The organism is Amaricoccus sp. (genome assembly GCF_017995835.1).
Lineage (GTDB): Bacteria > Pseudomonadota > Alphaproteobacteria > Rhodobacterales > Rhodobacteraceae > Amaricoccus.
Window position 1 is genome coordinate 1 of record NZ_JAGOID010000010.1, and the last position, 52,213, is coordinate 52,213.

The 52,213-nt window shown below is 71.7% G+C and carries 54 protein-coding genes and 1 pseudogene; 22 read left to right on the top strand and 33 right to left on the bottom strand.

Going from position 1 to position 52,213, the window contains the following annotated elements:
- On the bottom strand, window positions 1–341 hold a 341-nt coding region (locus KBA23_RS03035; RefSeq protein ID WP_290736756.1), incomplete at its 3' end, for a DUF882 domain-containing protein.
- A gap of 255 nt (window positions 342–596) precedes the next feature.
- Here KBA23_RS03035 and KBA23_RS03040 point away from each other — a divergent pair.
- The 4 genes from KBA23_RS03040 (at window position 597) to KBA23_RS03055 (ending at window position 4,984) form a co-directional block, all read left to right on the top strand.
- Entirely contained in the window at window positions 597–2,234 is a 1,638-nt protein-coding gene (locus KBA23_RS03040; protein WP_290736759.1) for a L,D-transpeptidase family protein, read from the top strand.
- Window positions 2,235–2,279: 45 nt separating this feature from the next.
- Window positions 2,280–3,323, top strand: coding sequence for a UDP-3-O-(3-hydroxymyristoyl)glucosamine N-acyltransferase (lpxD, locus tag KBA23_RS03045; RefSeq protein ID WP_290736762.1), 1,044 nt, complete (start codon window positions 2,280–2,282; stop codon window positions 3,321–3,323).
- Between the two features lie 179 nt (window positions 3,324–3,502).
- Window positions 3,503–3,766, top strand: coding sequence for an acyl carrier protein (locus KBA23_RS03050; RefSeq protein WP_290736765.1), 264 nt, complete (start codon window positions 3,503–3,505; stop codon window positions 3,764–3,766).
- Window positions 3,767–3,772: 6 nt separating this feature from the next.
- Window positions 3,773–4,984, top strand: coding sequence for a beta-ketoacyl synthase (locus tag KBA23_RS03055; protein ID WP_290736768.1), 1,212 nt, complete (start codon window positions 3,773–3,775; stop codon window positions 4,982–4,984).
- Window positions 4,985–5,038: 54 nt separating this feature from the next.
- On the opposite strand, the gene KBA23_RS03060 is transcribed toward KBA23_RS03055, so the two are convergent.
- The gene (locus tag KBA23_RS03060; protein ID WP_290736771.1) at window positions 5,039–5,722 is read right to left on the bottom strand and encodes an invasion associated locus B family protein; all 684 of its coding nucleotides are present in this window, start codon (window positions 5,720–5,722) and stop codon (window positions 5,039–5,041) included.
- A gap of 401 nt (window positions 5,723–6,123) precedes the next feature.
- Between KBA23_RS03060 and KBA23_RS03065 the strand changes: the two genes are divergently transcribed.
- Window positions 6,124–7,671 (top strand): helicase HerA-like domain-containing protein, encoded by a 1,548-nt coding sequence (locus KBA23_RS03065; protein ID WP_290736774.1) that lies wholly within the window; start codon window positions 6,124–6,126, stop codon window positions 7,669–7,671.
- Window positions 7,672–7,728: 57 nt separating this feature from the next.
- Here KBA23_RS03065 and KBA23_RS03070 read toward each other — a convergent pair whose 3' ends face one another.
- The 4 genes from KBA23_RS03070 to KBA23_RS03085 all read right to left on the bottom strand — a co-directional run bounded on the left by KBA23_RS03070 (window position 7,729) and on the right by KBA23_RS03085 (window position 10,823).
- Window positions 7,729–9,012, bottom strand: coding sequence for a hypothetical protein (locus KBA23_RS03070; RefSeq protein WP_290736777.1), 1,284 nt, complete (start codon window positions 9,010–9,012; stop codon window positions 7,729–7,731).
- Between the two features lie 191 nt (window positions 9,013–9,203).
- On the bottom strand, window positions 9,204–9,833 hold the full coding sequence (locus KBA23_RS03075) for a 3-oxoacid CoA-transferase subunit B (protein ID WP_290736780.1): 630 nt from the start codon (window positions 9,831–9,833) through the stop codon (window positions 9,204–9,206).
- Window position 9,834: 1 nt separating this feature from the next.
- Window positions 9,835–10,131, bottom strand: a complete 297-nt coding sequence (locus KBA23_RS03080; protein WP_290736782.1) for a hypothetical protein — start codon at window positions 10,129–10,131, stop codon at window positions 9,835–9,837.
- Window positions 10,128–10,823, bottom strand: a complete 696-nt coding sequence (locus tag KBA23_RS03085; RefSeq protein WP_290736784.1) for a CoA transferase subunit A — start codon at window positions 10,821–10,823, stop codon at window positions 10,128–10,130. Before KBA23_RS03085 ends, KBA23_RS03080 begins: the two co-directional genes overlap by 4 nt.
- Before the next feature lie 190 nt (window positions 10,824–11,013).
- Here KBA23_RS03085 and KBA23_RS03090 point away from each other — a divergent pair, with 190 nt between their 5' ends.
- A complete protein-coding gene (locus KBA23_RS03090) occupies window positions 11,014–11,652 on the top strand; it encodes a trimeric intracellular cation channel family protein (RefSeq protein WP_290736786.1) in 639 nt (212 codons plus the stop codon).
- Between the two features lie 19 nt (window positions 11,653–11,671).
- On the opposite strand, the gene folK is transcribed toward KBA23_RS03090, so the two are convergent.
- Window positions 11,672–12,241 (bottom strand): 2-amino-4-hydroxy-6-hydroxymethyldihydropteridine diphosphokinase, encoded by a 570-nt coding sequence (folK, locus tag KBA23_RS03095; protein ID WP_290736788.1) that lies wholly within the window; start codon window positions 12,239–12,241, stop codon window positions 11,672–11,674.
- Window positions 12,242–12,360: 119 nt separating this feature from the next.
- Between folK and KBA23_RS03100 the strand changes: the two genes are divergently transcribed.
- The 4 genes from KBA23_RS03100 to KBA23_RS03115 all read left to right on the top strand — a co-directional run bounded on the left by KBA23_RS03100 (window position 12,361) and on the right by KBA23_RS03115 (window position 16,257).
- Window positions 12,361–12,936, top strand: a complete 576-nt coding sequence (locus tag KBA23_RS03100) for an NYN domain-containing protein (protein WP_290736790.1) — start codon at window positions 12,361–12,363, stop codon at window positions 12,934–12,936.
- Window positions 12,937–12,990: 54 nt separating this feature from the next.
- On the top strand, window positions 12,991–13,944 hold the full coding sequence (gene ispH / locus KBA23_RS03105; RefSeq protein WP_290736792.1) for a 4-hydroxy-3-methylbut-2-enyl diphosphate reductase: 954 nt from the start codon (window positions 12,991–12,993) through the stop codon (window positions 13,942–13,944).
- A 19-nt stretch (window positions 13,945–13,963) separates the two neighbouring features.
- A complete protein-coding gene (gene rnhA / locus KBA23_RS03110; RefSeq protein WP_290736794.1) occupies window positions 13,964–14,431 on the top strand; it encodes a ribonuclease HI in 468 nt (155 codons plus the stop codon).
- 179 nt (window positions 14,432–14,610) lie between these two features.
- The gene (locus KBA23_RS03115; protein ID WP_290736796.1) at window positions 14,611–16,257 is read left to right on the top strand and encodes a CTP synthase; all 1,647 of its coding nucleotides are present in this window, start codon (window positions 14,611–14,613) and stop codon (window positions 16,255–16,257) included.
- A 142-nt stretch (window positions 16,258–16,399) separates the two neighbouring features.
- Here KBA23_RS03115 and fabI read toward each other — a convergent pair whose 3' ends face one another.
- From fabI to KBA23_RS03140, 5 genes are all read right to left on the bottom strand, one after another.
- Window positions 16,400–17,185 (bottom strand): enoyl-ACP reductase FabI, encoded by a 786-nt coding sequence (gene fabI, locus KBA23_RS03120; RefSeq protein ID WP_290736798.1) that lies wholly within the window; start codon window positions 17,183–17,185, stop codon window positions 16,400–16,402.
- A complete protein-coding gene (locus KBA23_RS03125; RefSeq protein WP_290736800.1) occupies window positions 17,182–18,363 on the bottom strand; it encodes an acetate/propionate family kinase in 1,182 nt (393 codons plus the stop codon). Before KBA23_RS03125 ends, fabI begins: the two co-directional genes overlap by 4 nt.
- Entirely contained in the window at window positions 18,363–19,301 is a 939-nt protein-coding gene (locus KBA23_RS03130; protein WP_290736802.1) for a phosphate acetyltransferase, read from the bottom strand. Before KBA23_RS03130 ends, KBA23_RS03125 begins: the two co-directional genes overlap by 1 nt.
- 13 nt (window positions 19,302–19,314) lie before the next feature.
- Window positions 19,315–21,492: a DUF3141 domain-containing protein gene (locus tag KBA23_RS03135; protein WP_290736804.1), complete on the bottom strand. Its 2,178-nt coding sequence runs from the start codon at window positions 21,490–21,492 to the stop codon at window positions 19,315–19,317.
- Between the two features lie 167 nt (window positions 21,493–21,659).
- Window positions 21,660–23,081: a HAMP domain-containing sensor histidine kinase gene (locus KBA23_RS03140; protein WP_290736806.1), complete on the bottom strand. Its 1,422-nt coding sequence runs from the start codon at window positions 23,079–23,081 to the stop codon at window positions 21,660–21,662.
- A 207-nt stretch (window positions 23,082–23,288) separates the two neighbouring features.
- On the opposite strand from KBA23_RS03140, the gene rpmH reads away from it, so the two are divergent.
- Genes rpmH through ttcA form a run of 5 tightly spaced genes read left to right on the top strand, consistent with a single transcriptional unit; the run spans window position 23,289 to window position 25,536 of the window.
- A complete protein-coding gene (gene rpmH, locus KBA23_RS03145; protein WP_290736809.1) occupies window positions 23,289–23,423 on the top strand; it encodes a 50S ribosomal protein L34 in 135 nt (44 codons plus the stop codon).
- Window positions 23,424–23,439: 16 nt separating this feature from the next.
- Window positions 23,440–23,802 (top strand): ribonuclease P protein component, encoded by a 363-nt coding sequence (gene rnpA / locus KBA23_RS03150; protein WP_290736811.1) that lies wholly within the window; start codon window positions 23,440–23,442, stop codon window positions 23,800–23,802.
- Window positions 23,799–24,032, top strand: coding sequence for a membrane protein insertion efficiency factor YidD (gene yidD / locus KBA23_RS03155; RefSeq protein ID WP_290736813.1), 234 nt, complete (start codon window positions 23,799–23,801; stop codon window positions 24,030–24,032). The genes rnpA and yidD overlap by 4 nt, the downstream gene beginning before the upstream one ends.
- The gene (locus tag KBA23_RS03160; protein ID WP_290736815.1) at window positions 24,029–24,697 is read left to right on the top strand and encodes a uracil-DNA glycosylase; all 669 of its coding nucleotides are present in this window, start codon (window positions 24,029–24,031) and stop codon (window positions 24,695–24,697) included. Before yidD ends, KBA23_RS03160 begins: the two co-directional genes overlap by 4 nt.
- A gap of 26 nt (window positions 24,698–24,723) precedes the next feature.
- Entirely contained in the window at window positions 24,724–25,536 is an 813-nt protein-coding gene (gene ttcA, locus KBA23_RS03165; RefSeq protein ID WP_290736817.1) for a tRNA 2-thiocytidine(32) synthetase TtcA, read from the top strand.
- Window positions 25,537–25,799: 263 nt separating this feature from the next.
- On the opposite strand, the gene KBA23_RS03170 is transcribed toward ttcA, so the two are convergent.
- The 12 genes from KBA23_RS03170 to KBA23_RS03225 all read right to left on the bottom strand — a co-directional run bounded on the left by KBA23_RS03170 (window position 25,800) and on the right by KBA23_RS03225 (window position 37,035).
- Complete coding sequence (locus KBA23_RS03170) at window positions 25,800–26,015, bottom strand: hypothetical protein (protein ID WP_290736819.1); 216 nt, start codon at window positions 26,013–26,015, stop codon at window positions 25,800–25,802.
- 38 nt (window positions 26,016–26,053) lie between these two features.
- Complete coding sequence (locus tag KBA23_RS03175) at window positions 26,054–26,755, bottom strand: thioredoxin family protein (RefSeq protein ID WP_290736821.1); 702 nt, start codon at window positions 26,753–26,755, stop codon at window positions 26,054–26,056.
- Between the two features lie 98 nt (window positions 26,756–26,853).
- A complete protein-coding gene (locus KBA23_RS03180; RefSeq protein ID WP_290736823.1) occupies window positions 26,854–27,150 on the bottom strand; it encodes an antibiotic biosynthesis monooxygenase in 297 nt (98 codons plus the stop codon).
- 314 nt (window positions 27,151–27,464) lie between these two features.
- A complete protein-coding gene (ugpC, locus tag KBA23_RS03185; RefSeq protein ID WP_290736825.1) occupies window positions 27,465–28,574 on the bottom strand; it encodes a sn-glycerol-3-phosphate ABC transporter ATP-binding protein UgpC in 1,110 nt (369 codons plus the stop codon).
- A gap of 77 nt (window positions 28,575–28,651) precedes the next feature.
- Window positions 28,652–29,875: an extracellular solute-binding protein gene (locus KBA23_RS03190; protein ID WP_290736827.1), complete on the bottom strand. Its 1,224-nt coding sequence runs from the start codon at window positions 29,873–29,875 to the stop codon at window positions 28,652–28,654.
- A gap of 24 nt (window positions 29,876–29,899) precedes the next feature.
- Window positions 29,900–30,853: a carbohydrate ABC transporter permease gene (locus KBA23_RS03195; protein ID WP_290736829.1), complete on the bottom strand. Its 954-nt coding sequence runs from the start codon at window positions 30,851–30,853 to the stop codon at window positions 29,900–29,902.
- Complete coding sequence (locus KBA23_RS03200; RefSeq protein ID WP_290736831.1) at window positions 30,850–31,731, bottom strand: carbohydrate ABC transporter permease; 882 nt, start codon at window positions 31,729–31,731, stop codon at window positions 30,850–30,852. The genes KBA23_RS03195 and KBA23_RS03200 overlap by 4 nt, the downstream gene beginning before the upstream one ends.
- Window positions 31,731–32,888 (bottom strand): Gfo/Idh/MocA family oxidoreductase, encoded by a 1,158-nt coding sequence (locus KBA23_RS03205; RefSeq protein ID WP_290736833.1) that lies wholly within the window; start codon window positions 32,886–32,888, stop codon window positions 31,731–31,733. Before KBA23_RS03205 ends, KBA23_RS03200 begins: the two co-directional genes overlap by 1 nt.
- Window positions 32,889–33,002: 114 nt before the next feature.
- The gene (locus tag KBA23_RS03210; protein WP_290736835.1) at window positions 33,003–33,911 is read right to left on the bottom strand and encodes an ROK family protein; all 909 of its coding nucleotides are present in this window, start codon (window positions 33,909–33,911) and stop codon (window positions 33,003–33,005) included.
- A 22-nt stretch (window positions 33,912–33,933) separates the two neighbouring features.
- Window positions 33,934–35,022, bottom strand: coding sequence for an alanine racemase (locus KBA23_RS03215; protein WP_290736837.1), 1,089 nt, complete (start codon window positions 35,020–35,022; stop codon window positions 33,934–33,936).
- Complete coding sequence (locus tag KBA23_RS03220) at window positions 35,019–36,530, bottom strand: M81 family metallopeptidase (protein ID WP_290736839.1); 1,512 nt, start codon at window positions 36,528–36,530, stop codon at window positions 35,019–35,021. Before KBA23_RS03220 ends, KBA23_RS03215 begins: the two co-directional genes overlap by 4 nt.
- Before the next feature lie 7 nt (window positions 36,531–36,537).
- Window positions 36,538–37,035 carry a hypothetical protein gene (locus KBA23_RS03225; RefSeq protein WP_290736841.1) on the bottom strand — a complete coding sequence of 166 codons (498 nt, stop codon included), beginning with the start codon at window positions 37,033–37,035 and terminating at the stop codon, window positions 36,538–36,540.
- Window positions 37,036–37,173: 138 nt separating this feature from the next.
- Here KBA23_RS03225 and KBA23_RS03230 point away from each other — a divergent pair, with 138 nt between their 5' ends.
- The 6 genes from KBA23_RS03230 to KBA23_RS03255 are packed head-to-tail and all read left to right on the top strand — an operon-like array spanning window position 37,174 to window position 44,226.
- Entirely contained in the window at window positions 37,174–38,037 is an 864-nt protein-coding gene (locus KBA23_RS03230; RefSeq protein ID WP_290736843.1) for a MurR/RpiR family transcriptional regulator, read from the top strand.
- A 1-nt stretch (window position 38,038) separates the two neighbouring features.
- Window positions 38,039–38,866 (top strand): SDR family oxidoreductase, encoded by an 828-nt coding sequence (locus KBA23_RS03235; protein WP_290736845.1) that lies wholly within the window; start codon window positions 38,039–38,041, stop codon window positions 38,864–38,866.
- Window positions 38,867–38,885: 19 nt separating this feature from the next.
- A complete protein-coding gene (locus KBA23_RS03240; RefSeq protein ID WP_290736847.1) occupies window positions 38,886–40,793 on the top strand; it encodes a family 20 glycosylhydrolase in 1,908 nt (635 codons plus the stop codon).
- Complete coding sequence (locus KBA23_RS03245; protein ID WP_290736849.1) at window positions 40,778–42,256, top strand: M81 family metallopeptidase; 1,479 nt, start codon at window positions 40,778–40,780, stop codon at window positions 42,254–42,256. The genes KBA23_RS03240 and KBA23_RS03245 overlap by 16 nt, the downstream gene beginning before the upstream one ends.
- 27 nt (window positions 42,257–42,283) lie before the next feature.
- A complete protein-coding gene (locus tag KBA23_RS03250) occupies window positions 42,284–43,489 on the top strand; it encodes an MFS transporter (protein ID WP_290736851.1) in 1,206 nt (401 codons plus the stop codon).
- Complete coding sequence (locus KBA23_RS03255; RefSeq protein WP_290736853.1) at window positions 43,486–44,226, top strand: copper homeostasis protein CutC; 741 nt, start codon at window positions 43,486–43,488, stop codon at window positions 44,224–44,226. The genes KBA23_RS03250 and KBA23_RS03255 overlap by 4 nt, the downstream gene beginning before the upstream one ends.
- Here the strand turns inward: KBA23_RS03255 and KBA23_RS03260 are convergent.
- The 7 genes and pseudogenes from KBA23_RS03260 to cbiE form a co-directional block, all read right to left on the bottom strand.
- A complete protein-coding gene (locus tag KBA23_RS03260; protein WP_290736856.1) occupies window positions 44,208–44,603 on the bottom strand; it encodes a RidA family protein in 396 nt (131 codons plus the stop codon). The two genes, KBA23_RS03255 and KBA23_RS03260, sit on opposite strands and share 19 nt — an antisense overlap.
- A gap of 92 nt (window positions 44,604–44,695) precedes the next feature.
- Window positions 44,696–45,433 carry a precorrin-6A synthase (deacetylating) gene (cobF, locus tag KBA23_RS03265; protein ID WP_290736858.1) on the bottom strand — a complete coding sequence of 246 codons (738 nt, stop codon included), beginning with the start codon at window positions 45,431–45,433 and terminating at the stop codon, window positions 44,696–44,698.
- A gap of 7 nt (window positions 45,434–45,440) precedes the next feature.
- Window positions 45,441–46,624, bottom strand: a pseudogene (locus tag KBA23_RS03270) (cobyrinate a,c-diamide synthase).
- A gap of 68 nt (window positions 46,625–46,692) precedes the next feature.
- Window positions 46,693–47,508, bottom strand: coding sequence for a uroporphyrinogen-III C-methyltransferase (gene cobA / locus KBA23_RS03275; RefSeq protein ID WP_290736860.1), 816 nt, complete (start codon window positions 47,506–47,508; stop codon window positions 46,693–46,695).
- A complete protein-coding gene (gene cobM, locus KBA23_RS03280) occupies window positions 47,505–48,269 on the bottom strand; it encodes a precorrin-4 C(11)-methyltransferase (RefSeq protein WP_290736862.1) in 765 nt (254 codons plus the stop codon). The genes cobA and cobM overlap by 4 nt, the downstream gene beginning before the upstream one ends.
- Complete coding sequence (locus KBA23_RS03285) at window positions 48,266–48,637, bottom strand: cobalamin biosynthesis protein (RefSeq protein WP_290736864.1); 372 nt, start codon at window positions 48,635–48,637, stop codon at window positions 48,266–48,268. Before KBA23_RS03285 ends, cobM begins: the two co-directional genes overlap by 4 nt.
- Window positions 48,622–49,869, bottom strand: a complete 1,248-nt coding sequence (cbiE, locus tag KBA23_RS03290; RefSeq protein WP_290736866.1) for a precorrin-6y C5,15-methyltransferase (decarboxylating) subunit CbiE — start codon at window positions 49,867–49,869, stop codon at window positions 48,622–48,624. The genes KBA23_RS03285 and cbiE overlap by 16 nt, the downstream gene beginning before the upstream one ends.
- Between cbiE and KBA23_RS03295 the strand changes: the two genes are divergently transcribed.
- Complete coding sequence (locus tag KBA23_RS03295) at window positions 49,864–50,628, top strand: cobalt-precorrin-6A reductase (protein ID WP_290736868.1); 765 nt, start codon at window positions 49,864–49,866, stop codon at window positions 50,626–50,628. The two genes, cbiE and KBA23_RS03295, sit on opposite strands and share 6 nt — an antisense overlap.
- On the opposite strand, the gene KBA23_RS03300 is transcribed toward KBA23_RS03295, so the two are convergent.
- The gene (locus KBA23_RS03300) at window positions 50,595–51,356 is read right to left on the bottom strand and encodes a precorrin-3B C(17)-methyltransferase (RefSeq protein WP_290736872.1); all 762 of its coding nucleotides are present in this window, start codon (window positions 51,354–51,356) and stop codon (window positions 50,595–50,597) included. The two genes, KBA23_RS03295 and KBA23_RS03300, sit on opposite strands and share 34 nt — an antisense overlap.
- Before the next feature lie 11 nt (window positions 51,357–51,367).
- Window positions 51,368–52,093, bottom strand: a complete 726-nt coding sequence (locus KBA23_RS03305; protein ID WP_290736870.1) for a precorrin-2 C(20)-methyltransferase — start codon at window positions 52,091–52,093, stop codon at window positions 51,368–51,370.
- Between the last annotated feature and the right edge of the window lie 120 nt (window positions 52,094–52,213).

Consider the following 52,213-nt stretch of genomic DNA (forward strand, 5'->3'; position numbering starts at 1 on the left):
GAGATGACGAGATAGGGCTCGTTCGTGTCCATCATGTTCAGCGTCGCCGCCAGGATGTCCACGTTGCGCGGGTCGTACTTCTTCACCTCGTTCTGACGCCAGTCGCGCATGAAGAACGAGATTTCGGTGATCGCCTCGGGAATGTAGCGGCCGTTGGCGAAATAGACCGTGTCGACCGACTCGCCGGTGCGCTGGCTGTACATGCGGACGCGGCGGACGTCGCCGGCGCCGCGCAGGAGACCGGGCGCCCGCGCATAGACCGGCGCCGCGGCGATGGCGGCGATGCCCGCGAAAGCGCCCAGCAGCGCCCTGCGGGACGGTCGAAAATCATCCGTTGTCATGGTGTCACTGCCTCGATGTCTGCCCGTGGGACGTCATTGGACGCGTCCCTGCGATCTGCTTGCCACAGCCCGTGAGTCGCGCCAAGCAGACCGTGCGCAATTGTCCGCGAATAGGCGAATTTTTGCCGACAACCGATTGTTAACCGGGACGGGGTTGCGCTCGGGGGTTGACAAGCGGGAGCGCTTCGACTTGCCGGGATCGGCCGTCCGCGCTAGGCTTCCCCGCAAACGAGCAGAAAAAGAACCGAGGCAGGCATGACCAGATGCGACCTTTGCGGCGTCTCCGCCATCGTGCTCGCGGGCGCGCTCGCAGCGCTTCCCGTCGGCGCGACGGAGACCCTCGTTCCCGCCGCGGCGCCGGCCGTCGTCGGCGCGCCGGCCGCCCCGGCTCCGAGTCCGTTCCGCGCCGGTCTGGAGCGGGCGACGGCCCCGCTCGACGAGGCGGAGCGCGCGGCGATCCTGTCCTTCTACGCCGCCCGTGGCGACGCGCCGTTCTGGGCCGAGCCGGGCGCCGCGCGGCTCGGCGCGCTCGAAGCGGCCATCGCCGCGACGGCGGCGCACGGCCTGCCGCCCGCGCGCTACGTCCTCGCCGCGCCCGCCGACCCGGCCGGGGCCGAGGTGGCGGCGATGCGGTCCTGGCTGGCGTTGGGGCGCGATCTCTCCTCCGGCGCGCTGAACCCGTCGAAGGCGGATCCGGAGATCGAGACCCGGCCGCGCCGGCCCGCGCCGGCCGTGCTGCTCGGCCTGCTCGCCGGCGGCGACGTGGCCGCCGCCGCGGCCGCGCTGCCGCCGCAGGGTCCGGGCTACGCGGCGCTCCTCGCCGAGAAGGCGAGGCTCGATGCCCAGCGCGGCGCCGACTGGGGGCCGGAGGCCCCCGCCGGCCCGACGCTGCGGCTTGGCGACAGCGGGCCGCGGGTGGCGGCGCTGCGCGCCCGCCTCGCGGCCCGTGGCCATGCGGCGACGCCGGCCCCGACCGATCCCGCCATGTTCGACGCCGGGCTCGGGGCGGCGCTCGCCGCCTTCCAGGCCGAGGCCGGGCTGGAGGCCGACGGGCTCGCCGGCAAGCGCACCATCGCCGCGGTGAACGCCGGCCCCGAGGACGCGCTCGAGGCGGTGATGGTCAACCTCGAGCGGGCGCGCTGGACCAACGGCGTCTTCGAGGACCGATACATCTACGTCAACATCCCGGCCTATGCGCTGCGGATGGTCGAGGACGGGCGCACCGTCTTCGAGACCCGCGTCGTCGTCGGCAAGGCGGACGACACCCGGACGCCGGAATTCTCCGGGAGCATGACCTATCTCGTGGTCAATCCGACGTGGCACGTCCCCGACAGCATCGCCCAGCGCGTCTACCTGCCGAAGCTGAAGGCGAACCCGAACACGCTCGCCAACTCCAACATGCGCATCTTCACCCGGTCCGGGACCGAGATCGACCCGGGCCTCGTCGACTTCACCCAGTTCGCCCAGGGAAACTTCCCGTTCCGCATCAAGCAGAACCCGTCGGACGCGAACGCGCTCGGGAAGGTGAAGTTCATGTTCCCGAACCGGCACTCGATCTACCTGCACGACACGCCGCACCGCGAGCTCTTCGCCAAGGCCGAGCGGGCGCTTTCCAACGGCTGCGTCCGCGTCGAGGACCCCGAGCGCCTCGCCGGGCTCCTCCTCGCCGGGCAGGTCGACCAGCCCGAGGCGGCCTTCGACGGCTGGGTGGCGGCGAAGGGCGAGCGGACGGTGAACCTCGCCCGCCCGATCCCCGTGCATATCGACTACCGGACGGTGTTCCTCGACCATTCCGGCGTGCTCCAGCGGCGCTTCGACGTCTACGGCCGCGACGCGGCGGTATGGCAGGCGCTCGAAGCGATCGGGGTGTCATTGCCGGCTGCGGAGGGGTGAGGCTTCCGCTATAGCGGGGACATCCCGCCGCGAAGGAGCCCGCCCATGATCTCACTGACCGATCTCGCCGCGGCGCTCGGGGGCGAGGCCGTGGGGCGCGGCGACATCCCGCTCGCCGGCGCCGCCGAACCCGCGAGCGCCGGCCCGGACCAGATCGCGCTGGCGATGGACCCGGCGTTCGCGGCGCGGCTCGGCGAGGGGCGGGCGCGGGCGGCGATCCTGCGCCCCGACGCGGACTGGCGGGCGCTCGGGCTCAAGGGCGCCATCCTCGCGCCGCGGCCGCGCTACGTGCTCGCCGGGGTGACGCGGGTGTTCGAGCGGGCGCCGGAGATCGCCGAGGGCGTGCATCCGACCGCGCTGATCGATGCGACGGCCGAGATCGGGCCGGGGGCGGCGATCGGGCCCTTCGTCGTGGTGGGCGCGCGCGTCCGCATCGGGGCGCGGGCGCGGGTCGCGAGCCACGCCTCGGTGGCCGAGGACGCCGTGATCGGCGCGGACGCGCTCGTGATGCAGGGCGTCCGCATCGGGGCGCGGGTGCGGATCGGCGACCGGTTCATCGCCCAGCCCGGCGCGGTGATCGGCGGCGACGGCTTCTCGTTCGTGACGCCGGCGCCCGGGGTGGTCGAAGAGGCGCGCGCGGGCGTGGTGACGGCGGCCGAGCGGGCGGGCTACGTGCGGATCAACTCGCTCGGCGCGGTGCGGATCGGCGACGACGTCGAGGTGGGGGCGAACGCGACGATCGACCGCGGCACGATCGCCGACACCACGATCGGCGACGGGACCAAGGTCGACAACCTCGTCATGGTCGCCCACAACGTGCAGGTCGGCCGCGGCTGCCTGCTGTGCGGGCATACCGGGATCGCGGGCTCGGCGGTGATCGGCGACGGCTGCGTTCTGGGCGGGCGGGCCTCGATCGCCGACCATGCGGTGCTGGGGCGCAACGTGGTGATCACCGGAAACGCCGCCGTGTCGGGGCATGTGCCGGAGGGGCGGATCATGATGGGCTATCCCGGGGTGAAGCGCGACGAGTTCGTGACGATGTGGAAGGCGCTGCGCCGCCTGCCCCGGGTGCTGGCCAGGCTGGAGTAGCTACTGCGGCTGCGCGGCCGCGACGACCGCCTCGAGGAGCGCCCAAGGGGCCTGCCATGCGTCGGGATCGCCGTAGCGGCCACGGATGTGTCCGGGCGCCGGCGGGAAACCGCGCAGAATCCGGTTTCCAAAGCGGGCGCGAGCGGTTAAGCCGGCCGCAGGATCGGGCCGGGGGCTCAATGGCGGACAGTATCGAGAACAGGATGATCGCGATTCTCGCGGAACAGGCGGTGATGCAGCCGTCCGAGATCCGTGCGGACGCGACCCTGAGCGATCTGGGCATCGACTCCCTCGGACTGGTCGAGGCGGTCTTCGCGATCGAGGAGGCGTTCGACATCCAGGTGCCGTTCAACGCCAACGAGCCGGACAAGTCCGAGTTCGACATAAGCACCGTGGCGAGCATGGTTCGGGCGGTGGAGCACCTGGTCTCGGCGCAGAAGTAAGTCGGGATGCGACGGGTCGTCGTCACCGGCCACGGGGCCATCAGCGCGCTCGGAAGGACCGCCGCGGAGAACCGTGCGTCCATGCGCGAGGGCCGCTGCGGCATCGGGCCGCTCGAGTTCCAGGACGTCGAGCGGCTGGCGATCCAGATCGGCGGGCAGGTCGGGGGCTATCGCCCGGAGGACCATTTCGGCCGGCAGGAGCTGACGCTCTACGACCGCTTCACCCAGTTCGCGCTGCTCGCGGCGCGCGAGGCGGTGGCGGAAAGCGGGCTGGTGGTCGACGAGGCGCTGAGCGAGCGCGCGGGCGTGGTGCTCGGGACCGCCGGGGGCGGGCTCCAGACCCAGGACGAGAATTATCGGCAGGTCTACGAGGAGGGGAAGAACCGCGTCCATCCCTTCGTCGTGCCGCGGCTGATGAACAACGCCGCCGCGAGCCACGTCTCGATGACGCACAGCCTGCGCGGGCCCTGCTACACGGTGGCGACCGCCTGCGCCTCGTCGAACCACGCCATGGGGCAGGCGTTGAACCTCATCCGCGCCGGGCAGGCCGACGTCGTGCTGACGGGCGGGTCGGAGTCGATGCTGTGCTTCGGCGGCATCAAGGCCTGGGAGGGGCTGCGGGTGATGTCCCGGGACGGCTGCCGGCCGTTCTGCGCCACCCGCAACGGCATGGTGCAGGGCGAGGGCGCGGCGGTGTTCGTCTTCGAGGAGCGCGAGCGCGCGATGGCGCGGGGCGCGCCGATCCTCGCCGAGGTGGCGGGCTTCGCCATGACCTCGGACGCCTCGGACATCGTGATGCCGAGCCAAGAGGGCGCGGAGCGCGCCATGCGCGGGGCGCTGCGCGATGCGGGGCTCAACCCCGGGGACGTCGGCTACATCAACGCCCACGGCACCGGCACCACGGCCAACGACCGGACCGAATGCGCCGCGGTGCGGCAGGTGTTCGGCGCCCATGCCGACCGGCTGATGATCTCGTCGACCAAGTCGATGCACGGGCATCTGATCGGCGGCACCGGCGCGGTGGAGCTGATCGCCTGCCTGATGGCGCTGGACGAGGGGGTGATCGCGCCCACGATCGGCTGGCGCGAGCGCGACCCGGACTGCGATCTCGACGTGGTCCCCAACGAGGCCCGGCAGGTCCGGCCGCGCGCCGTGATGACCAACGCCTTCGCCTTCGGCGGCCTCAACGCCGTGCTGACGCTCCGGGCTCCCGACTAGCGGCAACCTCGCGCCGGGCGGACGGGCGGCGGCGTGGCCGCCGCCCGTCCGGGTCTACTGGTTCGGAGTCGCTGGCGTCGCCGGCGCGGCAGGCGCAGCGGGAGCGGCAGGCACGACCAGGGCGTCATAGGCGGCGGTGAAGCCCGAGAGCGACAGCGTGAGTTCGACCGGAACCTGCGGGTTCGCGATCGAGGTCACGATCATCTTCACCGTCTGGCCGCGCTTCATCGCGGCGACGTCGGGCTCGCGCAGGCCGAGGCGGACGACGCAGCCCTCCTGCACGCACCACTCGAACGGCAGGACGGCCGCCTGCGCCGTGTCGATCTGGAAGCTCAACCCCGATGGGAGCAGCGTCCCGAGCGGCGTGTTGAAGATCATCAGCGCCTGCGCGTCGGCGCCGGCCGGCAGCTTGAGCACCCGCGCCAGAACGACCGGGTTCTTGGTGTTGTCGAGCGCGACCTGCTGCATCTCGCAGTTCTTGGTGCCCGTGACGCATCCGAGCTCCCAGTCGCCGTGCTTGGTCACCTCGATCTGCGGCTGGGGCGGCGCAACGGGCGCTGCCGGGGCAGCGGGCTGCGCCGGTGCGGCCGCGGGCGCGGCCTCGGCCGGGGCCGCCGGAGCGTCGGCCGCCGGCGCCTCGGCCGGCGCGGGCGCTGCCGGCGCCGCAGCGTCCTGGGCGAAGCACGGCGCGGCGATCGCAAAGCCGACCGCGGCGGTTGTCATGAGGAGAGTGCGCAAGGGGGTCATATTCTGCTCGATTTGCCTCGGGGTCGACGCGAGGGCGCTTGCCACTCTTGGCGAGGGCTGTCAACGTCGGCGGCAGGGTGGAGCGCGGACAAGTGAAAAGGACGCCCCGAAGAGCGCCCTTTTCCTCGCTTGTGCGATTTTCCCTGTCGGACTGGCCGAGCCGTGCGCGAAAACTACGCCGGATGAGAAACAGCGTCAAGCGCAGCGGGCAAGTTGTGATATCACAATCATGAATAGAAAAATGGCCGCGGAGCATGCTCCGCGGCCAGTCCAACAGGGAGGAAGTCGCCTCGCCCTGCGCCGTCGATGCCGCGGGACGCGATTGAACTCTAGGGAACATCCGTTAATAACCGGTTCGAACAAATCGTGACTTTCAGTCGAGGGGACGGCAGATGACCGACGGCGCGATCTTCGTGGGCGGCGCGGGCGAGGGCTATGCAGAGGCCCGCGAGATGCTGCTGCGCTACGCCAACCGCCACGGGCTCGTCGCCGGCGCCACCGGCACCGGCAAGACCGTGACCCTTCAGTCTCTCGTCGAGGGCCTGTCCGCCGCCGGCGTGCCGGTCTTCGTCGCCGACGTGAAGGGCGACGTCTCCGGCCTTTCCCGGCCCGGCGACCCCGCCGGCAAGGCCCATGAGGCGCTCGAGGCGCGCGCCCGGCAGATCGGCTTCCAGCCCTATGCCTACGAGGGATTCCCCTGCGTGTTCTGGGACCTCTTCGGCGATAAGGGGCACCCGGTCCGCGCGACCGTCGCCGAGATGGGCCCGCTGATGCTTGCCCGTATGCTCGAACTCACCGAGGCGCAGGAGGGCGTGCTCAACGTCGCCTTCCGCATCGCCGACGAGCAGGGCCTCGCGCTTCTCGATCTCTCCGACCTTCAGGCGATGCTGGTCTGGCTGGCCGGGAACGCCAGGGAGATCGGCACGACCTACGGCAACGTCGCGCCCGCGACCGTCGGCGCCATCCAGCGCGCGCTCCTTGTCCTCGAGAACCAGGGCGCGGCCAGTTTCCTCGGCGAGCCGGCGCTCCGGCTGTCCGACATGATCGCCGTCGATGCGGACGGGCGCGGACGGGTCAACGTCCTGATGGCCGACAGGCTCATCCAGGCCCCGCGGCTCTACGCGATGTTCCTGCTCTGGCTGCTGTCGGAGCTGTTCGAGGAGCTGCCGGAGGTGGGCGACCCGGACAAGCCGGTCTTCGTGTTCTTCTTCGACGAGGCGCATCTTCTCTTCGACGGCGCCTCCAGGGCGCTGGTCGACAAGGTGGCGCAGGTGGTGCGGCTGATCCGGTCCAAGGGCGTCGGCGTCTACTTCGTCACCCAGAACCCCGACGACGTCCCCGGCGTGGTGCTCGGCCAGCTCGGCAATCGCATCCAGCACGCGCTGCGCGCCTATACGCCACGCGAAGCCAAGGCGCTCAAGGCCGCGGCCGAGACGTTCCGGCCGAACCCCGCCTTCGACACCGAGACGGCGATCCGCGAGGTGGGAACCGGCGAGGCCGTGGTCTCGCTGCTCGAGGCCAAGGGCGTGCCGGCGGTGGTCAGCCGGGTTCTGATCCGCCCGCCCTGCTCGCGGCTGGGACCGATCACCGAGGCGGAGCGCGCCGAGAGCCTCCGGGCCTCGCCTGTCGCCGGCGTCTACGACACGCCCCTTGACCGCGAGTCGGCCCGCGAGATCCTGTCCGCGCGCGCCGACAAGGCGGCGGGCGACGCGGCGCTGGCCGAGAAGATGCTCGCCGACGCCGCGGCGCGCGAGGCGGCGGAGAAGGAGTTCGCCCGCGCCCGCCGCTACGAGTCCGGCGATCCCGCGCCGCGTCGGCGGACTCGGGCCGATCCCGGCCTCGCCGAGACGATCACCAAGACCGTCGTGCGCCAACTGGGCACCCGCCAGGGCCAGGCGATGGTTCGCGGGATCCTCGGCGGGCTGTTCCGCGGCCGCTGATCGGGAGCCGCGGCCCGCGAAAGCGGCGTTCGCGCGACGTCGGCGGGAACGCCGGGGCTATTCCTGGGCCTCGGGCGCCCCTGCGCGCCGGCGCTCCAGACGCTTGGCCGCCGCCGAGATGCCCTGATCCAGCCGCCGGAGCCCGCTCGCGATATCGCGGCGGGCCGCGTCGAGCATGTTGCGCGGCTGATCCTGCTTCGTCACCACGTGCACGGGCTCCGGCGTCGCACGACCCCGCGTCGATGACTTCCGCGCTGTCGGCTGTTGCGGCAACCACACCGCGATCCCCGGATCGGCGCGCGGCGCATCGCCGTCGAAGGCGGCCGGCGGCTGCGGCGCGACGGCGAAGGGCGGCAACGTCGGCTGGTTCACGGCGGCGGCGGGCCGAACCGTCTCCCCGGCGCCCTGACGCTCCAACGCCGATGCGGCAGCGGCAGCGCGCTCGGAGCCGCCATCCGCGGCGGCCAGCGACGCCGGCCGCGGACGCGGGGCGGCCGCCGTCGCCACGACGCCAGCCGCCGGAGCGAACTCTTCGCCGGCTTGCGCCGCCACCGGCGGCTCGGCCGGCGCGGGGGGCTCGGCCGGCGCAGGGGGATCGGGCGGCAGCGGCGCGATCGTCGTCGAAACCGGATCGAGGAGCGGCGCCAGCGTGGGCTCCGCGCCCGGCGCGTTCGGGACGATCGGGACGATCGGGACGATCGGCGCCGCCACGGAGGCCGTCGCCGAGGTCTGGCCGCCCGGCGTCGGGCCGGTAGCAGCAGCCGGAACGACGGCGGGCAGGGATACGGGCGCCTCGACCGGCGCAGGCGCAGGCGCTGTATCGGACGCCACGGGCGCGGCGGGCGCAGTCCTGGACGCCCCGGCCAACGCGGCGTCGAGCGCGGCGGCGACCGCGGGCTCGTCCGGGGTCGCGTCGCCGCGCAACAGGGGAGCTACGACCCAGACCAGCGCGACGCCCACGACAAAGGCCGCGCCGGCGACCAGCCATGCGGCGCCGGACCGTCGGTCGGCGACGTGGCGCCGTTGCGGCGCGCGGCGCATCGGCGCCGCCACATGGTCCGTCTCGAACGGGGCGAAGTCATCCGGTCCCGGATCGAACGGCAGCATCGGGTCGGGCTCGATCCTGTCGGCGCCGATGGCGAGGCCCGGACGCGCCCGCCCGAGCCGCGCCGCCAGCATTCCGCCCAGCCGGTTCGACTGGCTCCGGGCGAGCGCCGCCGCCCGCTGCGCCCGGGCCTTGCGCAACCGCGCCTCGAGCGCCGGCGAGTCGTTCGCGGTCGCCGACGGCTCCCGGCCGCCGTCCCTCGTCGGGACGCCCTTCGCCGGACCGTTCTCCTGCATGGTATGCCCCTCCGCTCGCCGGTCGTCGCGCCGGCGTTCCGCCAGGATCTGCTCGGTCGGGACGATAGCACGCGGGCGCGCCGGCTTCATAGCGGCTTGTCGCCCATACCCCTTCTTCGCCGAGGCTCGGCCTCGCAACGCCTGCGCGAGGGACGGGCGGGGGCGCCGGCTCGCGCCGGCGCAGGAGGACTTCAGTTGACGATGGTCGCCTCGGTGGCGGCCCGCATCTCCGCCTCGGTCACGCCGTCGGCGACCTCGAGCAGTTTGAGCCCGCCCTCCACGACGTCGAAGACGCCGAGATTGGTGATGATCCGGTCCACGACCGCCTTTCCGGTCAGCGGCAGCGTGCATTCCCGCAGGAGCTTCGACTCGCCGTGCTTCGAGGTGTGGTCCATCACCACCACCACCCGCTTCACCCCGGCGACGAGGTCCATCGCGCCGCCCATGCCCTTGACCAGCTTGCCCGGGATCATCCAGTTCGCGAGATCGCCCTTCTCGGACACCTCCATCGCCCCGAGGATCGCCATGGCGATCTTGCCGCCGCGGATCATCCCGAAGCTCTGCGAGCTGTCGAAATAGCTCGTCCGAGCCAGCTCGGTCACCGTCTGCTTGCCGGCGTTGATCAGGTCGGCGTCGACCTCGTCGTCGGTCGGGAACGGCCCGATGCCGAGCATTCCGTTCTCGGATTGCAGCGTCACGTCGACGCCGTCGGGAATGTAGTTCGCCACCAGCGTCGGAATGCCGATGCCGAGGTTGACGTACATGCCGTCCTCGAGCTCGCGGGCGGCGCGGGCGGCCATCTGATTGCGGTCCCAGGGCATCCTATCGTCTCCGGTCGGGGTCGGTCAGCGCAAGGTCAAGGTCGAGATCGTCGAGATCGTCGAGTTCGGCGACGGTCGCCATGTCGTTCTGGAACGTCCGCGTCGTGGCGTCGAGATACTGACCCACGAGGGCGGGATTGGCCTTGGCGAAGCCCGGCCCGAACAGCGCGTCGAGCTTGGCCACGGCGGCATCGAGGATCAGGTCGCTGATCCTCGATGCGCTCGACGCGAGCCCGAGGCGCGCGGCCTCGAACAAGTCCATCTCGGCCTGTTGGCCCGACTTGCCCCCGCGCCTCATGCCGCCCTCGTCGTGCGCTGCTCGATACGCTTCTCGAAGGTTCCCTGCACGAGGCGGTGGACATAGATGCCTGGCAGGTGGATGCAGTCGGGGTCGAGCGCACCGCGCTCGACGATCTCCTCGACCTCGGCGACGCAGACGCGCCCGCACATGCCCGCCGGCGGGTTGAAGTTGCGCGCGGTCTTGCGGAACACGAGGTTGCCGGTGTCGTCGGCCTTCCAGGCCTTGATGATCGACAGATCGGCGACGATCGCGCGCTCGAGGATGTAGGTCTCGCCGTCGAAGTCCTTGTGCTCCTTGCCCTCGGCGATCACCGTGCCGACGCCGGTGCGGGTGTAGAAGCCCGGGATGCCGCAGCCGCCGGCGCGCATCCGCTCGGCGAGCGTGCCCTGCGGGTTGAACTCGAGCTCGAGCTCGCCGGACAGGTACTGGCGCATGAACTCGGCGTTCTCGCCGACATAGGAGGAGATCATCTTCCTGATCTGGCGGGTCTTGAGCAGGATGCCGAGGCCGAAATCGTCCACGCCGCAATTGTTCGAGGCGACGGTGATGTCCTTGACCCCGCTGTCGCGCATCGCCGCGATCAGGTTCTCGGGGACGCCGCACAGGCCAAAGCCGCCCGCGGCCACCAGCATCCCGTCGAACAGCAGCCCGTCGAGCGCCGAGGCCGCGTCTGCGTAGACCTTCTTCATCCATCCCCTCCTTCGCGCCTGCCGCATCCTGCATCCGGGATGCGCCGGACCGAGTCAAGCGCCCCGTGCGCGCTGCGGCGCCTTGCGAGCACGTTGCGCCGGCGGCTGCGGGCCGCGGCCATACGCCGCTTGTCGCCCGGGGCGCCGGCTGGTCTACGCTCGTCGCCAGCGCAGCAACGGGAGCAGGATCGTGACGTCGCCAGCCACGCAGGAATTCCTCGACGCGCTCTATCTCGTCGCCGTCGCCGCCGAGGCGATGTCGGCCGCCCTGATCGCCGGGCGGCGCAGCATGGACTGGGTCGGTGTCTGTCTTCTCGGCTGCGTCACCGCGCTGGGCGGCGGATCGGTGCGCGACATCTTGCTCGACCACCACCCGCTCTCGTGGGTCGCGCAGCCGCACCTCCTGCTGGTCGCCGGCGGCGCGGCGCTCGCCACCATCGCCATCGCCCGGGCGGCCCACCGCCTGCGCGGCATCTTCCTGTTTCTCGACGCCGTGGGGCTTGTCCTCTTCACCGTCATCGGCTGCAACGTCGCGCTCGGCCTCGGATCCCCCACGATCGTCGTGCTTGCCGCGGGCATGATCACCGGCTGCGTCGGCGGCGTCCTGCGCGACATCCTCTGCAACGAGATCCCGCTCCTGTTCCGGGCCGAGCTTTACGCCACGGTGTCCGTGCTCACCGGCGCGCTCTACCTCTACGTTCTCCGTCTCGCCGTGCCGCATGACCTCGCGATCGCCGTCGCCATGCTCGCCGGCCTTGCCCTGCGCCTCCTCGCGCTGCGCTACGGCTGGAGCATGCCGAAGTTCGTGTACACCCGCGATCTCCACTGACCCCGCCGGCCGGGGCCGGTCACTCCTCCAGCGGCGCGGCCCCGGCCAGGGCGCCATCCGGCAGCGCCGCCAGCATCTCGCGCACCGAGCGGCCGAGGATCGGGTGCACCCAGTCCGGCGCGACGTCGGCGAGCGGCAGCAGCACGAAGCCCCGCTCGTGCAGCCGCGGATGCGGCAGGATCAGCGCCGGCGGCGCCTCCGTCGCCTGCCGCGCCGGATCGAGCGCCATCCAAGCCGCGACGGTCTCCCGGTCCGGCGACACCTCCCCCCCGCAGGACAGCAGGTCGAGGTCGCAGGCCCGCGGCGCCCAGCGCCGGCGGCGATCGCGGCCCAGCGCCCGCTCGACCGCGTGCATCGCCGCGAGCAGCCCCTCCGGCGCCAGCGCGGTCTCGACCAGCGCCGCGCCGTTCACGAAGTCGGGCCCGGCGCCCGGCGGAAAGGCCGGCGTCGCGAACCAGCGGCTGCGCGCCACGACGCGGACGTCCCGGCCGGCCAGCGCCCGGAGGGCCGCCTCGAGCGTCTCCCGCGGCGACCCGGCGGGCGAGGGCAGGTTCGCCCCCAACGCAATTGAGTATACTTTACGCGCCATAAACCGCCGATCCCTGCGATTCGCCTTTCGCACCCCGTCGCGCCGGCCTATGATCGCCGGAGGGTCATGGCGACGTTGTGTCGTCTGCCCACCACCAAGCCTTAGCAAGGATCTCCTTGATGTTCTATCGCGACGAACGGTTGGCGCTCTTCATAGACGGCGCCAATCTTTACGCGGCTGCCAGGGCGCTCGGCTTCGATATCGACTACAAACTCCTTCGGAGCGAGTTCGTCAGGCGCGGCAAGCTGGTTCGTGCGTTCTATTACACCGCCATGCTGGAGACCGATGAATACTCTCCGATCCGCCCGTTGGTGGACTGGCTGAACTACAACGGTTTCGCGATGGTGACCAAGCCGGCCAAGGAGTTCACCGACTCGATGGGCCGACGCAAGGTCAAGGGCAACATGGACATCGAGCTCGCGGTCGACGCGATGGAGATGGCCCCGCACATCGACCACATGGTGCTGTTCTCCGGCGACGGCGACTTCAAACCGCTGGTGGAGTCGATCCAGCGCCAGGGCGTGCGGGTCTCGGTTGTGTCCACCATCCGCTCCTCGCCGCCGATGATCGCCGACGAGCTGCGCCGCCAGTGCGACAACTTCATCGAGCTCGAGGAACTGCGCGAAGTCATCGGCCGCCCGCCGCGGGGCGAGCAGATCTCGCCGCGCGCCACGGTCGAAGCCGCCGACGACTGACCCGCCGGGCGGGGGCCGCGCCTTTTCCTCGCCCTCCGCCCGTGCTACCTGCCCGTGATGGCCGAGCCGCTGACCCTCTACCTCGCCGCCCCGCGCGGTTTCTGCGCCGGCGTGGACCGGGCGATCAAGATCGTCGAGATGGCGCTGGAGAAATGGGGCGCCCCCGTCTACGTGCGCCACGAGATCGTGCACAATCGCTACGTCGTCGACGGGTTGCGCGCCAAGGGCGCCGTCTTCGTGGAAGAACTCGACGACTGCCCGCCCGACCGGCCGGTGGTGTTCTCGGCCCACGGGGTGCCCAAGGCGGTCCCCGCCGAGGCCGAGGCCCGCCGCATGGTCTGGGTCGACGCCACCTGCCCGCTGGTCTCCAAGGTCCACAACGAAGCGGCGCGGCATCACGCCAACGGGCTTCAGATGGTGATGATCGGCCATGCCGGCCATCCCGAGACCGTCGGCACCATGGGCCAGCTGCCTGCGGGCGAGGTGCTGCTGGTCGAGACGGTCGCCGACGTGGCCCGCATCGCGCCGCGCGACCCGGGCCGCCTCGCCTTCATCACCCAGACCACCCTGTCGGTCGACGACACCGCCGAGGTCGTCGAGGCCCTGCGCGCGCGTTTCCCCGGCATCGTCGGGCCGGGCCGCGAGGACATCTGCTACGCCACCACCAACCGCCAGGAGGCGGTCAAGGCGATCGCCCCGCGGATCGACGCCCTGCTCGTCATCGGCGCGCCGAACTCGTCGAACTCGCTGCGCCTCGTCGAGGTCGGCCGCCGCGCGGGATGCGGCTATGCCCAGCTCGTGCAGCGCGCCGCCGACATCGACTGGCGCGCCCTCGACGGCGCCCGCGCCGTCGGCGTGACCGCCGGGGCCAGCGCCCCCGAGGAGCTGGTTCGCGAGGTCATCGACGCCTTCCGCGCCCGTTTCGCCGTGACCGAGGAGCTGGTCGAGACGGCCGAGGAGCGCGTCGAGTTCAAGGTTCCGCGCGTCCTGCGCGAACCCGCCTTCTGAGCCGGGGCGAGCCGCCCGCATGGCCGAGTTCTTCGCCTATACCGACGGCGCGTGTTCGGGCAATCCCGGCCCCGGCGGCTGGGGCGCGGTGCTGGTCGCCCGCGACGGCGCGCGCGTGCTCAAGGAGCGCGAGCTGTCAGGCGGCGAGACCGCGACGACCAACAACCGCATGGAGCTGATGGCCGCCATCGCCGCGCTCGAGGCGCTCGGCCGCCCGGCGCGGCTCACCGTGGTGACGGACAGCGTCTACGTGCGCGACGGCGTGACCCGCTGGATTCACGGCTGGAAGGCGCGCGGCTGGCGCACGGCCGACGGCAAGCCGGTGAAGAACGAGGATCTCTGGCGCCGCCTCGAGACCGCCGCCGCCCGCCACGAGGTCGACTGGGCATGGGTCAAGGGCCATGCCGGCCACCCGGAGAACGAGCGCGCCGACGCCCTGGCCCGCGCCGGAATGGCCCCCTTCAAGGCGACGGCCGCGCGTTCGTGACGACGCCGGCCCCGGCGCGGCGCACGCATCCCCTGACATTTCCTCAACCTCTGGGTGCGCCTGCGTTTTCTCCAACATTATCTAGCGGCGAGACCTTGCCGGCCCATATCGGTTCGCGTATAGATTGAATCCCGTGGGGTGTACGCCAGCAGCCGGCCCCAGCCCACGGGAGTAGCCACATGGCGCGTTTCATCTTCATCACCGGCGGCGTGGTTTCGTCGCTCGGCAAGGGTCTTGCCTCGGCCGCCCTCGGCGCCCTCCTGCAGGCCCGCGGCTACTCGGTGCGCCTGCGCAAGCTCGATCCGTATCTCAACGTCGACCCCGGCACGATGTCGCCCTTCGAGCACGGCGAGGTCTTCGTCACCGACGACGGCGCCGAGACCGACCTCGATCTCGGCCACTACGAACGCTTTACCGGCGTGCCGGCCCGCCGCACCGATTCCGTCTCGTCGGGGCGGATCTACTCCAACGTCCTGGAGAAGGAGCGCCGCGGCGACTACCTCGGCAAGACCATCCAGGTGATCCCGCACGTCACGAACGAGATCAAGGACTTCCTCCGCATCGGCGAGGACGAGGTCGATTTCATGCTCTGCGAGATCGGCGGCACCGTCGGCGACATCGAGGGCCTGCCGTTCTTCGAGGCGATCCGCCAGTTCGGCCAGGACAAGCCGCGCGGCCAGTGCATCTACATGCACCTCACGCTGCTGCCCTATCTGGCCGCGAGCGGCGAGCTCAAGACCAAGCCGACCCAGCATTCCGTCAAGGAACTCCGCGCCATCGGCATCGCGCCCGACGTGCTGGTCTGCCGCTCCGAGGGGCCGATCCCCCAGAAGGAGCGCGAGAAGCTCGCGCTCTTCTGCAACGTCCGCCCCGAGGCGGTGATCGCCGCCCAGGACCTGCGCTCGATCTACGAGGCCCCGCTCGCCTACCACCGCGAGGGGCTCGACCAGGCGGTCCTCGACGCCTTCCAGATCTCGCCGGCGCCGCGGCCGAACCTCGCCAAGTGGGAGGATGTGGTCGACCGGATCATGAACCCCGAGGGCGAGGTCCACATCGCCATCGTCGGCAAGTACACCCAGCTCGGGGACGCCTACAAATCGATCGCCGAGGCGCTGACCCACGGCGGCATCGCCAACCGGGTCAGGGTCCGCGCCGAATGGCTCGACAGCGAGCTGTTCGAGAAGACCGGCGACGTGGCCTCGCACCTCGAGGGCTACGACGCCATCCTCGTTCCCGGCGGCTTCGGCGAGCGCGGCACAGAAGGCAAGATCAAGGCGGCCCAGTTCGCGCGCGAGCGCAAGGTTCCCTATCTCGGCATCTGCCTCGGAATGCAGCTTGCGGTCATCGAGGCCTCCCGCAACCTCGCCGGCCTCACCGACGCGGGTTCGGAAGAGTTCGACCACGAGAAGGGCGAGCGCCGCTTCACCCCGGTCATCTACCACCTGAAGGAATGGCTGGAGGGCAACCGCACCGTCCAGCGCAGCGTCGCCGACGACAAGGGCGGCACGATGCGCCTCGGCGCCTACGACGCGATCCTCGCCGCCGGCAGCCAGGTCTCCGGCATCTACGGCACGCTGACCATCTCCGAGCGCCACCGTCACCGCTACGAGGTCGACATCGCCTATCGCGAGCGGCTGGAAAGCTGCGGCCTGCGCTTCTCGGGCCTCTCTCCCGACGGACGCCTGCCGGAGATCGTCGAGATCCCCGGCCATCCGTGGTTCATCGGCGTCCAGTATCACCCGGAGCTGAAGTCCAAGCCCTTCGCCCCGCACCCGCTCTTCGCCGACTTCATCCGCGCCGCGCTGGAGCAGTCGCGGCTGTTCTGACCGGGTCATGCCGGCGAGTCTGCCCGGACACCCGGCGCAACACGGGCTAACACGCGTGATATTAGGGTAACATCCTGATTGCGAACGATAAAAGTGTTAACGGTCAAGAAGGTCCACGAGTTGCTTCGTGAGCCCGCCGGTATCAGTCGATGACGTTGTACCCGCCGTCGATGTAGAGCACCTGCCCGGTCATCAGCCGGGCGGCGTCGTGGGCGAGGAAGGCGCAGGCCATGCCGACGTCGTCGATGTCGACGAGCGCGCGGGCCGGGGCCTTCCCCTTGGCCTTCTCCAGCAGCTCGTCGAACTCCGGGATGCCGGAGGCGGCGCGGGTGGCGAGCGGCCCGGGCGAGATCGCGTGGACGCGGATGCCCTTGGGGCCCAGCTCGGCGGCGACGTAGCGGACGGCCGATTCGAGCGCGGCCTTGGCGACGCCCATGATGTTGTAGTTCTCCACCACCTTCTCGGAGCCGTAGTAGGTCATGGTGAAGAGCGCGCCGCCGTCCTTCATCAGCGGCTCGGCAAGGTGCGCCATGCGCAGGAACGACCAGACCGAGACGTCCATGGTCGTGGCGAAGCCGTCGCGCGGGCAGTCGGTGACGCGGCCGCCGAGGGCGTCCTTCGTCGAGAAGGCGATCGAGTGGACGACGAAGTCGAGCCTGCCCCACTCGCTCGCGATCCGCTCGAACACGGCTTCGAGCTCGCCGTCCCGCATCACGTCCATCGGCAGGAAGATCGGCGCCTCGACCTCCTGCGCCAGCGGCTCGACATGGGGCCGGGCCCGCTCGTTGAGGTAGGTGATCGCGAGATCGGCGCCGAGCGCATGGAAGGCGCGGGCGCAGCCCCAGGCGATCGAGCGGTCGTTGGCGATGCCGACGATCAGGCCCTTCTTGCCCTCGAGGAGCTTGGCCTTGACGATGGGCAGGGTCATGCGGCGGCTCCGGTCAGTGCGAGGGTGTGGCGGGCGATCATCAGCTCCTCGTCGGTGGGGACGACGAGGAGCGCGACGCGGCTGGCGGGCGTGGAGATCACGCTCGCGCCGGCCGCGTTGGCGGCGGGGTCGATCTCGGCGCCGAGCCAGCGCAGGCGCTCGGCGATGCGGGCGCGGATCGCGGGCGCGTTCTCGCCGACGCCCGCGGTGAAGACGAAGGCGTCGAGGCCGCCGAGCGCGGCGGCGAGGCTTCCCGCATGGAGGCCGCAGCGCCAGGCGAAATGCTCGATGGCGAGCGCCGCTCCGGGCGCGTCGCTCGCCAGCAGCACGCGCATGTCGTTCGAGACGCCCGACAGGCCCTTCAGCCCCGCGTCGTGGTAGAGCAGGCGCGTGACCTCGGACGGGGCCATGCCCTTCTCCTCGATCAGGTGCAGCACGACCCCGGGATCGAGCTGGCCCGGCCGCGTGCCCATCGGCAGCCCGTCCAGTGCGGTGAAACCCATCGTCGACTCGACGCTGCGCCCGTCCAGCATCGCGCACATCGAGGCGCCGCTGCCGAGATGGGCGGCGATCACCCGCTTGCCCGCCACCTCCGGCGCGACCTCGGGCAGCCGGTGGGCGATGTACTCGTAGCTCAACCCGTGGAAGCCGTAGCGCCGCACGCCCTCGTCGTAGAGCCCGCGCGGGATGGCGTAGCAATCGGCGAAGTCCGGGCGCCCGCGGTGGAAGGCGGTGTCGAAGCAGGCGACCTGCGGCACGTCCGGCGCGATCTCCGCGACGAGACGGATCGGCGCGAGGTTGTTCGGCTGGTGCAGCGGCGCCAGCGGCGCCAGGCGTTCGAGCCGGGCCAGCACGTCGGGGTCGAGCAGCACCGCCCGGTCGAAGTCCGGCCCGCCGTGAACGACGCGGTGGCCGATGGCGTGGATCTCGAGATCGCCGAGGGTCTGGAACCAGGCGCGCGTCGCCTCGATGGCGGTCGGCAGGTCGAGGATCGTGGTCGCCGGCTCCTCGCGGTCGACGAGCGTCGCGCCGGCCGCGTCGGTGGCGCGCAGGCGCGGGTGGACGCCGATCCCGTCCATCTGCCCGCGGATCCGGCGCTTCGGCGCGCCGTCCGCCACGTCGAAGAGCTGGAACTTCAGGCTCGACGAGCCGGCGTTGACGACGAGCAGGGTCCGCATCAGACCGGGACCGCCGCCCGCGCCCGGCAGGCGTTGGCGTAGATCGCCGCCACCGCGCAGGAGGCGAGGCGGGTGCGGACGCTGTCGGCGCGCGAGGTCAGGATGATCGGCACGCGCGCGCCGAGCACGATCCCGGCGGCGCCGGCCTTGGTCAGGAACGTCAGGTTCTTCGCCAGCATGTTGCCGGCTTCGAGATCCGGGACGACGAGGATCTGGCCGTGGCCGGCGACCGGGCCGTCGATGCCCTTGATCGCGGCCGCCTCGGGGCTGATCGCGTTGTCGAAGGCCAGCGGGCCGTCGAGCAACCCGCCGGTGATCTGGCCGCGCTCGGCCATCTTGCAGAGCGCCGCGGCCTCGATCGTCGAGGGGATCTTCGGCGTCACCGTCTCGACGGCGGAGAGGATCGCCACATTCGGCGTGCCGAGCCCGATCCCGGTCCAGAGGTCGATGGCGTTCTGGACGATGTCGCGCTTGGTCTCGAGGTCGGGGAAGATGTTGATGGCGGCGTCGGTGATGAACAGCGTCTCCGGGTGGTTCGGCACGTCCATGATGAAGACGTGGCTGATGCGCCGCTCGGTGCGCAGGCCGGTCGCCGAGGAGGTCACCTCCTTCATCAGCTCGTCGGTGTGCAGGCTGCCCTTCATCAGCAGTTCGCCCTTGCCCTCGCGGATCAGCGCCACGGCGCAGGCGGCGGCGGCATGGCTGTGCGGAACGTCGACGATCTTGCGCCCCGAGATGTCGATGCCGTGCTCGGCGGCCACAGCGCGGATCTTCGCCTCAGGGCCGACGAGGATCGGCTCGATGATCGCCTCGGCCGCGGCGTCGGTCGCGCCGCGCAGCGAGGATTCGTCGCAAGGGTGCGCGACGATGGTTACCGCCGGCGTGCCGTCGCGGGCGGCGGCGATCAGGCGCTCATACTTCTCGCTGTTTTCGGTCACTCGGGTCTCCGGGTCACGATGCCTTGCGGTTCGTCGCCAGTTCGGGGCCAAGACCGAACAGCGCGGCGACGCGGCCGAGCCGGTCGGCCGGGGCGGCGCCGCTCGCCTCGATGACGCCCTTGAGCGCGGCGAAGGCCTCGCGGCGCTCCTCGATGCTTGCCGGCAGCATGGCGGGGATGGCGGCGAGCGCGGCCTCCTCGTGGAGGACGAGCATCAGGAACTGGGCGCGGACCAGCGCCTTGAAATCGGCGAGGCGCATCCGGTGGCTGGCCGGGTGGGTGTCGCGCAGCCGGATGATCGCCGCGAAGGCGCGCTCGTCGACGGACTTGCGCGCGATGCCGACCCAGAGCAGGGCGCGCACCAGCGCCTCGCGGAGGCCGCCGCGGCCCATCTCCGCCCGGAGCTCGTCGAAGCGGCGGGTGACCAGCGCCTCGTGCAGCTTGCTCTTCGCCGCCTTGCGCGGGCGCTCCGTCGTGGAGGTGTCGACGCCCAGCGCGGCCTGCACCGCCGGCGTGCCGTAGATGGCGTGGAACGTGTCCTCGGACAGGCGCTCCACCGCCTTGCGCCAGGCGTCGAAGCCCTCGACGATCGCATCCGATGCCTGCGCCTGCGCCGCGACCAACGGATTGTCGCCGCCGACGGGGCGGCGGTCCTCACGGATGCGGTCGGCCTGGTTCGCGACCCAGGCCATCCACGGGTTCTTCGCGCCGAACATCTCGTAGGAGAGCCGCAGCGGGTGCAGCTGGCGCGCCGCCTCGGCGAGCGGCGGCGCGACCATGGCGCGGACCAAAGGTTGGGCGAAGGCGCGGTAAAGCGCGAGATTGACCTCCGAGAGCCGCGCCGCGGCCGCGAACTCGCGCTCGTCGGCGAGGTCGTTGGCCCCCAGCGCCCGGATGTCGTCGAGGGTGCGCGCCTCGCAGCGCATCACCCATTCGCCGGTCACGAGGTCGGGGTTGGCCACCGCCTCGCCCTTCGGGGTCAGCACCGCCTCGTAGAGGCCGGGGGGAAGCACGTCGATCAGCTCGATGTTCGAGGCGAACTCGTCGTGTTCCTTCCGCGCGACCCCGCCGGAGACGAAGATGCCGAGATGGCCGATGTGGTCGTGGACGGTGTAGACGATGGTCTGGCCCCAGGCGCGGATGTCGTCGACGCTGTCGTAGAGGTCGAGGATCCAGTCCAGCGCCTGCTGCGGCGGGGTGATGTTGTCGCCCTTCGAGCAGAAGACCACGATCGGCGAGCGGATGGTGCGCAGGTCGATGGCAGTTCCGTCCTGGGTGCGGATGTCGCCGGCGGCGAGGTGGTTGCCGACGAAGAGCTCGTCGACGATCCACTGCATTTCCCCGGCGTTGAGGGTGACGTGGGCGTTCCACCACTTCTCGAACTCGAGGTAGCGCTCGGGCTCGGTGTCGATCTTCGACCAGAGGTTGTACTGCTTGGTCCAGAGCGTGTTCGCCGGGTTCTGGTTCTCGAAGTTCTGCACCAGCGTCGCGCCGTCGAAGATCCCCGCGCCGAGATCGCCCGCGAGCGCGGTCAGCCAGGTGCCGCCGAGAAGGCCCCCGGAGTAGCGCATCGGGTTCACGCCGCGAACGCCGGCCCAGTAGGAGAGCGGCGCGCCGGCGATGATGATCGGGCCGAACAGCTCGGGCCGCAGCGCCGCGACCATCATCACCGCCCATCCGGCCTGGCAGTTGCCGATGACGCAAGGCTTGCCCTCGGCCTCGGGGTGGCGGGCGATGACGGTCTCGAGAAAGACCGCCTCGGCGGCGGTGACGTCGAGGATGGTCTGGCCGGGAACGGGCTCGGGCAGGAAACCGATGAAATAGGCCGGGTGGCCCGCCTTCATCGCCACGCCGATCTCGCTGTCGGCCTTGAAGCCGCCGATGCCGGGCCCGTGACCGGCGCGCGGGTCGACGACGACGAAGGGGCGCTTCAGCGGGTCGATCGCCACGCCCTCGGGCGGGACGATGCGGGTGAGCAGGTAGTTGACGGGCTTCGCGAGGCTGCGGCCGTCAAGGACGAGCTCGGCCTTGTAGTCGAGCACGTTCGGCGCAGGCTCGGCGGCGTGCGCCTCGTACTGGGCGGCGCGCTGGCGCATGACGTCGAAGAACAGCACCGTGCGTTGCCAGGCGTCCGTGAGGTATTCCGCGGTCGCGGCCGGAGTGGGGAGCTGCGGGGTCTCGCGCTCAGCCATGATGCTTCCCTTTCGATCGGGGCAGGCGGGCCAACCTGTCGCGGTCTTGTGCGGCTGCGAAGCGCCAGCGTCAAGTCGCCACCTCGGTACGCTACTGTATCTAACGCCTCCCCTCGGCGGCTCGGGTCCTTCCTCGGTCCCTGCCGCTGAACGGGGCGCGGGGCCGATCAGCGCACGGCCTGGGAGCGGGCGCGGCGAGGGGCGGGCTCGGCGAGGGCGGCGGGCAGCGTGACGCGGAACACCGTTCCGTCCGGTCCGGTGGCGGCGAGTTCCAGCGCGCCGCCGTGGCCGCGAACCAGCTCGGCGGCGATGACGAGGCCGAGCCCCGCCCCGCCCCGACGGGCGCCGCCGCGAAATGGCTGGAACAGGTTCTCCCGCGCCTTCTCGGGCAGGCCCGGTCCGGTGTCGGAGACCGTGATCTCCACCAGATCGCCGAGCGGGCGGGCGGCGATCCGCACCACGCCCGGCTGGCCCAACGCCTCGATCGCCTGCACCGCGTTGCGCACGAGGTTCGTCAGCACCCGGAAGAGCTGGTCGGCGTCGACGCGGATGCGCAGGCCGGCCGTCACATCGGCTTCGACCCGGGCGAGCGCGGCGCCGGCGGCCTCGCTCTCGACCACCTCATCGACGATGGGCGCGAGATCGACGTCGACGAGCGCCGGCGCCGCCTCCTCGGCCTTGCCGTAGGTCAGCGTCCGCTCGCAGAGCGTGATCGCCCGCGAGATCGCCGCGACGAGCTTCGGCGCCGTCCGCCGCACCGCCGGATCGGCGCTGCCCTCGATGCGGTCGGCCAGAAGCTGCGCCGTCGTCAGCAGGTTGCGCAGGTCGTGGCTGATCTTCGCCACCGCGCCGCCGAGCGCCGCCAGCCGCTCCTTCTGCTTGAGGGCGCCGGTCAGGCGGAGCTGGAGTTCGTGGAGCGCCGTCTCGGCCTCGCGAAGCTCGCGCACGTCGCTGGTCGGCGCGATGACCCGGCGCGCGTCCTCGGGGTCGTCGCGATAGGCGGTCATGTGATCGACCACCCGCCGTATCGGCTGCACGATGTAGTGCCGCGCCGCGAAGAACAGCAGGGCCGCGAAGGCGAGCGTGATCGCGAGCGAGAGATAGAGGATGCGCAGGCCATAGGCGATCATCGCCGCCCGCAGCGGCTCCTCGCTCATGGTGATCTCGACGAGGCTCCTTTCGCCGAGCTTGGTCTGGCCGATCACCCGGATCACCCGCGCGGCGCCGGCGAAGTAGACCTTGAGGGCGGCGCGCATCATCGCGAGGTCGCTCGCCTTCTGGAGATTGTAGCTCGCCGCGATGACGTCGGGCACCTCGCCCTGGAGCGCGAGCTCGCGCACGCCCTCGCGCCGCAGGGCCACGTTGTAGACATCGGCGGTGGCGAGCAGCTCGGCCTCGAGATCGGGCGCGACCTGCTCGTCGGGCGTCGCCAGCAGCGCCAGCGCCGCGAGCTGGCCGAGCTCGAGCCGGTTCTGGAGATAGTCCTCGCGGAACCGCGACACCGACGGCACGAAAATCAGCACCTCCGCGATCATCACGAAGACGATTATCAGTCCGAGAAAGCGCCCCGAGAGGGTGTTGAAATTCATGCCCGATCCTGACGGCCGGCGGCCGATGCGAATCTATGCCTTGCGTGGTCACGCGGCAAGCGGCCGCCCCGCCGTGGCGATGAAGCGCACATGAGGGCCACGGCGCGAATTGACTCTGGCGGGCGCCGGCCCTATGAGCCGGGCTTCGGATTTACGCGGGGGGACCCGCGCCGGGCGGCGTGCCCGGTCGGGACCAGGAGACGGACGATGAAGCGGACTTATCAGCCGAGCAACCTCGTGCGGAAGCGCCGGCACGGCTTCCGGGCGCGCATGGCCACCAAGGGCGGCCGGCTGGTGCTCAACCGCCGCAGGGCGCGCGGCCGCAGCAAGCTCTCGGCCTGAGCGAGGCCCGGCGGCGATGGCTTTCGCGCCGCTGGTCACGCTGACCCGGCGGTCGGATTTCCTCGCCGCCGCACGGGCGCGCCGCCGCGCGACCGCCGGCTTCACCTTGCAGGCGCGTCAGCGCGGCGCGGACGAGCCCGCCGAAGCGCTGCGCGTCGGCTATACCGCCTCGAAGAAGGTCGGCAACGCCGTCGCCCGCAACCGGGCGAAGCGGCGGATGCGCGCCGCCGCCCGGGCCGTGCTGCCGCAGGCGGGCGTCGCCGGCTGGGACTATGTGCTGATCGGCCGGCCGGGGGCGACCGCCGATCTGCCCTTCGAGCGGCTGACGGCCGACCTCGCGCAGGCGATCGCCGCCATTCACCGCGGGCGGGGGCGATGAGCCCGCTCGCCACGCTGCTCGCCCTGCCGGTGCGCGGCTATCGCCTCGTGCTCTCCCCCTGGGTCGGCCACAACTGCCGCTACCTGCCGACCTGCTCGGCCTATGCGCTCGACGCGCTCGAGCGCCACGGGGCCTTGCGCGGCGGCTGGCTGGCGCTGCGCCGCGTGGCGCGCTGCCATCCCTGGGGAGGCTCCGGCATCGACGAGGCGCCCGAACGACCGTCGAAGTGACCGACGACTCCGTCCCCCCGGGCTGGCGCGCGGCGCTCGCGCCGCAGGCCGCGGCGCTGGAGGCCGTCGCCGCCCGCGTCGCCGCCGCCCGCGCCAGCGGCATCGCCGTGGCGCCGGCGGAAGCGGACGTCTTTCGCGCCCTCGCCCTCACCCCGCCCGAGGCGGTGCGCGTCGTGCTGCTCGGCCAGGATCCCTATCCGACTCCCGGCCATGCCGACGGGCTCTGCTTCTCGGTCCGGCCGGGGGTCGCGCCGCCGCGGTCGCTGCGCAACGTCTTTCGCGAGCTCGGCGACGATCTCGGCCTGCCGCAGCCGCGGGGGGGCGATCTCTCGCCCTGGGCGCGGCAGGGCGTGCTGCTCCTCAACGCCGTGCTGACCGTCGAGGAAGGGGCCGCCGCCGCCCATGCCGGCTGGGGTTGGGAAGCGGTGAGCGATGCGGTGATCGACGCGGTGAGCGCGCGCGCCGAGCCGTCGGCGTTCCTGCTCTGGGGCCGGCACGCGCAGGCCAAGGCGGCCCGCATCGCGCCCCGGCACGCGGTGATCGCCGCGGCGCATCCCTCGCCGCTCTCGGCGCGCAGGGGCTTCTTCGGCTCGCGGCCGTTCTCGCGGGCCAACGCGGCGCTGCGGGCGGCCGGGCGCGGCGAGATCGACTGGCGGTTGCCGTAGACGAGGGGCGCGGCTAAGCGTCGCACATGCTCGACCACGACGACATCCACCCGCTGTTCCACGGCGCCCCGGACACGACGGAGTTCCGCAAGCTCCGCAAGCGGATCGTGCGCCTGACCCGCGAGGCGATCGAAACCTACGGCATGGCCCGGCGCGGCGAGCGCTGGCTGGTTTGCCTGTCGGGCGGCAAGGACAGCTACACGCTGCTGGCGGCGCTGACCGAGTTGCAATGGCGCGGGCTGCTGCCTGTCGAGATCCTCGCCTGCAACCTCGACCAGGGCCAGCCGGGCTTCCCGGCCACCGTCCTGCCGGAGTTCCTGGCCCGCATGGGCGTGCCGCACCGGATCGAATACCAGAACACCTATTCCGTCGTCGTCGACAAGGTGCCGCTCGGCAAGACCTACTGCGCCCTGTGCTCGCGCCTGCGCCGCGGGCATCTCTACCGCATCGCCCGCGAGGAGGGCTGCGCCGCGGTGGTGCTCGGGCATCACCGCGACGACATCATCGAGACGTTCCTGCTCAACCTCTTCCACGGCGGCAAGCTCGCGGCGATGCCGCCCAAGCTCCTGAACGACGAGGGCGATCTCTACGTCCATCGCCCGCTGGCGCTGGTGTCCGAAGCCGACTGCGGCCGCTTCGCCCGCGCGATGGGCTATCCGATCATCCCCTGCGACCTCTGCGGCAGCCAGGAGGGCCTGCAACGGGCGCAGATCAAGCGCATGGTCGACGAGTGGGAGACCCGCAGCCCGGGCCGCCGCGCCATCCTCTTCCGCGCGCTGACCCAGGCCAACCCGAGCCACCTGCTCGACCCGACGCTCTTCGACTTCCGCGGCCTCTGATGCCGGCGGGTCTACCAGGCCACCCGGCGAACACGGGCTAACACGCGTGATAGATAGGGTAACTACCTGAGTATAAACAATAAAAGTCGTGAAGGTCAAAAAAGGTCCGCGAGTCGTTTCATGAGCCCGCCGGCATGAACCATCAGCCTGACCCCTGCCGAACCCTGAAAAAGTGGCAAGGCGGATTCCAGCCCGGTTCCAGCCGCGTTCCAGCCAGATAAAATCCCGCCGTTTCAGCAGCTTGCCCCAGCGGGCCGTTGGCATCAGTTGTCGAGGTACATCACCCGGTAGATCCCGTCCACGCAGGCGATCTCGGCCCGCGTGAACAGCCCGTCCCCGTCCTTGTCGCACTTCTCGATATGGATCGGGCTCATCCCGGGATGGGCGATCTCCACCTGGCGCAGGGTCTGCGTGTAGCCCTGCGCCGCCGCCGCGGCCGCTGCGAGCGTCGCGGCAAGCCCGAGGATCACGTGTCTCATGCAGAATCCTCCTGCGCCATGGCGACGCCGTCGCCAGTCTACTGCAATTTCCCCGCCGCGACGACGGGCCCGAGCCGCTCGCGCTGCACGATGACCGCGACCGCCCCGGCGCCGGGCGCAGGCAGGTCGAGCTCGATCGGCGTCACGCCGTCCCAGCTGCCGACCGAGCTCCAGTCGGTGACGATATTGGCGTAGTCGATCTCGTATCCGGCGTTCTCGCCGTACTCGATCGACACGCGCGCCTCGTCGACGTAACGCACGAGGTAAACCTCCGACGGTCCGACGCCGTCCGGGCTCGCCGCGGCGATGCGCACGTCGAGCCGGTCGCCGTCGCGGGCCAGGTCGACCGTGGCCTCGGCCGGGCGCGCCCGGTGCTCGGCGATCAGCGCGGCGATGCGCTCCGCGTCGGCCCCGCCGACCCGGTCGGAGCCCTGCACGATCATCTGCGGCGTGTAGAGCGACCGCTTCCCGGCCGCCTTTGCATAGGCGCGCTGGCGCAGGCTGTGCTGGGTCTTGCCGAAGGAATCCGTCCAGCCGAGGTAGTCCCAGTAATCGACGTGCAGCGCGAGCGCGACGACGTCGGGCAGCGCCGCCAGTTCGGAGAGGATGGCGTCCGCCGGCGGGCAGGCTGAGCAGCCCTGGCTCGTGTAGAGTTCGACCACGACGGGGCTGGCCTGGGAGTGGGCGGCGACCGGAGCGGCGAGGGCGGTAACGGTCAGAACGAAATGGAGAATTCGCATCGTTCCCCCAACGCGGCGCAGGACAGGACTAACCGCCCGCGCGCTCCGGCGCCAGTCAAGCCTTCGCGAGGATCTCGCCGGCGCCGGAGACCGTCGCGTCAGCGCAACTCGAGCACCACCTCGCCCGAGACCGGGTCGGTCACCCCGAGCCCGCCGCCGAGATCCTCGAGCATGTCGCGGAACCCGTCGAGCATGCCGATCATCTCCGGCCGCGCGGCGGCGAGATGATCGAGGTCGTCCCATTCGCCGACCAGGCAGAAGGTCCGGTCGCCGGTCTTGACGATCCGCGCGTGACGCATCCCGTCGAGCTTCGGGTTCATCCGGCGATGCGCCTCGATGAAATCGGCCTCGCGTCCCGGCTTGGTGCGGAAACGCACGACGTTCATTGCAGTCATGGTGGGCGCCCTCCCTCCCCGCGCGGCAAGAGCCCTCCGGCGACCCCGTGGAAGAGGAGCGGACGCAAGGCGCACAGACGCACGCGGACCCTCCTGGGGCGTCGGACGTCCCGCGCGCAGGAGCGTCCGGCCGACGCCCGGAAACCCGGCCCACCCCCGAGGAATGCGGCGCGAAACGGCTGATCATACGCCGATCCGCCGCGATCGTCATCCCGCCCCTTGCCCGCGGTCTGCGCTCCACTTCCCGCGTGGTCGCTCCCGCGGCCGGCGATGCGAGAGCCCGCGGGCTTGCGCTTCGACGGTTTCCGTCGCGTTCACGCGGCGCGGGATGACGACTCCAGTCTTCGCGGAAGCGCCGCGCCCGATGCGTCGAAGAGATGGCAGTCCGCGGCCGCGATCCCGAAGGTCAGCTCGCGGTCGGCCTCGATCGGCGTCTCGCCCGGCAGGACGAGGCAGAAGTTCTCGGCGCCGCCGTCCAGGGCCGCATAGCCGATCGTCTGCTGGCCCAGCCTCTCGATCACCGACGGGGTAAGCGTCAGCGACAGATCCGCCTTGCTCACGCGCACATGCTCCGGCCGGATGCCGAGGCGAAGCGGCTGTCCCGGCGCGACCCGTCCGGGCTCCACGGGAATGGTGGCGGTCTGTCCGTTGAAATCGACCGTCACGCCTTCCGGACCGGCCGCGACGCAGGTGACCGGCAGCAGGTTCATCTTCGGATTGCCGATGAACTGCGCCACGAACACGTTCCGCGGCCTGTGGTAGAGCTCCATCGGCGTGCCCACCTGCGCGATGTCGCCGCCCGAGAGCACCACGATCCGGTCCGCCATGGTCATGGCCTCGACCTGGTCGTGGGTGACGTAGATCATCGTGGCGCCGAGTTGCTTGTGCAGCTTGGTCAGCTCGATCCGCATGTCGGCGCGCAGGGCGGCGTCGAGGTTCGACAGCGGCTCGTCGAAGAGGAAGATCTTCGGCTCGCGCACGATGGCGCGGCCGATGGCCACCCGCTGGCGCTGGCCGCCGGAGAGCATCCCCGGCTTCTGCTGCAACCGCTGATCGAGGTGCAGGACGCGCGCGGCGTGCTCCACCTTGGTGCGGATGACGTCCTCGTTCGCCTTCTCCACCCGGAGCGGAAAGGCGATGTTCTCGAAGACCGTCATGTGCGGATAGAGCGCGTAGCTCTGGAACACCATGGCGATGCCGCGCTTCACGGGCGGCAGGTCGTTCACCCGCGCCCCGTCGATCATGATGTCGCCGGATGTCGTGTGCTCGAGGCCCGCAATCATGCGCAGGAGCGTGGACTTGCCGCAGCCGGAAGGGCCGACGAACACGACGAATTCGCCCTCCCTCACGTCGAGGGAGACGTCCTTGACCACGTCGATCGCGCCGAAGCTCTTGATGATGTTGCGCAGCGCAAGCTCACCCACGGGGCATCTCCTTCACGGCTTGTCGGGGAGATCCCCGCGGCGCTGCCGCGGGGACCGGAAGCGGAGGCGCCGGGCGCCTACTTGAAGGCCTCGATCTCCGCGGAGGCCTTGTCGAGCGCGGCCTGCGGCTCGGCGTCGCCGGTCACCACCGACTGCACCATGGCGATCATGGCGTTCTGGAAGCCCTTGTAGTCGGAGAAGAGCGGCTCCGGCCCGCCGTACTCGATGCCGTCGAGGAACGGCTGCCAGAAGGGATTCTCGGCCACCAGCTTTTCGACGGCCGCCGAGGGCCTGAGCGGCGTGAGCCCGGCAATGGGGGACGCCTCGTACTCCTCCTGGACCATCGGCGAGGTGATGTACTTGGCGAACTCGGTCGCCTTTTCCTCGACGCCGGAATCGGCGAAGACCGCGAGGCTGTCGGTGATCAAGAGCGTCCCCGGACCCTTGGCCGCGGGGCCGAGGGGCAACGGCGCGACGCCCCAGTTCATTCCGGCCTCTTCGGCGCGGAAGGCGGCGCCGATCGCGGCCTGGATCATCGCGACCTTGCCGTCGAGCCAGATGGCGCGCACCTCGTTCTGCTCGTAGGCGGTCGGACCCTCCTCCGAGACCGGCACCATCGCCTTGTAGCCCTCGAGCGCCGCCAGCACCTCGGGGCTGTTCATCACGATGTTGCCGTCGGCGTCGATGATCTGGCCGTTGTTGGTGTAAACCCAGTGCAGGAACTGGTGCATGGTGTTGTCGAAGGTCTTGGCCGACAGGCCGAAGCCGGGGATGCCGGTCTTTTCCTTGATGGTCTTCGCCATCTCGAGCTCTTCCGCCCAGGTCTTCGGCGGGGTCTCCGGATCGAGGCCGGCCTGCTCGAACAGATCCTTGTTCCAGTAGAGCGCCTTGGTGGAGAAGGCGATGGGCACGCCCCACTGGGTGCCGTCGGTCGTCACCGTGTCGACGATGCCGGGATAGTAGGCCGCCTTCTCCTCGTCGGTCATCGGCACCTCGAGGATCAACCCGCTGTCGGCGAGTTCCTTGAGCGTGCGCGACCCGACATAGGCGAGCGCGGCGGGGCTGCCGGCGGCGGCGAGTGTCGTCGCCTTGTCCTGGCACTGGGCCCAGCCGACGAGCTCGGGAGCCACCTTCCAGCCCGGGTTCGCGGTCTCCCACTCGGCGATGTACTTCAGGTGCACCGGGTCGAGCGTGTCGCCGCAGTAGATCCAGGAGATCACCTGGTCCTGGGCGAGGCCCGGAAGCGCCGTGCTGGCGAGCAGCGCCGCGGCGCCCATCAGGCTCCTGATCGGATGGGTCAATTTAGTCTCCCTCTCTGTTGGATTTCACTGTTTCACGGCGCCGGCGGTCAGGCCGCCGACGAGATAGCGCTGCAGGAAGATGATGACGATCATCGCCGGGGCGATGCCCACGAAGGAGGCCGCCATCAGCTCGTTCCAGATCACCTCCTGCTTGCCGAAGAAGGCGAAGAGCCCGACCGGCAGCGGCATGAACTCGGACTTGGAGTTGAACGTGAGCGCGAAGATGAACTGCTGCGCATATGCGCCGATGAAGGTGGTGATCGCGACCACGATGATCCCCGGCATGGCGATCGGTATGATCACCCGCCTGAGCGTGTAGAGATAGCCGGCGCCATCCATGTAGGCGGCCTCGTGCAGCTCCTTCGGGATGCGGATCATGTAGGTGCGCAGGAGCCAGATCGCCGAGGGGATGAGGAAGGCGACGCCGGGCACGATCATCGCCGCGTAGGTGTTGAGGATCCCGAGGCTGCGCATCAGCCGGAAGAGCGGGATGATCAGCACCGCGCCCGAGAACATGTTGACGGCGAGAAAGCCCCCGAGCACCAGCCCCGCGCCCTTGAAGTTGAAGCGCGAGAAGGCATAGGCCGCCGGCACCACCACCAGAAGCACGATCACCGTCGCGACCGACGAGATGAAGATGCTGTTGAAGATGTAGCGCGCGAAGCCGGGCACGCTCTGCCACATGGTGAGGTAGGCCGTGAAGGAGGCGTTCTCCGGGATGAAGCGGTAGGGCGAGGAAAAGAGCTGGCTCAGCGGCTTCAGCGAGACGAGGAAGCCTTCGATGAAGGGCGCGAGCAGGAAGAACAGGAAGAGCGCTATCCCCGCGTAGATCGCAGCCAGCTCGTGCCAGGCATAGCGGTCGATGAGCGGCGTGGCGTCGGTCCGGCCCTTCGGGCGGGGCCGCGGGTCGTGCGCCTGCTCGGCCGCTGCGGTGACGTCCGGGGCGAAGTCGGAGGCGGCGTCGTCGGTCGCGCTCATTTCGAACCCTCCGGATGGAGCCTCCGCGTCACCCGGAAGTAGGCGAGCGAGAACAGGCTGAGGAAGATGCAGATCACCACCGCCCGCGCCGCGCCCTCGCCGTACTTCCGCGAGCCGATGGCGGTCTGGTAGGTGTCGATGATCATCGTCGTGGTGGCGCCGTTCGGCCCGCCCTGCGTCAGGATCCAGATGATGTCGAAGCTGTTGAACGTGGCGATCAGCGACAGCATCGACATGGTGATGATCGCCGGGACGATCAGCGGCAGGGTGATCCGGCGGAACCGGTACCAGCGCCCGGCGCCGTCGGTCCAGGCGGCCTCGTAGAGATCCTTCGGGATCGCCTGGATCGCGGCGAGGAAGTAGATCGTGACGATCGGCACGCCGATCCAGACATCGGTGACGATCGTCGCCCAGAAGGCGGTGTTGCCATAGGCGAGCCACGCCACGGGGCCGTCGACGATCCCGAAACGCTGGAGCAGGCCGGAGATCATCCCGAACTGGCCGTTGTACATCCAGCCCCACATGAAGATGCCGATGGCCATCGGCACGATCCACGGCGGCATGATCAGGATGCGGAACAGGTGCCGCCCGGGCACGGCGGCGTTCAGGAGCACCGCGCCGATGGTCCCGAGGATCATCTTGAGCAGCACCGAGAAGAAGGTCCACACGAACGTCCGCGTGATCACGGTGGCGAAGGTCGCGTTGAAGATCTTGTCGTAGTTGGCCCAGCCGACCCAGTTCGTCGTCTTGCGCAACGACGCGTCGGTGAAGGAGAGGATCACCGTCTGGACCAGCGGCCAGGCGACGATGGCGAGCACGTAGATGAGGGCCGGCGCGAGGAACGCCCAGGCGATGAGGGTGCTGCGCTCGGTCCGCATCAGGCGGCCCTTGTGGAGAGCGCGCCGTCGAAGCGGTCCCAGATCGGACGGAGGTCCACCACGGTCCCGGATTTCCGCGCCTCGTCGAGCGCCAGCGCGAGGATGCCCGCCTCCAGCGCGTCGAGCGGCGACACCGGCAGCGGCCCGCCCTTCATCACGTGGGCGACGACTTCCTCGGCCATCTTCTCGTCGGCGCCGTAGTGCTGCGAGAGGGCGGTGGCCGCGTATTCCCGGTGCATCACCCGCGACTCGCTCAGGACGTCGTGCACGGCGAACTGGCCCCGGATGAAGTCGCCCTCCGCCTGCCCGCGCGTGCCGAAGATGGCGAAGCGGCGGAACTGGTCGGGCGCGTTCAGGTTGGTGTGGAAGTTCATGCCCACGCCGTTGGCGTATTCGATGATCGCCACCTGATAGTCGATGATGTCGGCGTCGGTGTCGAACACCTCCTCCGCCCCCTTCCATCCCGACGGCTTGCGGTGAAAGAGCCCCAGATCGTTCACCCCTTCGCGCCGCGGGTCGTTCCCGGGCACGAAGGTCTTGCGCCCGCCGAAGCTCGCCACCCGCACCGGCCGCGCGCCGACGATCGAGTTGTAGAGGTCGAGGTCGTGGCAGCATTTCTCCAGCATGAAGCTGCCGGAGAATTTCTCGTAGCGGCGCCAGTCGCGCATGAAGAAGGCGCCGTGATAGGGGAAGATGTGCTCCGCCGCCTCGATGGAGACGATCTCGCCCAACCGTCCCTCGTCGGTAACCGCGCGCAGGTCGCGGTACATCGGCGCATAGCGCAGCACGAGGCCGACGAGCAGGCGGTCCGCGCCATGCACGGCAAGGAGCCGCGCCAGCTCGTGGCTCTGCTCGATGGTCGAGACGATGGGCTTTTCCGAGAAGACCTTCAGCCCCGCCTCGAGCCCGATCCGGATCTGGTCGAGATGCAGGTGGTTCGGCGTGCCGATCATCAGGAGGTCGAAGGTCTCGCCCGCGATCAGTTCCTCGAGGGAGCCGTACTGCCGGCCGGCGGAGACGCCCGCCTTCTTCAGCGTCGGCAGGCCCGCCGGGTCGGGATCGACATACCCCACGATCTCGAACTCGGGATCGACGGCGTCGAAGACGTATCCGAGGTAGCCCAGGCGGAAGCCGAGGCCGATGATGCCCACCTTCATGACAACTCCCCCTAGCGTAATTTATTTTCACCCCTCTACCGATTCGCGACCACAAAGTCAACGATCTCGGCCGAGCTCGGCCATATTCTGTAATTAATTTTCAGGCGCGCAGCCTCAGCCGACTGCCGCCAACCCCAGCGCCGCCGCCCCAACCAGCCCCGGCTCGACCTGGCAGAGGGCCGGGACGACGAGCGGACGGCCGAAGCGCCGCAGCGTCGACGCGCGCACTGCGGCGTCGAGCGCGGCGACAAGCTCGACGCTGCCGCCGAGTCCGCCGCCCACGGGCACGATATCCGCCGCCACGGTGTTGACCAGCACCGCGAGCGGCGCCGAGGCGATCTCCAGCCAGATTTCGATGGTCCGCCGGGCGGCGGCGTCGCCGGCCCGCCAGCGGGCGACGATCTCGAGGCTCGTGGCCTCGGCCGCGTGCAGGTGGCGGTGCAGCCGCTCCATCCCGCGGGCGGAGACCGTGGCGTCGAGACAGCCGGAAAGCCCGCAGCCGCAGGCGAAACGCGGGATCTTCACCGGCGGCTCGCCTGCGATCCGCGCGGCGACCGGGCCGTGCCCCCATTCCCCTCCGAACCCGCCCGCGGCGTTCACCAGCCTCCCGTCGCTGACCAGTCCGCCGCCGACCCCGGTCCCGAGGATCACGCCGAAGACTACCCGGTGCCCGCGCCCCGCGCCCACCGCGACCTCGGCGAGCGCGAAGCAGTCCGCGTCGTTGGCGATCAGCACCGGCAGCCCGAGCGCCGCCTCCAGCCGCTCGCGGATCGGGATGCCGGTAAGGCAGGGGATGTTCGCGACGACCCCGAGCCCGGTGTCCACGTCGACGATGCCGGGGATCGCGGCGGCGAGCGCCCGCGGCGGCTCGGGGCACTCGACCACCGCGCGCGCCAGCACGCCGACGAAAGCGTCGAGATCGTGCCCCGGCGTCGGCACGCGGTCGAGCACCTCGATCTCGTGCGGGCTCCGGGCGCGACCGCCCTTCATCGTCGTGCCGCCGATGTCGAAGGCAAGGATCATGCGACGCTCCGGCAGCGGGTCGTCACCAGACGGTCCCGCGCGCCGCCACGTCCTCGACGCGCGTCACCGCTCCGCCCCGATGGAACACCATCCGGTCGAAGAGGTTCGACACCACGCAGGTATGATTGGGCACGATCCGCAGCATCTCGCCGACCTCGGGCCGCCGCCCCTCGACGGCGGAGAGGTCGACGACGCCGTGCTCCTCGGACAGCGAGACGATGCGCGCGCCGGGCAGCCCCTCGATCTCGCCGTACTCGGCGAAGCCGAGCAGATCCGCGGTCAGCGCCTTGGACCCCGCGTCGATCACCGCCCGGTCCGGCGTCGGGCGCGAGACCACGGTGGCGAGGACGTGCATCGCCAGATCCTCGCGCCCGCAATGGCCGGCGCGGACCATGGAGCGGTCGTTGTAGACATAGGTGCCGGCCCGATGCTCGGTCGCCGAGGGCACGAGATGGGCCGAGAAGAAGTCCGGGCTGCCACCGTTCGACCGCACCGGGCAGTCGAGCCCTGCCTCGGCGAGCGCCGCGATCGTCGTCGCGAAGAACCTCTCGATCGCCGCCGCGCCGCCGACGGCGGGATAGGTGAGCAGTCCCTCGAACCGCAGCCCCGGCGCGGCGGCGATCGTCCGCGCCAGTTCCACCGCGGCTTCCGGGCTCTGCACCCCGACCCGCCCGCCGCCGGTGTCGCACTCGATCAGCACGGAAAGCGGCCGCTCCGGCCCGAAGGCCGCGGCATAGCCCGCGACCGTCGCGGCGCTGTCCGCCACGACCAGAAGCCGCCGGACCCGCGCATTCAGCGCCGCCAGCCGCGCGAGCTTCGCCGCCCCGAGGACGTTGTAGGTGATGAGGATGTCGTCGAAGCCCGCGTCGGCGAAGACCTCGGCCTCGGTCACCTTCTGGCAGTTGATCCCCACGGCGCCGGCGACGAGCTGCGCCCGCGCCACGGCCGGGATCTTGTGGGTCTTGATGTGCGGCCGGAACGCGAGCCCGTGCCCGATCAGATAGCCCTGCGCCCGGGCGATGTTGGCGGCGAGCCGGTCCTCGTCGATCACCGGCATCGGCGTCGGCACGTCCTCGAGCCGCGTCCCCGGCTCCGGCCATGGAAAGCTCATTGCAATGCCTCCCGCATCGGTTGCGCATCGGTTTCCGGCGCCGCCTCCCCGAAAGGATCGGGGCAGATCGGCCAGATGTCGCGCCGGACCTTCGCATAGGGGTTCGTCGCCGGATCGTTGGGATAGGGCCGCCCGGCCGAGCAATAGATGATCTCGGCGGCGATCGGCGCGAAGCTGGCGTGGAAGTGGTTGGTCGACTTGATGACCAGCACGCGCTGCGCCAGCGGGTCGATGCCCAGCGCCTCGAACAGCGATGGGTCGAAGCTCTGGGCGCGGACGGTATTGAGGATCACCTCGATCCCGGTGCCCTTGAGCCGGATCCGCGCCGCGTCCCCGAACGGCACGAGGCTCTCGCCGAAGCGCATCTCCGCCGATCGGACCAGCCGCAGCACCTCCACCGTCGCGTCGACCGGATCGCCGGTGAAGGGCGCGGACTTCGCCCCGAAGCGGAGCGGGATCGTAGCCCCCTCCCCCGCCACCATGCAGAGCTGCACCGCCATCGGGTCCCAGATCGTGCCGACCGCGACGCCCTCCGCGCCCCGCGCCATCAGCTCGCGCAGGATCACGACCGAGTCGCCCGCGGTGCCGCCGCCGGGATTGTCCCAGGCGTCGGCGATGACGACCGGATGCGCCGTCGAGGCCATAGCGCGGGCAACCGCCTCCACCTCGTCGACCATCGGCATCATGTGCCGCCCGCGGTTGGCGAAAAGCTCCATCCCCAGCCGCCGGGCGAGTTCCGCGCCATGGCCTGCGTCGCCATCCGTGACCGCGATGACCTTCGTCCCCATCTCCGGCACGTCGCCCGCCATGAAGCCGTGGATGACCGAGAGCGACAGCACGTTGGGGTCGTCGCGCTCGATCGCCATCATCCGGTCGACGAACCCCCGCATCGGCTGGCGCGAGGTCGGGAAGACGTCGATCATCCGGCAATCGAACACCGTCATCACCGGCCTGACCCGCCCCTCCAGCGTGTCGACGGCGATCCGCCACAGATCCTCGGCGCGATCGACGAAATCGGTGTGGGGAAATTCCTTGAACGCGGTGAAGAAATCGGCGGCCGCGACCCGCTTCGCCGTCAGGTGGCTGTGGGGATCGAGCTCGGCGCAGACCAGAACCTCCGGCCCGACCATCTCGCGGACCCGGGCGAGCAGGTCGCCCTCCGGGTCGTCATGGCCGGCGGCGACCATCGCGCCGTGCAGGCCGAGCACCACCGCGTCGACCGGCAAGGCCGCGGCGAGCTGGCCGAGGATCTCGTCGCGAAGCGACTCGTAGGTCTCGCGGTTCACGATGCCGGCGGGGTCGGCCCAGGCCGCGGTGCCCTCGACGAGATCCCAGCCCTTCTCGCGGCAGACGCGCCGGCCCACCGTGATCGGCGCGGTGCAGAGCGTCGGGGTCTCGGGGTGCTGGCCGGGCGGCGCGTAGAGCGAGGACTCGAAGCCGCGGCGGTCGATGACGATGGGAGAAAAGGTGTTGGTCTCGGTCGCGAGCGCGGCGGTGAAGATTCGCATCTGACCCTCAGTCCTTGACGTGCGGCAGGTAGCCGACGAAACCCGCGATCTTCCAGCGCCCGCCGTCGAGCCGGCAGACATAGAGCGTCTGCCAGTTCATCCGGTCGAAGCCGCCGTCCGTCCGGCGGATGCCGCCGTCGAAGCGCTTGCGCACCAGCGCCGTCTCGCCGTCGATCTCGATCTCCTCGAGCCGGGTCGCGCGGAAGATCGCGGCGCGCGTGTCCTCGGCGTGAAGCCCGGCGTCCCGCGCCGCCTTCGCTTCGCGCGCCTGGCGCAGCCATTCCTCGCGATAGGCGGCGAGCGTCGGGAAGGTGAGCCGCCAGTCGTCCGGCGACGGCAGGAACCGCGCATCGAGCCCGGTGAAGTTCGCCTCGACGAAGTCACCGGCGATCGGCCCCCAGTCGGCAGCGAGGAAGGCGTCGATGTCGCGGGGGACCAGCATCTCCCAGATCGCCCGTCGGGGTGCGTCGGTTGCGGAAAACGGATTGGCCTCGGGGTCACGCATCGGGGGAGTCCCTGAAAATCATTTCGGCGTTTGGCGAGTTTCCTATGGATTGATCGCCCGTTTTGTGGCGATATGTCAACCGGAAAGAAAATGATTTTCGGCCGGGGCAGCTTTCGGCATCGCCCGGAGGGAGCGGAAATGGATATCTTCGGCGCGCTTACCGACGAGGAGAACCGGCTTTCCGGCCTCGAGAAGCAGCTCGCGCAAGTGATCCTCGCCGACGTGGAATTCGCCGTCAACGCTTCGATCGTCGACCTCGCCGAGCGCGCCGAGGTCTCGCCGCCGACGGTCACGCGCTTCTGCCGCCGGCTCGGCTGCCAGGGTTACGCGGACTTCAAGCTGCAACTCGCCCGGTCGTCCTTCGTCGGGCTGCGCTACCTCCGCCCCGAATCGGAAGGCAAGACCCCCGCCACGGTCGCCGAGGACATCGTGACCAAGGCGCAGAACGCGCTCTACCAGATGCATCAGGCGCTCGACATCGCGGCGGTGGAGAAGGCGGCCACCACGCTGCGCGCGGCCGGGATGATCCACGCCTTCGGCTCCGGCGGCAACTCGTCGATGATCGTCAACGAACTGCAGAACCGGCTCTTCCGCCTCGGCTGCCGGATCTCGGCCTCCTCCGACCATGCCATGAACCTGATGATCGCGGCGGCGAGCGGGCCGGGAGACGTGGTTTTCTGCTCGTCGTTCAGCGGCCGGAACGCGGAGCTCGTGCATTGCCTCGGCGTGCTCAGGGAACGCGGAACCCCGACCATCGCGCTCACCCAGAGCGGCTCTCCGGTGGCGCAGGCCACGGATCTCGTGATCGGCGTCGATCTGCCGGAGGGGCTCAACATCTTCCGCCCGACCTCGACCCGCTTCGCCTGCCTCGCCGTCATCGACATCGTCGCCACGCTCGTGGCCTATGCCGACCGGCCGCGCTCCACCCATGTCCTGCGCGGGATCAAGGAGCAGCTCGTTCGCCACCGCGACAAGGACGATCGCCAGATCCTCGGAGATTGAGATGACCGCATCCCCTCATGCCCCCGCCGATCCGGCGGGGCTCGCCGTCGTCACCGGAGCGGCGGGCGACATCGGCCAGGCCATCGCCCGCGCCCTCGCCGAGACCCATGCCGGCGTGGCGGTCGTCGATCTGGACATGGCGGGCGCCGAGGCGGTCGCCGCCGGGATCGGCCCGCGCGCGTGCGCCTTCGCCTGCGACGTCACCGACCCGGCGGCGCTCGCCGCGCTCGCCGGGCGCGTCGCCGCGTGGGGGCCGGTCCGGACGCTTGTGAACAATGCCGGCGCGGCGCGGCGGACCAGCCTCGGCGCGACATCGGCCGCGGACTGGAGCGCGGACGTCGCGCTCAACCTCGACGCGGCATGGTACTGCTTCGACGCCTTCCACGCCGCCCTCGCCGCCACGCGGGGCTCGCTCGTCAACATCGCCTCGGTCAACGGCATGGCGGTCTTCGGACATCCGGCCTACAGCGCCGCCAAGGCGGGGATGATCCATCTCACCCGCCTCATCGCGGTGGAATACGGCCGCGCCGGCATCCGCGCCAACACGGTCGCTCCGGGAACCGTCGCCACCCGCGCCTGGCGGGCGCGGCAGGAGGCCAACCCACGGGTGATGGAAGAAGCCGCCGCCCACTATCCGCTCGGGCGCGTCGCAACGCCGGAGGACGTGGCGGCGGCGGTCGCCTTCCTCGCCGGACCACAGGCCGCGGCGATCACCGGGGTCTGCCTGCCCGTCGACTGCGGCCTGACCGCCGGCGTGCCGGGCCTCGCGCGGACGTTCAGCCAGTCGGACGACTATGACCGGCCCATCGCGCCCATCGCCCTCACCTGACCATCTGCGAGATCACCCCATGCCCTATCGCGTCGAGAATTCCTGGTCTCCCTCTCCCGCCCCCGCGGGCACGCTGACCGTCACGCTCCACAATCTCTCGGATCAGCCGCTGGCGGGCTTCCGGCTCTCCTTCACCGCGATCACCCGCGTGGCGCCGGGCGCGCCGGCGCCCGAGAACGCGGTCTTCGTGCGCCGCGACGCGAACTACCACGAGTTCGCCCCGCCGGCCGGGCTGAGCGTGCCGCCGGGCGGCGCCTGGACCTTCCGCGCGACCGGCCTCAACCGCGCGCCGATGCACCGGCTCGACTGCGTCAAGACCGCCTATGTCACGCTGGCCGATGGCCGGCACGTCGACGCCGGGGTCGGCGACCTCGTCCTCGACTCGGCCGCGCCGGAGGCTCCGCCCGCGCGCCTGCCCGAGGGCCGGCTCACCGAGCCCTTCGCCCTCCTGCCCTGGCCCGCCCGCGTCGAGCTTCGGCCCGGCGAGGCGCCGCTCGCGCTCACCCCGGCCGACGGGACCGCGCGCGAGGATCTGCTGGCGCTCGCCGAAGCCGGCGCACTGCACCGCCGCCTCTTCGGCGCGGCGCAGGCGGCGGTCTCGCTCTCGCCCGTCCCCGGCGGCCGCGCGGTGGAGTTCGCGCGCGACCCGGGCCTCGCGCCCGGCGCCTACCGCCTCGCCTTCGCCCCCACGATCCGGCTGGAGAGCGGCGACGCCGACGGCCGCCGCCATGGGCTGGTGGCGCTCGTCCAGCTGCTGCACGGCGCAACCGAGAGCGGCGATGTCTTCCGCTTCCCCGCCTCCGGCGTCATCGAGGACGCGCCGCGCCACGGCTGGCGCGCGTGCCATCTCGACGTCTCGCGCCACTTCTGGCCGGCGGACGACGTGCGCCGCTTCCTCGACATTCTCGCCTGGTACCGGATGAACGTCTTTCACTGGCACCTGACCGACGATGAAGCCTGGCGCTTCGAGGTCCGCGCCTTCCCCGAACTCACCGCCATCGGCGCGACGCGCGGGGCCGATGCGCGGCTCCTGCCGCAGCTCGGCGATCCCGCGGCCACGCGGACGGCCTTCTACACGCAGGCGGAGCTTCGCGACGTCGTCGCCCACGCCGCGCGGCTCGGGATCGAGGTCGTGCCCGAGATCGAGACGCCGGGCCACGCCACCGCCATGCTCGCCGCCCTGCCGCGCCTCGTCGATCCCGACGAACCGGCGGAGAGCTACCACTCGGTGCAGGGCTATCCCAACAACGCGCTCAATCCGGCGGTGGAAGCCACCTACGAGGTGCTCGGCGCCATCCTCGACGAGATGGTGGAGATCTTCCCCTCGCGCCGCATCCATATCGGCGGCGACGAGGTTGCGGACAATTCCTGGCTGGCCTCGCCCCTCGCCCGCGCGCTGATGGAGCGCGAGGGCCTCGCCGGCACCTTCGAGCTGCAAGCCTGGTTCCTGCGCCGGCTCAAGGGGATGCTGACCGAGCGCGACCGCGTCCTCGTCGGCTGGAACGAGGTCGCGCACGGCGGCGGCGTGCCGCCGGAGGGGACGATCCTGATGGCCTGGCAGAGTTCGGAGGTCGGGATCGCCCTCGCCCGCGAGGGCTACGACGTGGTGATGACGCCGGGACAGGCCTATTACCTCGACATGGCCCAGTCGCCTGTCTGGCTCGAACCCGGCGCCGGCTGGGCGGGTTCCTCGACGCCCGCGCAGACCTATGCCTACGAGGCGGACGAGGGTTTCCCCGAGGAGCTGCGCGCCAAGGTCCGGGGCGTCCAGGCCTGCATCTGGTGCGAGCATTTCCACGACCGCCAGTATTTCAACGACCTGGTCTTCCCGCGCCTCGCCGCGGTGGCCGAAGCGGCCTGGACCCCGCCGAAGGCCAAGGACTGGCTGCGCTTCGCCGCGCAGGCGCGGCGATGCCCGGGCCTGTGAACCTGATCCGCGAGGGAACGATCATGCCGCGCATCGCCGTCGGTGGCATCCACACCGAATGCTCCACCTCCTCGCCCGCGCTGATGCGCGAGGAGGATTTCCGCGTCCTGCGCGGCCCCGACCTGCTCGGGGCCGACTATTTCGACTTCCTTCCCCGCGAGGGGGTGGAGCCCGTCCCGCTGCTTCACGCCCGCGCCGTGCCCGGCGGGCCGGTGGCGCGTGCGACCTATGACGCCTTCAAGGCCGAGTTCCTCGACCGCCTGACCCGCGCGCTGCCGCTCGACGGCGTCTATCTCGCCATGCACGGGGCGATGCATGTCGAGGGGATGGAGGATGCCGAGGGCGACTGGATCTCCGCCGTGCGCGCCGTCGTCGGCCCCGACCTGCCGATCGCCACGAGCTACGACCTGCACGGCAACGTCACCCAGCGGATCGTCGACGCCATCGACATCTTCTCCGCCTATCGCACCGCGCCACATATCGACGTGCGCGAAACGATGCAGGCCGCATGGGAGATGCTGCTCCGCCGCCTCGCCGGCGACGAGCGCCCCGGCGTCGTCTGGGCGCCGGCGCCGCTGCTGCTCCCCGGCGAGCGCAGCTCGACCGAGGACGAGCCGGCCCGCTCGCTCTACGCCGCCTTGCCGGAATTCGACCGCCGCCCGGGCGTGTGGAAGGCGGATCTGATGATCGGCTACGTCTGGGCCGACGAGCCCCGCGCCACCGCCGCCGCCGTCGTCACCGGCACCGACCCCGAGGCGACCCGCGCCGCCGCCGAGGAAATCGCCGCCCGCTTCTGGGCCGCGCGCGACGACTTCCGCTTCGGCCCCGTCACCGGCCCGCTCGCCGAGATGCTCGACCGCACCGCGGCCGCGACCACCGCGCCGGTCATCCTCGCCGATTCAGGCGACAACCCGACCGGAGGCGGGGTGGGCGACCGGGCGGACGTGCTCGCCGCGCTGATCGCCCGCGACTGGCAGGGCGCGCTGGTCGCCGGGATCACCGACGCCCCCGCCGTCGCGGCCTGCTTTGCCGCCGGCGAGGGCGCGGATCTGACGCTGCGGATCGGCGCGACCCTCGACCCCGCCGGGATCTCCGTCACCACGCCCGCGCGCGTGCTCATGCTCGACGATCCCGGACGCGAGCCGGAGCGGCAGGCGGTGGTCGCGATCGGCGGCGTCACCCTCATCCTCGCCGCCCGGCGGCGTCCCTACCACGCCATCGCCGACTTCACCCGCCTCGGCCTCGACCCCAAGGGCGCGCGGCTCCTGGTGGTGAAATCGGGCTATCTCTCGCCCGAACTCGCCCCGATCGCCAACCCCAGCCTCATGGCCCTGACCGACGGCTCGGTGAATCAGGACATCGCGAACCTGCCCAACCACCGCCGGCGACTGCGCCGGCTCCCCTACGATCCGGATACCGACTTCGCCCCGCGGGGGCTCGCCTCCGCCCGGTTCAGCCGCTGATCCACGACTGATGCGAGTTCACGACTGATGCCCTTCCTCGGGATCCTCCGACGCCATCCGGTGGCGCGCGCCTGCGCCGCCGGGATCTTTCTCTTCGGCTTCGCCGGCGCCGCGACCTCGCCCTATCAGTCGGTTATCGCGATCCGCGAGCTCGGCATGGGAGATGCCGTCTATTCGCTCGTCATCTTCGCCGCGGCCGTGGCGAACGTGCTCGCCAGCGTCGCCATCGGCATCTTCGCCGACCGCCGCGCCAGCTATCGCCGCCCGCTCCTCGTCACCACCGGCCTCGGGGCCGCCGGTTTCGCGGCCGTCTATCTCCTGCCCTCCGCCCCGGTCTTCGCCTTCGCCCTGGTGGGTCCGGTGGCGATCTACGGCGCCTCGAACGCGCTCTACTTCGCCAAGGCGAAGAGCCACGAGGCCGACTTCACCGCCGCCGAGTCCGAGGAGGTCGGGACGCTTCTGCGCATGATGATCTCGCTCGCCTGGGTGCTGGTCCCCGGCCTCGTCGGTTTCGCCCTCACCGGCCGCGCCTCGCTCCTCCCCGCCTACCTGATCGCCGCGCTGACCGCGCTCGTGGCGCTCGCCGTGCTCGCCGCCGGTCTGCCCGCCGACCGCGAGCGCCCGGAGGGCGCCGCGCGCGCCGGTCTCGCCGATATCCGCTCGCTCGCCACGCCCGGCCTCGCACTCCGCGTCCTCGCCACGGCGCTCGCGACCTCGGTCCTGCACGTCAACGCCGCGGTGCTGCCGCTCATCGTCACCGGCCAGGCGGGCGGAACCGCCGCCGACGTGGGCGTCATCGTCGGCTATGTGGCGGTCATCGAGATCGTCTTCATCTTCGTCTGGGCGCTGATCTGCCGGCGTCTCTCCATGCCGGTCGCGCTCGCCGTGAGCATGACCCTCTATCTCGTCTATCTCCAGGCGCTGGCCACCGCCCCCGGCATGGGTCAGGTTCACGCCGCCAGCGTCCTCGCCGGGATCGCCGCCGCCGCCATCATCACCCTGCCGATCCCCTATCTGCTCGGCCTCATCGCCGGCCGGCCCGGCCTCTCCGCCTCGCTGATCGCGATCAACCAGTTCCTCGCCGCCGGCATCGGCGCCGGGATCTTCGCCGGCGGCACGGCGCTTGGCGGCTATCCGGCGGCCGCGGCCATCTCGGGGGCGGCGGGCCTGCTCGGCGGCGTCCTCCTGCTCGCGCTCGACGGCTGGCGCCGGCAACCCATGGTGGCCCAATGACCCGCATCCTGCTCGAAGTCTGCGTCGACGACCCCGAGGGCCTCCGGGCCGCGCAGGCGGGCGGCGCGGACCGCCTGGAGCTTTGCTCGGCGCTGGCGCTCGGCGGGCTCACGCCCTCGCCCGCGCTGGTCGCCATGGCGGCGCGCGAAGGCATCGCCGCGCTGGCGATGATCCGGCCGCGGGCGGGCGATTTCGTTTGGACCCCCGCCGAGATCGCCGCGATGGAATCCGAGGTCGCGCTCCTGCGCGCCGCCGGCGCCCGCGGGGTGGTCATTGGCGCGAACCATGCCGACGGGCGGCTCGACGGCGCCGTGCTGGCCCGCCTCGCCCGCGCGGCCGAGGGGCTGGACATGACGCTGCACCGCGCGATCGACCTCGCCCCCGATCCCGAGGAGGCCGTGGCCCTCGCCGTGGAACTGGGGTTCCCCCGGATCCTGACCTCGGGAGGGGCGGCGCGGGCGGTCGACGGGTTGGACAGGCTCGGCCGGATGGCGCGGGCGGCGGCGGGACGGCTCATCGTCATGCCGGGCGCCGGCGTCTCGCCCGAGATCCTGCCAGCCTTCTCCGGCCTGCCCCTGACCGAGATCCATGCCTCCTGCTCCGCGCCGCTGCCGGCGCCTACGGGAAAGGTCGCCGCCTTCGGCTTCCAGCCGCCGGGCGCCCGGCGCACCGACGCCGCGCGGGTGGCGGCGATGCGCGCAGCACTCGACGCGCTCGCTCAGCCGAGCGGCTTGTAGGCCACCGCCTCGATCTCGACCTTGGCGTCGACCATCAGCGCGGATTGAACGGTCGCGCGCGCCGGGGGCGCGTCGATGAAATGCTTCTCGAACACCGCGTTGAAGGACGAGAAGTCGCGCGGATCGTCGAGCCAGCAGGTGACCTTCACCACATCCGCCAGCGTGCAGCCCGCCGCCTCCAGCACGCTCCGGAGGTTGGCGATCACCTGCTCGGTCTGCGCGACGATCCCGCCGGGGACGACCTCGCCGCCGACGGTCGGAACCTGACCGGACACGAAGACGAAATCCCCGGCCCTGACAGCCTTCGCAAAGGGCCGCCGCTGACCTCCGGCCTGCGGGTCGGCGACGTCGTAGCGGATCAGGCGCGGATCAGGCATGGGCTGCTCCCGGAGCTGGCTTCGAGAGATGAATGATGCAGCGCTCGGACCTATCGTCAACACCGCCGATGCCGCGGCGCCGGCCCCGAGCGTCAGCCTCGGCGCAACAGGTAGGTGTCCATGATCCAGCCGTTGGCGGCGCGCGCCGCTTCGCGGGTCTCGGCGATGCGCTCCGCGACTTCGGAGAGCGGCCCGGAGATCAGGATCTCGTTCGGCATGCCGAGATAGGCGCCCCACCAGATCGTCACCCCGTCGGGATCGATGCGGCGAAACGCGCAGTCGCCGTCGAGCATCACCGCGACGGATTCCGCCTCGCCCGGCGCCGCGGCGAGCCGCCGGCCGGTCGTAACCTGCACCGGTCCGCCGACGGCGTTGAGCGGCACGCCGTGGCGCGCCGCCAGCACCTGCAGGCTGGTGATCCCCGGCGCCACCCGCCGGGCGAAGGGCAAGCCGTCCGCGGCGAGCAGGTCGAGGATGCGCAGCGTGCTGTCGTAGAGCGAGGGATCGCCCCAGACGAGCAGCGCCACGGCGCCGGTCTCCCGCTCGAGCAGTACGCGGTAGCGGTCGGCGATCGCCCGGTGCCAGGCGTCGACCCCCGCGCGGTAGCCGCCCGTTGCGTCGCGCACCGGCATGTCGAACTCGACGATCCGGGTCGCCCGAGCGTCGAGGAAACGCTCGCAGATCTCGCGGCGCAGTTCGGCGAGATCGGCCTTTGCCGGTCCCTTGCGCGGGATCAGCACGAGATCGGCGGCGTTGAGGGCGGCGATCCCCTCGAGCGTCATGTGCTCCGGGTTGCCGCTGCCGATGCCGATGACGACGATCTCGAGCATGGGGGCCTCAGTCGCTGGCGATGGCATGAAAGAACGCGCCGGTGACCCGCCCGCGCCGCGCGCCCGCGGCCCCGAGCGCGGCGCCCTGCCCGTCGAAGAGCTCGGCGAGCGGCGCGTCCCTGCCGGGTTCGATCACCCGCGCGTAATGGAACTCGTGCCCGCGGATGCTCGCCCCCGCGCGCCCGATCGGGGCGTCGGCCATGAGCCGCGCCCGGCGGTAGCCGAGGTTCATCCGCCGCCGGGCGAAGCTCGTCACGTGGCCGAGAAGCCCCGTCATCGCGTGCGTCACCCCGTCCGCGTCCTCGAGCGCCCGCCCGAGCACCATGAACCCGCCGCACTCGCCGTGGACCGGCCGCGTCGCGGCGAACCGCCCCAGCCCGTCGCGGAACCGCGCCGCCGCCGCGAGGCGCCCGGCGTGGAGCTCGGGATAGCCCCCCGGCAGCCAGCAGGCGTCGCAGCTCGGGTCCGGCGCCGCGTCGGCGAGCGGCGAGAACGCCACGAGCTCGGCGCCGGCCGCGCGCCAGCCGCGCACGACATGCGGATAGACGAAGCTGAACGCCGCATCGTCGGCGATGGCGATGCGCTGGCCGGGCGGCGGCAGCAGCGCCGCCCCGTCGCCCCCGGGCCCGTCGTCGCACCGAAGACCGGGAGCCTCGGCGAGCGCCAGCACCGCGTCGAGGTCGATCGCCGCCGCCATCACGTCGGCGAGCCGCTCGATGAACGCCTCGAGCGCCGCGTGCTCGCGCGCCTGCACCAGCCCGAGATGGCGCTCGGGCAGCCCCATGTCCGGGTCGCGGCGCACCGCGCCGACGACCGGCAGGCCGATCGCCTCGACCGCCGCGCGGCAGAGCGCCTCATGCCGCGGGCTCGCCACCTGGTTCAGCACCACCCCGCCGATCCGCACCGCCGGGTCGTGGGCGGCGAAGCCGCGGGCGCCAGGTCCGCCGCGGCCCCGCTTCGGCCCGGGGCGGCCGGGATGCCGTCGAAGAGCCCCATGGCGCTCTCGACCACGAGGACGTCCGCCGCCGCCTGATCGGCCGCCAGCCGGTCGAGGAGTGCTGGCGGCATCGCCCAGCTGTCGAGGTTCACCCCGGGCGCCCCCGTCGCCGCTTCGTGGAAACCCGGGTCGATGTAGTCCGGCCCCGACTTCGCGCCACGGACCGCAAGGCCGCGCCGGCGGAACGCCCGCATCAGCCCGACCGCAACGCTGGTCTTGCCCGAGCCCGAGCGCGCCGCACCGACGATGAAGGCGCGCCCCGTCACGCCGGCGCCTCGCTCCGGGCGAGCGCCAGAAGCTCCTCGCGCAACGCGACGATCGCGCCGACGACGATGAGCGCCGGCGCCCGGATCCCCTCCGTCGCCACTCGTGCGGCGATGCTGCCGAGATCGGCGACGAGGACGCGCTCGTCCGGCGTCGTCGCCGAAGCGATGACCGCCGCCGGAGTCTCGGCCGGCAGGCCGCCCGACATCAGCGCCGCGGCGATCCGGCCGATGGCGGCGAGCCCCATGTAGATCACGATCGGCTGGCCGGTCCGGGCGAGCGCCGGCCAGTCGAGGTCGTCCGGCGTGCCGGCGGCGTGGCCGGTCGCGAGGATCAGCGCCTTGCTGACCCCGCGCCTCGTCGCCGGGATCCGCGCGTCGGCGAGCGCGCCGAACGCCGCGGTCACGCCCGGCAGCACCCGGAACGGCACGCCGGCGCGGGCGAGCGCCAGCGCCTCCTCGCCGCCGCGACCGAAGACGTTGGGATCGCCGCCCTTGAGGCGCAGCACGCGCGCACCCTCGCCGGCGAGCTCGATCATCAGCGCGTTGATCGTGTCTTGCGGCGTCGATGGCGCCCCGCGGCGCTTGCCGACGAAGTGCAGCTCCGCCCCCGCGGCGGCCCGCAGCGTCCCGGGATCGACGAGCGCGTCGTAGACGACCGCGTCCGCCGCGGCGAGTGCGGCGACCACGTCGAGGGTCAGGCAACCGAGGCTCCCCGGGCCCGCTCCGGCCAGCCAGACGTGCCCGGGCTCGAAGGCCGGCAGCACCGGCGCCAGCCGGGCGAGGGCGTCGCAAAGATCTACGGCGCGGCTCATGCGCCGTCCCGCCCGCGAAAGCGACGCTGATAGCCCGCGTCGTAGAGCGCGCTGTCGCGAAAGCCCTCCGCCGCGAGGCCGGGGCCGACGAGGATGATCGCGGTCCGGTCGATCGGCGCTGCGGCGAGGGCGGCCTCGATGTCGCCGAGGGCGCCTCGCACCACCCGCTCCGTCGGCCAGGAGGCGCGGGCGACCACGGCGACCGGGCAGTCGGCGCCGTAGAGCGGCTCGAGCTCGGCCACGACGCGGGAAAGCGCGTGCGCCGCGAGGTGGATCGCCAGCGTCGCGCCGGTTGCGCCGAAGCCTGCCAGGGTCTCGCGCGACGGCATCGCCGAGGCGCGGCCGGAGACACGGGTGAGCACGAGGCTCTGCGCCACCTCGGGGATCGTCAGCTCGCGCCCGAGCGCCGCCGCCGCCGCGGCGAAGGCGGGCACCCCCGGCGTCAGCGTGTAGGGGATGCCGTGGCGCTCGAGCCGGCGCACCTGCTCGGCGACGGCGCTCCAGATCGAGAGATCGCCCGAGTGCAGGCGGGCGACGTCCTGCCCTGCGGCGTGGGCGGCGAGGTACTCCGCCTCGATCTCGTCGAGCGAGAGCGGCGCCGTGTCGACGCGCCGCGCGCCCGGCGGACAATGCGCGAGGAGCTCCGGCGGCACCACCGAGCCGGCGTAGAGGCAGACCGGGCAGCGGGCGAGGAGGTCGCGGCCGCGCACGGTTATGAGGTCGGCGGCGCCCGGGCCGGCGCCGATGAAATGCACGGTCATGGCTCGTCTCGCGTTGCGATGGCGCAGGTCACCCGCCCGACCGCCAGGCGCGGGCCGAGCAGGCGGGCGCCCGCGCCGGCCGCCGCCAGCGCCGCCGCCTCGGAGGCCGACCCGGCGCCGGTGGCGGCGCGCGACGCGTCCGACCGGGTGAGAAGGCGGGCGTCGTCCACGGGCGCGACGACGAGGAGCGGCAGCCCGAGCCGCAGCGCCGCCTCGGCAAGCGCGGGCTCGTCCCGTTTCAGGGTCGCCAGCGTGTCGAGGGCGATGGCGGCGTGAGCGGCTCGCGCCGCGGCGACGGCGGCGATGACCTCGGCCGCGTCGACGCCGCGGCGACAGCCGATGCCGGCGACCATCATGGCTTCGTCCATCCCCATTGCACGACCGGCATCGCCGGGCGCCAGCCGGTCATGCCGCCAACGGGGGCGGCGCGGGCGATCGAGATCGTGGTCAGCGTACCGCCGAGCCGTGCGGCGGTCGCCGCGAGCAGCGCCTGCATCTCGAGCGTCACCGCGTTCGCGACCATGCGCCCGCCCGGGGGCAGCGCCGCCAGCGCCGCGTCGAGCACGCCGGGATCGGCGCCGCCGCCGCCGAGGAAGATCGCCGACGGTGCGGGCAGCCCGGCCAGGGCCGCGGGCGCCGCGCCTTCGACGACAGTGAGGCCCGGCGTTCCGAGCGCCGCCGCGTTCCGCCGGATGCGTGCCGCACGCGCGGCGTCGGCCTCGATCGCGACGGCGCGGAGCGAGGGATGGCGCAGCATCCACTCTATGCCGACCGACCCCGCACCGGCGCCGATGTCCCAGAGCAGCTCCCCCCGCCGCGGCGCCAGCGCCGCGAGCGTCACCGCGCGCACCTCGCGCTTGGTGAGCTGGCCGTCGTTCTCGAAGAGCGTGTCGTCGAGTGTGCCGAGGGGCAGGACGCGCGCCCCCGGCGCCGCGACGACCTCGACGGCGACGACGTTGAGCGCGCCGCAGGCGGTGTCGGCGAAGCGCGCGGCGATGCCGTCGCGCAGGCGCTCGTGCGGTCCGCCGAGCGCTTCGAGCACGCAGAGCCGCGAGGCCCCGAACCCGTCGGCGACGAGCAGCCGGGCGAGCAGGGCAGGGGAGCTGCCGTCGGAGGTGAGCGCGAGGATGCGGCTGCCGGGGTGCAGCAGCGGCCGGATGGCCTCGATCGCCCGGCCGTGCAGCGAGATCGTCTCGGTCTCGTGCAGCGCCCAGCCCAGCCGCGCGGCGGCGAGGCTGAACGCGGACGGCGCAGGGACCACCTCCATCTCGTGCGCGTCCAGCCGCCGCGCCAGCGTCGCGCCGACGCCGTGCTGGATCGGATCGCCCGAGGCGAGCACGCAGACCCGCCGGCCGCGCAGCGCCAGCACCTCCGCCATCGCGGCATCGAACGGGCTCGGCCACGCCCGCGCCTCGCCGGAGACGAGCGCCGCCGCGAGCGTGAGGTGCCGCCGCCCGCCGAACACCACCTCGGCCGCGCCGATCAGCCGCCGCGCCCGCGCCCCGAGGCCGGCCAACCCGTCCTCGCCGATGCCGACGACCGCCAGCCACTTCGGGTTTGCCGTCGCTGCCGGAACGTCGCTAGATGCGCTCCCATGCATGTCCTCATCCTCGGCGGCGCCGGCGAGGCCCGCGAGCTTGCCCGCCGTCTGTCCGGGCGCCCGGGGCTCCGCGTCACCCTCTCCCTCGCCGGTCGCACCCGCGCGCCGGAGATCCCCGACGCCGCCGCCCGCGTCGGCGTCCGCGTCGGCGGCTTCGGCGGCGCGGACGGCCTCGCCGACTGGCTCCGCGCCCACGCCGTCGCGGTCCTCGTCGACGCCACGCACCCGTTCGCCCGCCGGATCTCCGGCAACGCCGTGCGCGCTGCCGCCGCCGTCGCCATCCCCCTCGTCGTCCTCGAGCGCCCGCCGTGGCAGGCGGTCCCCGGCGACCGCTGGACCCGCGTCCCCGACATGGCCGCCGCCGCCGCGGCCCTCGGCGACGCACCCCGCCGGGTGTTCCTCGCCATCGGCCGTCAGGAGGTCTCCGCCTTCCGCGCCGCCTCGCACCACCACTACCTCGTCCGCAGCATCGAACCCGTCGCGCCGGCCGACCTGCCACCCCGCGCCGAGACCCTCCTCGCCCGCGGCCCCTTCGCCGAAGCCGACGAGCGCGCTCTGCTCGCCGCCCGCGGCGTCGAGGTCGTCGTGGCGAAGAACAGCGGCGGCGACGCCACCTATGGCAAGATCGCCGCCGCCCGCCACCTCGGCCTGCCCGTCGTCCTCGTCGACCGCCCGACCCGCCCGGAGGCCGCCGCGACGGTCGAGGCCGCGCTCGCCCGCCTCGATCACGTCGCGGGCTCCGCAGATCGCGGCGTATAGACCAGCGGCGGCAACGCCCCCCGCGCCACCGTCCGCGTCGCCGGCGACCCGACGATCACGCAGGTCGCCATGTCCGCCATCCCCGGCCGCGCCTCGTCGAGCGACACCACCGCGATCCGCTCGTCCTCCCGCCCCGCCGCCCGGCCGAAGATCACCGTCGTCTCGGGCGGCAGCACCGCACGCAGCACCTCGAAGGCCCGGCCAAGCTGCCATGGCCGCGCCCGGCTGACCGGATTGTAGAGCGCCAGCGCGAAGCCCGCCTCCGCCGCCACGCCGAGCCGCCGCTCCACCGTCGGCCACGGCTTCAGGTTGTCCGACAGCGAGATCGCGCAGAAATCGTGCCCGAGGGGCGCGCCGCAACGCGCCGCCACCGCCAGCATCGCCGTCACCCCCGGCAGCACCGCGACATCGAGCCGCCGCCACGCCTCCGGCCCCGCCTCCAGCGCCTCGCAGACCGCGGCCGCCATGGCGAAGACCCCGGGATCGCCCCCCGACACCACCGCCACCTGCCGCCCCGCCGCCGCCAGCGCCAGCGCGGCCTTCGCCCGCGCCAGCTCCTCGCGGTTGTCCGAGGCATGCGCCGTCTGGTCGGCCCTGAGGGTGAGCCGTGCGAGGTAAGGCCCGTAGCCGAAGAGATCCGAGGCCGCCGCGAGCGCCGCCGCCGCCTCGCCGGTCAGCTGCGCCGCCGGCCCCGGCCCGAGCCCGACGACGACGAGCCGCCCGCTCACGGTCGACCCGCTCACGGCCGCCCCTCCCAGCCGGGCACCAGCACGATCGAGAAATAGGGCGCGACGTCGTCCGCCTTGGCCGACAACGGCGTCGTCACCGTCCGGGCCATGGTGCCGCGCTCGACGTAGACCGCCCGCCCGAGCTTGCCCGTCGCGGCCAGCGCGCTGCGGATCCGCGGCAGGTTCCGCCCGACCTTCATGATGACGCAGGCCGGGCTGTCGAGCAGCCGCCGCGTCAGCTCCGGCTCGTCGAGCGTCCCCGGCAGCACCGTCAGCACCTCGTCTCCCTGCACCAGCGGCAGCCCCGCCTGGCTCCAGCACCCCGACATCGCGGTGATGCCCGGGATCACCTCCGTCGGCCAGCGCCGCGACAACCGCACATGCAGGTGCATGTAGGAGCCGTAGAACAGCGGATCGCCCTCGCTCAGCACCGCGACCGACCGCCCCTCGGCGAGATGCGCCTCGACCGCCGCCGCCGCGTCGGCGAAGAACCCGTCGATCGCCGCGACATAGCCTGCCTCGCCCCGCGGCGCCTCGGTCGTCACCGGGTAATGCAGCGGCAGCTCCACCACGCCCGGCCCGAGCAGCCCCTCGACCGTCGCCCGCGCGTTGCCCGCGCGCCCGGCCTTGGCGAAATGCGCCACCACGTCGGCGGCGGCGAGCGCCCTCACCGCCTTCACCGTCAAAAGCTCCGGGTCGCCCGGTCCGGTTCCGACCCCGATCAGCCGCCCGCTCATCAGTGCACCCTTGCGGTGGTTGAGCTTTTCACCCCGCATGCGGGGTGAAAAGCTCGGCCCGCACCGAGCGCCCGCCGCGACGGCCAAGCTCGCTTGCCAGCGAACGGCCAGCATGAGACC

Coding starts and splice junctions, on each gene's coding strand:
- KBA23_RS03285 (WP_290736864.1), bottom strand. CDS start 48,637: ATGGACGAAGCCATGATGGTCGCCGGCATCGGCTGTCGCCGCGGCGTC.
- rpmH (WP_290736809.1), top strand. CDS start 23,289: ATGAAGCGGACTTATCAGCCGAGCAACCTCGTGCGGAAGCGCCGGCAC.
- KBA23_RS03080 (WP_290736782.1), bottom strand. CDS start 10,131: ATGAGGCGCGGGGGCAAGTCGGGCCAACAGGCCGAGATGGACTTGTTC.
- KBA23_RS03115 (WP_290736796.1), top strand. CDS start 14,611: ATGGCGCGTTTCATCTTCATCACCGGCGGCGTGGTTTCGTCGCTCGGC.
- KBA23_RS03230 (WP_290736843.1), top strand. CDS start 37,174: ATGGATATCTTCGGCGCGCTTACCGACGAGGAGAACCGGCTTTCCGGC.
- KBA23_RS03125 (WP_290736800.1), bottom strand. CDS start 18,363: ATGCGGACCCTGCTCGTCGTCAACGCCGGCTCGTCGAGCCTGAAGTTC.
- KBA23_RS03140 (WP_290736806.1), bottom strand. CDS start 23,081: ATGAATTTCAACACCCTCTCGGGGCGCTTTCTCGGACTGATAATCGTC.
- rnpA (WP_290736811.1), top strand. CDS start 23,440: ATGGCTTTCGCGCCGCTGGTCACGCTGACCCGGCGGTCGGATTTCCTC.
- KBA23_RS03085 (WP_290736784.1), bottom strand. CDS start 10,823: ATGAAGAAGGTCTACGCAGACGCGGCCTCGGCGCTCGACGGGCTGCTG.
- cobA (WP_290736860.1), bottom strand. CDS start 47,508: ATGAGCCGCGCCGTAGATCTTTGCGACGCCCTCGCCCGGCTGGCGCCG.
- KBA23_RS03215 (WP_290736837.1), bottom strand. CDS start 35,022: ATGAGCTTTCCATGGCCGGAGCCGGGGACGCGGCTCGAGGACGTGCCG.
- cobM (WP_290736862.1), bottom strand. CDS start 48,269: ATGACCGTGCATTTCATCGGCGCCGGCCCGGGCGCCGCCGACCTCATA.
- KBA23_RS03065 (WP_290736774.1), top strand. CDS start 6,124: ATGACCGACGGCGCGATCTTCGTGGGCGGCGCGGGCGAGGGCTATGCA.
- KBA23_RS03040 (WP_290736759.1), top strand. CDS start 597: ATGACCAGATGCGACCTTTGCGGCGTCTCCGCCATCGTGCTCGCGGGC.
- KBA23_RS03240 (WP_290736847.1), top strand. CDS start 38,886: ATGCCCTATCGCGTCGAGAATTCCTGGTCTCCCTCTCCCGCCCCCGCG.
- KBA23_RS03295 (WP_290736868.1), top strand. CDS start 49,864: ATGCATGTCCTCATCCTCGGCGGCGCCGGCGAGGCCCGCGAGCTTGCC.
- KBA23_RS03070 (WP_290736777.1), bottom strand. CDS start 9,012: ATGCAGGAGAACGGTCCGGCGAAGGGCGTCCCGACGAGGGACGGCGGC.
- folK (WP_290736788.1), bottom strand. CDS start 12,241: ATGGCGCGTAAAGTATACTCAATTGCGTTGGGGGCGAACCTGCCCTCG.
- KBA23_RS03260 (WP_290736856.1), bottom strand. CDS start 44,603: ATGCCTGATCCGCGCCTGATCCGCTACGACGTCGCCGACCCGCAGGCC.
- KBA23_RS03175 (WP_290736821.1), bottom strand. CDS start 26,755: ATGCGAATTCTCCATTTCGTTCTGACCGTTACCGCCCTCGCCGCTCCG.
- KBA23_RS03225 (WP_290736841.1), bottom strand. CDS start 37,035: ATGCGTGACCCCGAGGCCAATCCGTTTTCCGCAACCGACGCACCCCGA.
- KBA23_RS03245 (WP_290736849.1), top strand. CDS start 40,778: ATGCCCGGGCCTGTGAACCTGATCCGCGAGGGAACGATCATGCCGCGC.
- ttcA (WP_290736817.1), top strand. CDS start 24,724: ATGCTCGACCACGACGACATCCACCCGCTGTTCCACGGCGCCCCGGAC.
- KBA23_RS03305 (WP_290736870.1), bottom strand. CDS start 52,093: ATGAGCGGGCGGCTGATCGGGGTCGGAACCGGACCGGGCGACCCGGAG.
- cbiE (WP_290736866.1), bottom strand. CDS start 49,869: ATGCATGGGAGCGCATCTAGCGACGTTCCGGCAGCGACGGCAAACCCG.
- cobF (WP_290736858.1), bottom strand. CDS start 45,433: ATGCTCGAGATCGTCGTCATCGGCATCGGCAGCGGCAACCCGGAGCAC.
- KBA23_RS03200 (WP_290736831.1), bottom strand. CDS start 31,731: ATGCGGACCGAGCGCAGCACCCTCATCGCCTGGGCGTTCCTCGCGCCG.
- rnhA (WP_290736794.1), top strand. CDS start 13,964: ATGGCCGAGTTCTTCGCCTATACCGACGGCGCGTGTTCGGGCAATCCC.
- KBA23_RS03205 (WP_290736833.1), bottom strand. CDS start 32,888: ATGAAGGTGGGCATCATCGGCCTCGGCTTCCGCCTGGGCTACCTCGGA.
- lpxD (WP_290736762.1), top strand. CDS start 2,280: ATGATCTCACTGACCGATCTCGCCGCGGCGCTCGGGGGCGAGGCCGTG.
- KBA23_RS03180 (WP_290736823.1), bottom strand. CDS start 27,150: ATGACTGCAATGAACGTCGTGCGTTTCCGCACCAAGCCGGGACGCGAG.
- KBA23_RS03050 (WP_290736765.1), top strand. CDS start 3,503: ATGGCGGACAGTATCGAGAACAGGATGATCGCGATTCTCGCGGAACAG.
- fabI (WP_290736798.1), bottom strand. CDS start 17,185: ATGACCCTGCCCATCGTCAAGGCCAAGCTCCTCGAGGGCAAGAAGGGC.
- KBA23_RS03255 (WP_290736853.1), top strand. CDS start 43,486: ATGACCCGCATCCTGCTCGAAGTCTGCGTCGACGACCCCGAGGGCCTC.
- KBA23_RS03235 (WP_290736845.1), top strand. CDS start 38,039: ATGACCGCATCCCCTCATGCCCCCGCCGATCCGGCGGGGCTCGCCGTC.
- KBA23_RS03210 (WP_290736835.1), bottom strand. CDS start 33,911: ATGATCCTTGCCTTCGACATCGGCGGCACGACGATGAAGGGCGGTCGC.
- yidD (WP_290736813.1), top strand. CDS start 23,799: ATGAGCCCGCTCGCCACGCTGCTCGCCCTGCCGGTGCGCGGCTATCGC.
- KBA23_RS03220 (WP_290736839.1), bottom strand. CDS start 36,530: ATGCGAATCTTCACCGCCGCGCTCGCGACCGAGACCAACACCTTTTCT.
- KBA23_RS03055 (WP_290736768.1), top strand. CDS start 3,773: ATGCGACGGGTCGTCGTCACCGGCCACGGGGCCATCAGCGCGCTCGGA.
- KBA23_RS03170 (WP_290736819.1), bottom strand. CDS start 26,015: ATGAGACACGTGATCCTCGGGCTTGCCGCGACGCTCGCAGCGGCCGCG.
- KBA23_RS03195 (WP_290736829.1), bottom strand. CDS start 30,853: ATGAGCGCGACCGACGACGCCGCCTCCGACTTCGCCCCGGACGTCACC.
- KBA23_RS03075 (WP_290736780.1), bottom strand. CDS start 9,833: ATGCCCTGGGACCGCAATCAGATGGCCGCCCGCGCCGCCCGCGAGCTC.
- KBA23_RS03250 (WP_290736851.1), top strand. CDS start 42,284: ATGCCCTTCCTCGGGATCCTCCGACGCCATCCGGTGGCGCGCGCCTGC.
- KBA23_RS03100 (WP_290736790.1), top strand. CDS start 12,361: ATGTTCTATCGCGACGAACGGTTGGCGCTCTTCATAGACGGCGCCAAT.
- KBA23_RS03135 (WP_290736804.1), bottom strand. CDS start 21,492: ATGGCTGAGCGCGAGACCCCGCAGCTCCCCACTCCGGCCGCGACCGCG.